Source organism: Neptunicoccus cionae (assembly GCF_002860325.1).
Lineage (GTDB): Bacteria > Pseudomonadota > Alphaproteobacteria > Rhodobacterales > Rhodobacteraceae > Amylibacter > Amylibacter lutimaris.
Genome location: NZ_PKOJ01000006.1, coordinates 173,015 through 230,685 on the forward strand (window position 1 = coordinate 173,015; position 57,671 = coordinate 230,685).

Consider the following 57,671-nt stretch of genomic DNA (forward strand, 5'->3'; position numbering starts at 1 on the left):
GCCAAATCCGGCGCGAATAAACACACAGCCACGGCTGTCTACATATTGTTTTCCGGTGAATGTTTGGGGGGGATTTTCGGCGGGTGCCGTGATCTTGCGCAAGGACTGGGCCTCGGCCGGATCGGAAAGTGTGAAGACAACCGCAAATCCGGTTGCCATGCCTGCCGCCATTCTGATTATATCACGCATCTCAAGCCCTTTTGGATACATTTTTTTTACCTGCCTTTTTTGCAGTAACCGTGCCTTTTTTAAGACACAATGTAAAGTAATTTTGCCCGATTGTCGCTATATTTCGTGGTAATTTCGTGCGCGACCCCACGGTTTTGGGGTCTCACCTAGAGGCATGCACTTGAAGTCTGAGGCCCAACTCCCTTTGATCCATGCCTTTTACCTCCCTCGGAAGGGACGCATGAAGGATGGAAAGATCCAAGCCATCGAAGCTAGCTTTTCGACCAGCTTTCCAGCTTGCGGTAAAGAGTCGATGGAGACACACCAAGGTGTGCCGCCGCACGGGGAATGGAGCCCTGATAGTGACGGATGGTCACTTCGATAACGGATTTTTCAATCTCTGCCAGCGTAAGCCCATCCCGGATCAACGCGCGAAGCGCTGCTTCGTAAACGTCGGTCTGGTTTTGTGGTCCGGCCGCCGCTTCCTGCTGACTGCGGGCAAAAGCTTTCTGGTCTTGGCGGAATGCTTTCATGAAGCTGCGGGGCAGATGGGCCGGTGTTACCTCGCCAGACGGGGCAGAGTCTGCAAGGCTGCGCAGAAGCTTCAGCAGTTCGGCTTGGTGTCCCGGCCAGCTGTATTGCTCGAACATATCGCAAACGTCGGGCCCGAGCACGCAATTGCCACGTCCGATAACACGGCAGTAGGCGCTGAACAGCTCTTGTGCCATAACCCGCACCGAAAAACGTCCATCCGTTAATCCCGGAAGCGCCAGAGAAGCCACGGACAGACGGTAGTAAAGATCCTCGCGCAAACGGCCTGCGGACATGGCTGCTTCGGGCTGCAAGGAAGTTCCGCAAATCACCCGAATATCCGGCCTGTGGGCCATCTCATCTGCATCTTTGACCAGTCCGGTCTGCAAGAACCACAAAAGCTGTGTCTGTATTCTGAGAGGAAGATCACAAATGTCATTCAGAAAGACGGTTCCCCCAGACTGCAACAGATCCTTGGGAAGGTAATCAATAAATTCTCCGGCCCTGCCCTTCTGGCACTCCAGCACAGTGAAAACACCGTCGCGTAAAGAAGATTTGGTGTGAATCAGGCGCGCGCAAGCCTCTTTCATAACGCCCTTTGGACCGGTAATCAGAACCGCTGCCAGCGATGGCGCGATCTTCGTGATAAACTTGTGAACAGCGCTGTCCATGTCCAGATAACCGCGCGCAAGTCGGGAGGGTTCTGCAGCAGGGTTGCCGGCCTCTGGCACTTTGGCCGCATTATTTACAAAATGCACCAGTCGCTGGCTGTCAAATGGTTTGACGATAAAGTCAAACGCACCAAGCTTCATCGCATCCGCAGCCTGCTTCATGGAACCGCTTGCGGTGGTAACGATAATCCGTGTCTCCGGACGCGCACCCAACATGCCGCCAATCACAGGCTTCACCCCGTGCTCTGAAATCAGCAAATCGACAATGACAATCGCATGGCCGCTGGTGGCAAACAGTTCTGCCGCTTTGGGCAAACTATGGGCCAGATCGACGGCATAACCGTGCTGCTCCAATTGTCGGGCGCAAGAACTGAGAAGTTGCTCCCTGCCCTCAACAATGAGAATCCGGCCCGTCACAGGTTACTCCGGCCCTGTCTGGGGCGGATTGGGAAGATAGTTTTTGCGGGTCTTCAACACGTGGTTCTTCTTGTTTATCAATACACCCGCATCCCGAACTGGATGCGGGTTTACTCTAAATCATCTTAACCCGTTAAGACCAGTCCACAAGCTACCCAGGGTAGCCAAGCGATTTAAATGACGCTGCGATCTCGTCAATGATAGCGGGATCGTCAATTGTGGCGGGCGTTTTAAACTCTTCACCATTTGCGATCTTCACCATGGTTGCCCGCAGGATTTTACCGGAGCGCGTTTTGGGCAGACGATCCACGACACAAGCCAGTTTGAATGCAGCCACAGGGCCGATCCTGTCACGCACAAGCTGGATACATTCCTTCACAATCTCGTCGTGCGGGCGATCAACACCGGAGGTCAGGCACAAAGTACCAAGCGGCAACTGCCCTTTCAAAGGATCAGCGACACCAATCACGGCGCATTCGGCTACATCGGGATGACTGGCGAGGATTTCCTCCATCGCGCCGGTCGACAGCCGGTGTCCCGCCACGTTGATCACATCATCGGTGCGCGCCATGATATAAAGATATCCGTCTTCATCCTTCATGCCGGCATCGCCGGTCTCGTAATATCCCTCAAACGTTTTGAGATAGGCAGACCGATAGCGGTCCTCGGCATTCCACAATGTCGGCAGTGTGCCCGGTGGCAGGGGCAGTTTCACCGCAATCGCGCCCAGTTCACCAACTGGCATTTCCTCGCCCTCATCGCTCAGGATACGCACATCGAAGCCCGGCATCGGAACAGTCGGGGAACCAACCTTAACCGGCAGGGCTTCTATTCCCATAGGATTGCCGACCATAGGAAAGCCGCTTTCGGTCTGCCACCAATGGTCAATCACCGGAATCCCGAGCTGGTCCTGCGCCCACAAAATGGTGTCAGGATCTGCCCGTTCCCCTGCCAGAAACAGGGTTTCAAGGTTCGATAAGTCATATTTCTGGCGATATTCGCCCTTGGGGTCTTCCCGCTTGATTGCACGGAAAGCAGTTGGCGCGGTGAACATAGCGCGGACCTTATAGTCCTGCATCACCCGCCAGAACGTACCTGCATCCGGCGTGCCGACCGGCTTGCCCTCAAACACGACTGTTGTGTTTCCGTGGATCAATGGCCCGTAACAGATGTAGGAATGCCCCACGACCCAGCCCACATCCGATGCGGCCCAGAACACATCACCCGGATCAACGCCGTAGACGTTCTTCATCGTCCAGTTCAGCGCCACCAGATGGCCACCTGTATGGCGCACAACGCCCTTGGGCTGGCCCGTGGTACCAGAGGTATAGAGCACATAAACCGGATCATTGCCTTTCACCGGAACACAAGGTGCTGGTGTCACATTTGCTTGTACTTCATTCCAGTCGTGGTCGCGTCCCGGCTCCAGTGTTGCTTCGGCCTGTTCGCGCTGGAAGATAATGCAGGTTTCGGGCTTGTGAGCGGACATCTCAATGGCTTCGTCAAGAAGCGGCTTATAGGCAATAACGCGTCCGGGTTCGATCCCGCAGCTGCTGGCAATTACAGCCTTCGGGGTAGCATCGTCGATCCGTGTGGCCAGTTCGCTGGCCGCAAATCCACCAAAAACAACCGAGTGGATCGCACCGATCCGCGCACAGGCCAGCATCGCGATAATCGCTTCAGGGGTCATCGACATATAGATGATGACACGATCGCCTTTAATGACCCCCTGCTCCAGCAGCGCGCCCCCCAGACGGGCAACTCGGGTTTGAAGCTCGGCAAAAGTGATCCGGCTTTTCGCGCCTGTGATCGGGCTGTCGTATATAATGGCGTCCTGATCGCCGCGCCCGTTCTCCACATGCCGGTCCACAGCATTATAGCAGGTGTTTACCACTCCGTCGGAGAACCATTCATAAAGGGGCGCATTTTCGTCGTGCAGCGCCTTGGTCGGCTCTACAATCCAGTCGATGGCTTTGGCAGCCTCCATCCAGAATGCCTCCGGATCAGCCTGCCAGTCCGCATAGACCTCTTTATATCCCATGGTTACTCCTCCCGTTCGTCCCTATTAGTCGTAAGAATGCACCGACGTTCCGGCCAGTGCGGCAATGTTTAACAATCCCCGAGGTGTGATTGACGGGGTCACGATATGGGCCTTGTTGCCCATCCCCATCAGGATCGGGCCTACCTCCAGCCCTCCGGCACGGGTTTTCAACACGTTACGTACTGCACTCGCCGCGTCGGTGTTGGCAAAAACCAGCGTGTTGGCAGCGCCTTCCATCCGGCTGTCCGGCATGATCCGGGCGCGGACCTCCGGGTCCAGAGCACTGTCCGCGTGCATTTCGCCTTCGTACTGAAAATCCAGATCAAGCCCATCGAGAATTTCCAACGCACCGCGCATCCGGCGGCCGCTTTCTGTGTCCAGATTACCGAATTGGGAATGGGACAGCAGCGCCACTTTTGGCTCGACCCCAAAGCGTTTTACATGACGGGCCGCAGCAATCACCGTCTGGGCAATCTGGTCCGCAGTCGGTTCCGGATTGACCTGCGTATCGGCCACGAACAACGCGCCGTTCTGCTGGATCATCACCGAAAGCGCCCCGACAGGGTGCAAATCTCCCCGCCCCAGAATTTCGCTGACGTATTTCAGATGCCACAGATACTGGCCGAAAGTGCCGCAAATCAGGCTGTCGGCTTCACCGCGATGTACAGCCACAGCACCAATGGCCGTTGTATTCGTGCGCATGATGGCCTTCGCCAGATCCGGTGTCACGCCGCGCCGTTTCATCAGATCGTAATATGTTTTCCAGTAATCGCGGTAGCGGCTGTCACTTTCGGGGTTCACCACGTCAAAGTCCGCTTCGGGCTGGATGCGCAGACCTGCACGGGAAATCCGCTGTTTGATCACATCTGGCCGTCCGATCAGGATCGGACGGTCCACGCCCTCTTCCATCATCGCGCCCACCGCGCGCAGCACCCGCTCGCTCTCGCCTTCGGCAAAGATCAGGCGGCGCACGGTATTGCGGGCCAGTTCGAACACGGGGCGCATGATGAAGGCAGATTTAAAGACCGAACGGTCCAGATCGGCCTTGTAATCCTCGATACTTTCGACAGGACGTTTGGCAACACCGCTTTCCATAGCCGCCTTCGCGACAGCGCTGGCAACGATCCCCATCAGGCGCGGATCGAAAGGTTTCGGGATCAGGTAATCCGGCCCGAAAGTCATCTTTTCCCCCTGATAGGCGGCGGCAGCTTCGGCACTGCTGGTGGCACGGGCCAGTTCCGCGATACCTTTGACGCAGCCGATTTGCATGGCGTCGTTAATCTCGGTCGCGCCTACATCAAGCGCACCACGGAAAATGAACGGAAAGCAGAGAACGTTATTTACCTGATTGGGATAGTCCGAGCGGCCCGTGGCAATAATTGCATCCGGTGCAACCGCCTTGGCCGCATCCGGCATGATTTCCGGCGTCGGATTGGCCAGCGCAAAGATGATCGGCTGGGACGTCATCCGCTTGACCATATCAGGCTTCAGCACACCGGGACCGGACAGGCCAAGAAACATATCGGCACCCTCGATCACTTCATCCAGTGTGCGCAAGTCGCTGGCTTGGGCAAAGGCGGCTTTCTGCGGGTTCATATCCTCGGTGCGGCCCTCATAAACCAGCCCGTGAATATCGCAGAGCCATATATTTTCCCGCTTCACACCCAGTTTAACCAGCATGTTCAGACAGGCAATCCCCGCAGCACCACCCCCTGTGGAGACGATTTTAATGTCCTCAAACCGTTTGCCCGCAACTTCAATCGCGTTGGTGGCTGCGGCCCCTACAACAATGGCGGTGCCGTGCTGGTCATCATGGAAAACCGGAATATTCATCCGCTCGCGGCAGATTTTTTCCACGATAAAACAATCCGGTGCCTTGATGTCCTCAAGGTTGATCGCCCCGAAGGTCGGCTCCATCGCGCAGACGATTTCCGCCAGTTTTTCAGGATCGCTTTCGTCCAGTTCAATATCAAAACAGTCGATATTGGCGAATTTCTTGAACAGGACCGCCTTGCCTTCCATCACCGGCTTTGACGCCAGTGCCCCGATATTGCCCAGACCCAGCACAGCCGAACCGTTGCTAACGACACCCACAAGATTGCCCCGTGTAGTGTAGAGTTCAGCCGCGCTGCGGTCCTCTTTGATTTCAAGACACGCCTCTGCCACGCCTGGACTATAGGCCAGCGACAGATCCCGCTGGTTGCCCATAGGCTTGGTGGCCCTGATTTCCAGCTTTCCAGGCTTGGGGTGCTGGTGGTAGTTCAGGGCGCGGATTTTGGGCGTGTCGACCATGGTGACTCCTTATCTGGATTTAATCAGTTCAAGGATGTTACGCGCCGCAGAGGGAATATTCGTTCCCGGTCCAAAGATCGCCTTCACCCCTGATCTATAAAGGAAATCATAGTCCTGCTGCGGAATGACGCCGCCACAGATCACGATGATATCCTCTGCTTTCTGGTCTTTTAGCGCCTGAACCAGTTGGGGGGCCAGCGTTTTATGGCCTGCGGCTTGCGATGAAATGCCAATCACATGCACATCGTTGTCGATCGCATCCCGCGCTGCCTCGGCCGGAGTCTGGAACAGCGGCCCGACATCCACGTCAAAACCGATATCGGCAAAGGCTGTCGCGATAACTTTGGCGCCTCGGTCGTGGCCGTCCTGCCCCATTTTCACCACCAGCATGCGCGGGCGGCGGCCCTCTTCCTTGGCGAAGGCATCCACATCTGCCTGAATTTGTGCAAACCCTTCATCGCCCTCATAGGCGGCACCGTATACACCTGCCAATGTCTTTACCTCTGCTCTATGGCGCCCGAAGGCGGCTTCCATTGCGTCTGAAATTTCCCCCACGGTGGCCCGTGCCCGCGCGGCCTCGACAGCCAGTGCCAGCAGATTGCCTTCACCGGACCGTGCGCCCTGCTCCAGCATCATCAGAGCCTGCGCGCAGGCATCCGCATCCCGAGTGGCGCGGATTTTTTCGAGCCGTGCAATCTGGCTGTCGCGCACTGCGGAATTGTCGATATCGCGGATGTTGATTTCGGGCTGTTTATCAAGCGTGAACTTGTTCACACCGACTACAACCTCGTCGCCCCGATCCACAGCGGCCTGACGACGGGCCGCGGCCTCTTCGATACGCAGTTTGGGCATGCCAGAGGCCACAGCCTTGGTCATTCCGCCCATTTCATCCACTTCACGGATGATCTTGCGCGCCTCATTCGCCAGTTCGTTGGTGAGGTTTTCGATATAGTAAGAGCCTGCCAGCGGATCGACCACATTGGTCACGCCGGTTTCATTTTGCAGGATCAACTGGGTGTTACGGGCCAGCCGCGCGGATTCCTCGGTCGGCAGGGCGATCGCTTCGTCAAAAGAGTTGGTGTGCAGGCTTTGCGTGCCGCCCAATACCGCGCTCATCGCTTCATAAGCGGTGCGCACCACGTTGTTGTAAGGGTCCTGTTCCTGCAAGGAGACGCCCGACGTCTGGCAGTGGGTGCGCAACATAGAAGAACCCGGCTTCTTGGGATTGAACTCCGCCATGATTTCAGCCCAGAGCAGACGCGCCGCCCGCAGTTTGGCGATCTCCATGAAGAAGTTCATACCAATGGCAAAGAAGAACGACAGGCGCCCCGCAAAAGCGTCCACGTCCATGCCCTTGGCAATCGCCGTTTTGACGTATTCCTTACCGTCAGCCAGCGTAAAGGCCAGTTCCTGCACCAGATTGGCGCCTGCCTCCTGCATGTGATAGCCGGAAATCGAGATCGAGTTGAACTTCGGCATGTCAGTCGCTGTAAACTCGATAATATCCGCAACGATCCGCATGGAAGGCTCCGGCGGGTAGATGTAGGTGTTGCGCACCATGAACTCTTTCAGGATGTCGTTCTGGATCGTACCGGACAGAACCTTGCGGTCGTGGCCCTGCTCTTCGCCCGCAACGATAAAGGACGCCAGCACGGGGATCACAGCGCCGTTCATGGTCATTGACACGGAAATCTGGTCCAGCGGGATGCCGTCGAACAGGATCTTCATATCTTCAACGGAATCAATGGCCACACCAGCCTTGCCCACATCGCCCACAACCCGTTCGTGATCACTGTCATAACCGCGATGGGTGGCCAGATCGAAAGCAACAGAGACCCCCTGCTGCCCGCCTTTCAGCGCCTGACGATAAAACTCGTTGGATTCCTCGGCCGTAGAAAACCCCGCATACTGGCGGATGGTCCACGGACGGCCTGTGTACATGGTGGCCCGTGGACCGCGTGTATAGGGGTTCACACCGGGCACACCGCCCAGATGGTCCAGACCTTCAAGATCATCCTCGGTATAGACCGGCTTCACTGTGATGCCCTCGGGGGTTTCCCAGTTCAGACTGTCCAGCGGTTTGCCGCGCAGTTCTTTTTCTGCCAGCGTTTCCCAGTTCTTTTTATCCTCTGCGCTCATGTTCTGCGCTCCCTTTCGTTAACTAACGCGGCTTGGCCGCGGGGTGTTTGTTTCCTGTCCTGCGTTACAGGAATTCGAGTGTGGCGGAGGCTGGCAACGTCGGGGCAAAGGCCCGCAGCGCGTCTTCCAGCGGTTTCAGGCTTTCGGGGCGGGTGGCATAGATCGTCACGATATTGCCCCCCAGCGTACCCCGCGGCACTGTGAGTTTCAGACGGGCAACGGGCTGCCAGTGTGGCGGGATGTGATCGGCCAGCCAGTGCCGATAGACCATTGCCGCACCCACATCGTATTCCTGCGCGAGCTTGTCCGCCCAAAGCGGATCAATGCGGCTGGTGCGGGCCTCCAACGCGCGGGCAGAGGCCAGCCCCCAGAGATCCAGCACATAATGAGGGTTGCGATAGGCCACATGCCCCAGATCGTTCACCGCTACGGGCGCCTGCCAGTAAACATCCACAAACCGCCCCATTTGGCGCTGCTGTGCATGGATCGCAGCACTGCCTGCAGGCAGTTTTTCAAGTGTCGTCAACGGGTAATGCAGCCCGCCGATCACAAGAGCAACCACAGGAAAGATAGCACGCAACTGCTTGGCCGTGGGCGTCACAAGCTGCAATTGCGCCAGCAGATAGATTGTCACCGCCGCGCCAAAAGACCAGACGTAGATTTCATAGCGATAGAACGGAAGGACGGACCCCAACAGCAAATGTGCCAGCGCTGCCAGCATTGCTGTTACACCAAGCGCAATTTGAAGGCGTGAGAAGGCTTTACGCTGCGCAAGCACCAGAAAGAACAGGCACAGGATCAGCCCGACCAGCATTCGCCCCGAAGTGGAAATCAGCGAAAGCTTCAGACTGTTCTTAAACGCGATCAAGCGGTCGCTTCCTGCCCCCTCCACCACATCGGCACCGCCCCCGACCACAACCGCCTTGGCATTGACCGAGTTTGGCAGCATATCCAGCCCGAGCGCATTCATATTGGCAAAATGTGCCGCGAGAGGCAGGGCCGTCGCCACCAGCGCCAGAAGGGCAATCCGCCCCCTGCCCCCGATAGCCAGTACCGCACAGGCAAACAGCGCCAGTGCCATCCCTTCAAACCGCAGCAACGGGTTTAACAGGATTGCTGCCAAAAGGTACCAGCGGACCTGCCCGTCCTGCGCAAAGCGGATCAGCCCCAACGCCACCAACAAGGCGATACACACGTGGAGCATATGCTCCATTCCGATCAGCGACATGGCCGGGAAATGCAGGAACACCGGACCAAGCAGGGCCATCGCAAGTAGTACCTTGTCCCAGACCGGATCGGTCCAGATCTCTGACGCCGTTAACAGCCGCGCCCAAAGGACCGCCGCCCACACAAGCGCCAGCAGGCCAATCGCCAAGGGCACATAAGCGTGCCAGTCAAATCCGGCGAAAGGCGCAAGTAAATACGAATAGAGAATAGACGAGGACGCAGAGGCAGATTCACCCGCGTTGACCCCATAAGCGCCTTTTGCCACCTGTTCGGACATGGCAAGATGGATGTAGACGTCATCCAGTGCATATTCCCAAATGCCGCCCGTTTTGATCAGCGTCAAAACCACCAGCAAAACCACTGGCGCAACCGCTCCGAACAGCGCCAGCAACGTCAATCGGCGCAGATGTGTCATACGGTCCTCCTGACGTGGCGTGATTGGCGCTCGTAATTCGCAGAAAAACTCTTACATAATAGTCCGATAGGAGACTCCATGAACAAACCCCGCCTTGTGTTGGCCCTGTGCCTCAGTTTTGCCGCAGCCGCCTTGCCCGCTACGGCCAATCCGCTGGAAGAATACCTCTGGGTCAAACGCCCGCTGGTGATCTTTGCGGACACAGCGGATGATCCCCGTTTCGTGCGGCAAATGGAATTGCTGGCAGAAAACCCCGAAGACCTCGAAGAACGGGATGTTATTGTCCTGACCGATACGGACGCCGCCAACCCGTCAGACCTGCGCAAACTGCTGCGACCGCGCGGCTTCCAGCTAACGATCGTAGGCAAGGACGGACAAGTCAAACTGCGCAAGCCCAGACCGTGGACGGTGCGGGAACTGAACCGCTCTATCGACAAAATGCCTTTGCGCCAGCAGGAAATCCGCCAACGCTGGGAGCGGTAAACACCCGTTAACACGCTATCGCTAATATTTTTTTTACGATCGGTTCTTACATTAAAAACACGGCACAGTTTGTGAAAGAAAGGGATAGGCCATGACAGACAGACGCGACAAGCCGAAGCCGATTGCAGGCCAGACAGGACCGCGCCCCGGCTATCAACCCGATTTATAAGGCGCATGATCACAGGCGGCTCCCCAACCGTGTTTTAATGACAGCAACGGCGGCTTGACCAAGTTCCGGCGCCTTGTCCAGCCAAGCCTTGAACACCCACCCGGCAGAGGCGACCCCCGCCCCGATCAGGGCGGCGATCAATCTGGGGTCTATGCTCACAGGCTCGGCCAAAGCGCTTATTCGAACTCCATGATCACATCGTCCACCATCAGGCTTTCGCCCACGGCTGCATTGACCTTGCTGACGATGCCCTTCTTTTCGGCGCGCAGAACGTTTTCCATTTTCATGGCTTCCACAGTGCAGAGCGGCTGGCCTTCCTGCACTTCGTCGCCCTCTTTCACATCGAGCGCCACGATCAGGCCCGGCATCGGGCAAAGCAGCATCTTGGAGGTATCGGGCGGCAGTTTTTCCGGCATCAACTGCGCCAGTTCCGCATTGCGCGGGCTGCGTACGCGCACCTTCAGCTCTGCCCCGCGAGAGCGGATACGATAGCCCGCCGAGATCGGGTCCACTTTCAGGACAACGGTTTCGCCGTTGATTTCCATCTTGGCAAGGCTTTGTCCGGGCAGCCAATCCGAAGTCACACGCAGTTTCTCGCCATCTTCAAACTTGACGGTCGATCCCTTATCATCCGCTTTTACCTTCACCGCAAAGCTTTCGCCTTGCAGGGTAACAACCCACTTTTTACCTACTTTGCGTTTGTGGTTGCTGATCCGGCCCGACACCCGTGCGCGACGGATTTCGGCAACGCGGAACATGGCCGCACAGCCCGCCGCGATCTGGCGCAGGGCGGCCGGTTCCAGCGTCGCACCTTCAAACCCTTCGGGATATTCCTCTTCGATAAAGGCAGTGGTGATATTGCCGGAAACAAACCGTTCGTGATCCATCACCGCAGACAGGAACGGCAGGTTGTGACCGATGCCCTCCACCTCAAAACTGTCGAGCGCAACGCGCATCCGGTCGATGGCCTCTTCGCGGGTTGGCGCCCAGGTACACAGCTTTGCAATCATCGGATCGTAATACATGCTGATCTCACCGCCTTCATAAACGCCGGTATCGTTGCGCACTACGTAGTCGGATTTCGCCTTTTCGGCAGGCGGGCGATAGCGGGTCAGACGACCGATAGAAGGCAGGAAGTTGCGATACGGATCTTCCGCATAAAGCCGGTTTTCGATGGCCCAGCCGTTGATGCCGATGTCTTCCTGTTTCATGGCCAGCTTTTCACCCCATGCCACGCGGATCATCTGTTCCACCAGATCAATGCCGGTGATCAGTTCGGTAACAGGATGTTCCACCTGCAAACGTGTATTCATTTCAAGGAAGTAAAAGTTACGGTCTCCGTCCACAATGAACTCCACCGTACCTGCAGAGCAGTAATCTACAGCCTTGGCCAGCGCCACGGATTGTTCGCCCATCGCCTTGCGGGTTTCTTCATCCAGAAACGGGCTTGGCGCCTCTTCGACGACTTTTTGGTTGCGGCGCTGGATCGAGCATTCCCGCTCGTTCAGGTACAGGCAGTTGCCGTGTTTGTCGCCAAGCACCTGAATTTCGATGTGGCGGGGCTGGGTGACGAATTTCTCAATGAAAATCCGGTCATCGCCAAATGAACTGGCCGCCTCGTTCTTGGAGGACTGAAAGCCGTCGCGGGCTTCCTGATCGTTCCATGCAATCCGCATCCCTTTACCACCACCACCGGCAGAGGCTTTGAGCATCACCGGATAGCCGATTTCATTGGAAATCTTGACGGCTTCGTCCGCATCTTCGATCAATCCCATGTAGCCCGGCACGGTCGAAACACCTGCTTCCTGTGCCAGCTTCTTTGACGTGATCTTGTCGCCCATGGATTCAATCGCACCGGCTGGCGGCCCGATAAAGGCAACACCTTCTGCTTCCAGCGCTTCTGCAAAGAGTTTGTTTTCGCTGAGAAACCCGTAGCCCGGATGCACTGCTTCCGCGCCGGTCTTGCGAATCGCATCCATGACTTTTTCAATCACGATATAGGACTGGTTTGCGGGTGAAGGACCGATATGCACCGCTTCATCTGCCATTTGGACATGCAGCGCCTGTGCATCCGCATCAGAGTAAATCGCAACTGTCTGGATGCCCATCTTGCGGGCGGTCTTGATAACACGGCAGGCGATTTCGCCACGGTTGGCGATCAGGATTTTCTTAAACATGTGCTGTACCTTCGATTGGGCAATTACGGAATTTCGTGCGGGTTTCCATGCCGTTCAGACACGAAAAAAGGCCCCGTCCGAACAAACGGAGGGGGCCAAGTAGAGGGGAAATGAAAGAGTTTAACCGCTCGACAGAGCTGTTATTCCCAAACGTGCCGGTCTTTGCTGGTGATGCCACCAACAACGCCACCGACAATAGCGCCTTTGATCGGATTGCCGTCCAGCAAAGCCGTGCCAACCGCCCCGACAACAGCACCGGTGCCGATGCGTTTCTGGGTGCGCTGGTCCAGCGTGCTGTTGCAGGCCGACAGACCGAATACCGCGGCGAGCGCCGCAAAAACTGTGAGGTTACGCATGTTATTACCCTTTTTATCTGCGTCCCGAGCCTGCTCGAAAGGTCTCGTGCAGAACTTTGGTAACGCGACGACCGGGCAAAACAAACCAGTGTTTTCGCAGTGGTCAGTTTTTCGGCACAAAGGTGCCAAATTACGGATTTCATAGGCAAATTCATGCCGAATCCCCGTAATCGTCCTCGAATATGTCAGGGAAGTTGGCCATGGCCTTGCCCTTGTCGATCCGCAAAAGTGCTTCGTAGCTTTCAGGATCAAACGGATCTTCAGCGGCCACAACCTCGCGGCCGAACAGCCAGTTGATCCGGCCGGCATCCAGATTGCCCCGCTCGAAAGGTTCTTCGCCAAAGGCATACCAAAGCGCTTCAAGAAAGGCCTCATCCGCACGGCGATCCGCAAAGCGGCGGTCCGCATAGCGTTCGCGCGCCTTGATTGGCGTGGCCCCTTTCTTGTTGGGACGGCGAATGGTGAACTGGAATTCGGACCCTGGCAAACGGCTTGGGAAGCCACGATGCTTAATCATACTGTCCCCCACTGGTCCGAGTTCGGGGGAGTCAGTGCGCGGGCGGCGGCAGACCGCCGCCCGGCGAGTGGTTTAGTACTTAGAAGAAACCGGCTCTGGCTGTACGTCCAGTACAACAACAGGCTCTTCTTGTTGTGCGCAGGCAGCAACGCCCATAGCAACGACAACCAATGCGATTTTAAGTTTTGTGGACATTGTGTCCTCCTGTGACAGTCATAGTCTATTCGAAACCGGCCACGACAGGCGACCGCAGCCACGAAAACGTAGCCTGTCAGCACGCTAGCAAAGATTCGCAGCCGCGCATACCAAATATGTGAATTTATGCAGAAAAACTGCAATTTTCTGCCATTTTGTGACGCAATAGCCGCGCTGTTCCTTATCGGGGCTGTCAAAACCATTCGCATGTTCCACCACTTATATCGTAAGCGTTCAAAAATTGGGCGGCGGTTTCGTCTACCGCGCCATAGTCGATGGGCCGTTCCATAAGGCGCACCACGATTTCGTCTATCCGGGTCCCCTCCGAGATCAGCTTGCCTGCCAGAGGGATTCCGACTTTTTCACAGACCGTGTCCATGTCGATACTGGCACGATCAAATGTGACCCCGTATTCGCCTCCAAGTGCTTCGGCCAGAAAGCCGAGGTAGAGGATCTTGTTTTCCGGCGCCACAACCCGTTTTTCATAAAGAGAAAGCGGCTGCCCCGATGGCACAGAGATTTCCGTCTGTTCCTGTTGCGAAGCAGCTGCACTTAGCAGTGTTACCAGCAACAACCCCGTCGCCAGCGCGCCCGCGCTAAACCGGGTGATACGGGGATCGGCCACTGTTCCCGCCCCTTACAACGGAATGTTGTCGTGTTTCTTCCACGGGTTCTCCAGCTTTTTGCCCCGCAGGGAAGCAAATGCGCGGCAGACCCGTTTGCGGGTGTTGTGGGGTTTGATCACCTCGTCGATGAAGCCTTTTTCAGCCGCCACAAACGGATTGGCGAATCTGTCTTCGTAATCGGCAACCCGTGCTGCAATCTTTTCGGGATCATCCAGTTCGGAGCGATAGAGAATTTCCACAGCACCCTTGGCCCCCATAACGGCGATTTCCGCTGTCGGCCACGCATAGTTGTAATCGCCCCGCAGGTGCTTGGACGCCATCACGTCATAGGCCCCGCCATAGGCTTTGCGCGTAATCACAGTCACTTTCGGCACGGTTGCTTCACCATAGGCAAACAGCAGTTTCGCACCGTGTTTGATCACGCCGCCGTATTCCTGTCCCGTACCGGGCAAGAAGCCGGGCACGTCTACCAGCGTCAGAATCGGGATCTCGAAGGCATCGCAGAAGCGTACGAAACGGGCAGCTTTGCGGGAGCTGTCAATATCCAGACAACCTGCCAGAACCATCGGCTGGTTCGCCACAACGCCAACGGTCTGGCCTTCCATGCGGACAAAACCGGTCAGAATGTTTTTGGCGAAATCTTCCTGAATTTCGTAGAAATCCCCCTCGTCCGCGATCTTGGTGATCAGCTCTTTCATATCGTAAGGCTTGTTCGGATTGTCAGGGATCAGCGTATCAAGGGAAACCTCATCCCGCGCCACATCATCAAAGAAGGGACGCACGGGGGCTTTCTCGCGGTTGTTAAGCGGCAGGAAATCAAACAGGCGGCGCACTTCCATGAGCGCTTCCATGTCATCCTCAAAAGAACCGTCTGCCACAGAAGATTTGGAGGTGTGGGTTTTCGCCCCGCCCAGCTCTTCCGCAGTCACCACCTCGTTCGTAACGGTTTTCACCACATCAGGGCCGGTGACGAACATGTAGGAACTGTCACGTACCATAAAGATAAAGTCGGTCATCGCAGGCGAATAGACCGCCCCGCCCGCGCATGGCCCCATGATAACGCTGATCTGGGGCACCACACCGGAGGCCAGCACGTTGTTCTGGAACACATCAGCATAACCCGCGAGGGAGGCAACGCCTTCCTGAATCCGCGCACCGCCGGAATCATTCAGACCGATGATCGGCGCACCATTGCGCACTGCCATTTCCTGAATTTTACAAATTTTTTCAGCGTGGGTTTCCGACAGCGACCCGCCAAAGACGGTGAAATCCTGCGAGAAGACATAGACCATACGGCCATTGATAGTACCCCAACCGGTAACAACGCCGTCTCCGGGAATTGTGGTTTCCTGCATCCCGAACTCTGTGCAGCGGTGAGCCTTGAACATATCGAATTCCTCGAAAGAACCCTCATCCAGCAGCACTTCGATCCGTTCGCGTGCGGTCAGCTTGCCTTTGGCATGTTGTGCATCAATGCGGCGCTGGCCTCCGCCCAGTCGGGCTTCTTCGCGGCGGTCTTCTAGTTGTTGCAGGATCGTATTCACGGCGGTTCCTCCGAATGGTGCGCAATTTGTACCGGAATACGCTAAGTTCGATCGCGCTGGAAGGAAAACCTCGCATATTTGCAAAGATATTTGCGAGGTAGATTATCAAATTGCAAATTAGCAAACCACTAAAAGCAACAGGCAAAGCCCCGCCCAAACCTGCACTGTAGAATTTATTTAATCACCCTGTGAAAAACCCGCTATAATAGGGCAACCCCATAACAGACAGGACTCTCATGGTTACAAGAACCGAAATCATCGACGGATTGCAGTTCGCCTTCCTGAACGGCAAAGACCCGATCAACACGACGGATGCAGCGGCCTACACAATGACTTATCAGTTTGCAGGCACATCCGCGCCCGCAGATTTGCCAACATCTGCGACATATGAAGGCTGGACAGAATTCAGCGCCACAGCCGAAGCCAGCTTCCGCGAGGCACTTGATCACGTAGAAACACTAATCAACGTTGAATTTGTCGAGGTCACGGGATCGGATGACCCTGACATGAACGTCGGATCTGTAACCATTCCGGGCACGACCGCGGGTGTCGGGGGATATTCCGCGGCAAGCTCGGGGGACAGTATCACCCGCTACGACAGTTATGTTGTCTATGACAACACGATCGAAATCAGCACGACGATGGATCTGATCCTGCATGAGATCGGCCATGCAATGGGATTGAAACACTCTTTCTCTTCCCCGACGGTGCCAGAGGGTTTTGACAGCAACAAATACACTTTGATGTCTTACACCGCCAACCCCGACAACGGGTTGGACAGTGATGCGATGATGCTGTTTGACATCCTCGCCCTTCAGGATCTCTGGGGCGCAAATGACGAAACCGCCCTCGGGGATACAACCTATATCGGTTCGCGCACCGATACGATTGATGCGGTCTGGGATGCTGGCGGGACGGACACATTTGACGGCTCTGCCCTGTCAGGTGGCGTAACACTCGACCTGCGGGAAGGACGTTTTTCCAGCTTTGAAACCACGGATGATGTGGTCATTGCTTATGACACAGTTATCGAAAACGCCATTGGCGGCGCGGGTCTGGACAAGCTGATCGGCAACGGCGCTGAAAACATGCTCTCGGGCGGCGCCAGCAAGGACAAACTCAAAGGCGGCGGCGGCGGTGACAGCATCGACGGTGGTGCCGGACGGGACAAGATCAGCGGTGGCCGCGGACGGGACGAGCTGTCAGGCGGCACGGGCAACGACCGGATTTCCGGTGACAAGGGCAAGGACAAGCTGACGGGCAACGGCGGAGCCGATACCTTTGTCTTTGCAAACAATGGTGGCAAGGACCGAGTTCTTGATTTCAAGGATGATGTGGACAAACTGAAATTCGACCATACCGATGTATCCAGCGTTGATGACGTTCTCGCCCTTGGAACCGACAAGAATGGCAATGCGGTGTTCACCTTCTCTGACGGGTTGGTCGTTACCGTGAATGACATCACTGTCGCGGGTCTGAGCAACGATATACTGATCGCCTGATCGCGCGATCCCGCCCCTGCGCACGGGATAATGCGCGGGGGCCACTACCCTTTTCCCAGACAAACCGAACTGACGCGCCGTAGCGGAAGCGAGCGGGGCGTTTGGCATGGACAGTTCCATTTCAGGGGAATAGTCAGGAATCAACCGCCGGTTTCGGGCCTATTTTCATCCCCGCAATACGGTGCTTTCCCGTTTCCAAAGGATACCCCCTTTGCATGTCTGTATTGCCTAAGTCCCGTTTTTTTGACCCGAAAACCCCGCCGACAATGGTTACACTGGTTATCTTCGCCTCTCTTGGCGCGATTTCCATGAACATCTTTCTACCTTCCATGCCAGCCATCGCGCAGCATTTTGACGCCAGCTATCTGGCTGTGCAATTCATGCTGTCGGGCTTTCTTTTAATGAACGGCATTCTGCAACTGTTCATCGGCCCCATATCGGACCGCTTTGGCCGTCGCCCGGTGGCGCTCTGGACTTTGGGAGCTTTTGTGATTGCCTCTCTGGTGTGCGCAAATGCGCCGAACACTACAATCCTGCTGACCGCGCGCACCTTTCAGGCGCTGGTGGTAAGCAGTTTTGTGCTCTCCCGCGCTGCCGCACGTGACATTGCGGGTAGCAAGGACGCGGTTTCCCTGCTCGGCTATATCGCGATGGGAATGTCGGTTGCACCTATGTTAGGGCCAACAATCGGCGGCTTCCTACAAGAGGCCTTCGGCTGGCGTGCGCCCTTCTGGACCCTGACGTTTCTGGGTCTGGCCGTGCTGGGGCTTGTCTGGCGGGATATGGGGGAAACCAACCTTTCGCCTTCGACCAGTATGGCCGCGCAGGTCCGCACCTATCCCGAATTGCTGACCTCGCGCCGGTTCTGGGGTTATTCCCTGTCCACCACATTTGCTTCCGGCTGCTTTTTCTCGTTGCTAGGGGGCGCCCCGTTCGTTGGCACCGTCGTTTACGGTCTCAGCCCGGGCGAACTGGGCCTCTACTTCATCTTTGCGCCTGCGGGTTACTTCACCGGCAGCCTGATCTCGGGCCGGTTTGCAAGCATTGTCGGCCTCTACCGCATGATCACTATTGGTGCCGGTGTCACCGTATTGGGCATGCTGCTGGCGCTGGTTTTGGTGAATGTCGGCTTTGACCATCCGGTGGCGTTCTTTGGCTGCACCATCTTCATCGGCCTTGGCAACGGAATGGTGCTGCCCAGTGCGTCTGCGGGGATGATGTCGGTCAACCCGCGTCTGGCAGGCACAGCGGCAGGACTTGGCGGCGCGATGATGACGCTGGGGGGCGGAGCGCTTTCTGCGATCGTTGTCCCATTCCTGAGCAAGGAAGCGGGCGCAACGCCGTTGATCCTGTTTACGCTCGGCTCTGCCACATTGGCGCTCATAGCGGCGCTCTATTCGATCCGCGTGGAATATCAGGTGCGCAACGCCGGTTGATCCGGCTTGCGCGAAAACTTTGCAAAGCATATCGTGAGCCTCAGCTAATTCGCAAAGTTAGGGGCCGAGATGCGCGCGCAAAAACTCTATGCAGGTGTGACCCTGCGCGAGACCCGTCAGAAACAGGGGCTGACCCAAAAGGATTTTGCCGCCAAGCTCGGGGTGTCCCTGCCCTATCTCAACCAGATGGAGAACAACCACCGCCCTGTCAGCACCACCGTTGTACTGGCACTGGCGCAGGAGTTCGGCTTTGACGTAACACAACTGTCTGTCGGGGAATCCGAACGGATCGTGGCCGACATGCGCGAGGCGCTGGCCGATCCGGTGTTCAGCACCACGCAACCGCCCTTGGCCGATATGCAATTGACAGCCTCCAATGCGCCAGCCCTTGCGCGGGCCTTTCTGGACCTGCATCGCGCCTACCGGCAGGGACAGGAGCGGCTTGCCTCATTGGATGAGGCTTTGGGCCGCGAAGACAGCGCGATCTCCCCTTCCCCGTGGGAACAGGTTCGCGACTTCTTCCATTATTGCGACAACTATATCGACAGCATCGACCGTGTAGCAGAGAATTACGCGACGCAGGCGAAACTCTCGGGCCCGAACGCCCTTGGCGCGGCCCACGACTGGCTGGCGGAAAAGCACAATATCCATCTGCGCACCCATAACACCGATGTGTTGCGCCACTACGATCCCGCAAGCCGCACCTTAACCCTGTCCGCGCAAGCGGCAACCTCGTCCAAACTGTTCCAGATTGCCCATCAGATCGCACTTCTGGAACACGACGACCTGTTGGAAGCCACGCTCGACTTTGCAAATTTCAACACGCCCGAGGCCCGCTCCATCTGCAAGATCGGTCTTGCGAATTACTTTGCTGGTGCGGCCACCCTGCCCTATGGACGTTTTCTGCAGGTCGCACAGGAAACGCGGCACGATCTGGAGCTGCTGGCCAACCATTTTGATGCAAGTATCGAACAGGTGGCCCATCGTTTGTCCACCATGCAACGCCCCGGACTGAAGGGTATCCCCTTTTACTTTGTGCGCGTCGATCAAGCCGGAACCATTACAAAGCGCCACTCCGCCACACGGTTGCAATTCGCCCGTTTCGGTGGGGCCTGTCCTTTGTGGAATGTGCACCGTGCTTTTGAAACACCCGGCCAGTTCCTGCGCCAGCTTGCGGAAACACCGGACGGGTTGCAATACCTCAGCCTGGCGCGGGATGTGTCAAAAACCGGCGGCAGCTATCGCGCACCGATCCGGCGTTATGCCATCAGTCTCGGGTGTGAAATCCGGCACGCCGGTGCGATGGTTTACGCAGATGATCTGGACATCACCAACCGGCAGGCCTTTGAACCCATCGGCATTTCCTGCCGGATTTGCGAGAGGCACAACTGCCACCAACGTTCAGTTCCACCGCTGGAGCGCCACTTGAAGGTGGACCCCAACAGCCGCGCCACACTGCCCTACAGCATCGGAGAAGCCTAGACCTTACCCGGCGCATCCCCGCCGTCGTCGCTAACGGTGTCATCCTCATTGTCTTTCGCAGCCGCGGAATGCTCCCGCTGCCCGTCAATGCCTGCATCCTCGGATGTGGTTGATGCGCCCTCTTCCTTTTCCGAACTGTCCTTGTCTGAGCTGTCCGAAAACTTCTTCAGATCATCGAGGTTCTTAATAAAGACATCCCGCTGTGCGAACGGAATTTCGATGCCTTCTTCGCTGAAGCGTTTGAAGATCTCGAAGTTCATGTCAGATTTTGCCGAAAGCATCCAGTTCACATCCCGCAGGATCGCGCGGATTTCAAAATCCAGACTGTCCGCCCCGAACCCCATGAACATGATCGCCGGACCCGGATCAAGCAGCACCATCGGATGGGCTTTTGCCACTTCCAGCAGAACTTTCTCTACATGTCGCGGATCGCTGCCATAGGACACACCAACGGGCACGCGCACGCGACCGGCCATACTGGAATGGGTCCAGTTCGTTACAGTACCGGAAATCAGATCGGCGTTCGGAATGACCACAGAGGCGCGATCGAATGTTTCCACCTCGGTCGAGCGGACCGAGATTTTACGCACGTAACCCGAATAGGTGCCGACTTCGATCCAGTCCCCTGCCTTGATTGGACGTTCGATCAGCAGGATGATACCGGAGACAAAGTTCGATACGATGGTTTGCAGGCCAAAACCGATACCAACCGACAGGGCACCAGCCACAATCGCAAGATTGGACAGGTCCAGCCCTGTTGCCGTAATCGCCGCCAGTGCTGCAAAGAAGATACCCACATAACCGGTGCCGGTGACAATGGCATTCTGCCCGCCGCTATCAAGCCGCGTGTTAGGCAGTACCGTGGTGCGCAGTGCCGATTGCAGGATACGGGTGATGGTGTAACCGATGGAAAACACCAGCACAAAGGTCAGGAAATCCGTCAGTGAAATCCGGTTTTCCCCGAACGATATCCCGTCCCGCGCCATCAGCCAGACCTCTTGCAGGTCCACCAGACGGGCCCCCCAGATCAACGCGAGGATCGGAAGGGCAATACAGATCATGATAAAACCGACGGCCACACGGAAGAGCGCACCGTAACGCTGGGATTCATCTTCATCCCCTGCGGAGGTTGCAGTGTTGCCGGTATAGCCGGTCAGCGAGCCAATAAGCCGGAAGAAGATATAAAATCCGGTGATCAGCAACAGGGAGGCGGCTGTAGAAAACACCAGACGGTTGCCGGCACTGTCGAAGCCGAGCGCCGCAAGAACCGGCCCCGCGATTCCGGCAGCCACACAAATATTGCCCATAATGGTTGCGACGCGTCCAAGGAACGGATTGCCGTTTTCCTGCTTCCCTGCAACCTGAGCCTCATTCGCGAGCACCCGTCCGATCCGGAAAAGTGCGATCCCCCCCACAACAATTAGCGGGAACGTCAGCGTTGGAATTGCGGCAAGGAATGCGGGGCTCTGCCCCGAGCCAACCGCAGCAGCATCCAGCATAGCCCGCAGCGCGAACATAAGACCAAGCGCAAGGAAAGATCTTTTCATCGGTCCGGTCAGAGACTCGTCGATCTCTATCAACGGCCCCTGATTGGAGGTGGCAACGAAAAGGGATCGGGCCAGCCAACTGGCAAAATAGAGCGAGAAACCGGCAATCCCGAGGCTGCGCAAAATAAAGTAACCGCGCAGATCGAACAGGTCGAGCAAGAGCAACGCCTGCACCAATACAAACAGTCCGAACGCTGGCAGAACCAGTTGTGAAAGCGATCCGATGAACCCGTAGAGCGCAGCGGTCCGCGCCGAAGCGTTGCGGCTGAAAAACGCCTGCACACGGCGCGACCACACCCGCGAACGCAGCAACAGGAGCAATGCAATTGCCAGCAAAACAGTAACCAGCATCAAGTTACCGATGCGCATGGAGGCACGGTTCTCGTTCGACAGGTTTGTTGTGACTTCGGCCCAGAGTTCCGCGTTGAACGTCACCAGCGCCGACAGCGCGGCGGTGATCTGGCGCGGATCAAGGGGGGACTCATTCTGAGCAACGAGACGGGCCGTACTGCGATGGCGCATCAGCTCGTCGATCTGGGTAATCAACCCGTCCGCCTGTTTGTAAAGATCTTCTGCGGCTTTTACCGGCGCTTTGGCCTTATCCAGTTGCTTGTTCAACTGGTCCCGCAATGCGGCGACATCTTCGGCCTCGCTTTCACCTTCGGCGGGTGGGGCGCCAAGGGCATCAAGCCGGTCCTGTACCGGTTCGGTTTTGGTCAGCGCCTGTTCTTTCAGCTCTGCTGCACTGCTGCGGAAACTGACGAGCTGCTTGCGCAACTGCTCCAGCGCCTCGTCCGAAGCTGTAGCGGATTCCAGCACTTCGTTAGCGCGTTCCACCGTGCTTTCGAAGGCAGGTTTGTCAAACGTCGTTTCAACAGTTTGTGCGAAAGCTGCCAGTGGCAAAACCACCAGCAGCACCAGAGTCAGAAATAGTCGCTTCATTGTGGTCCTATTCGAATACCGTCGGTATATCGGTACGTTTCTTTTCCAGCCAATGGGGGATTGGCAGACCTTTTTCGCGCAGGAAGGAAGGATTGAACAGTTTGGCCTGATACCGTGTGCCGTAATCACACAGGATCGTCACGATCGTGTGGCCCGGCCCCATATCCTTGGCCATACGGATGGCACCTGCGATATTGATGCCCGTGGAAAGGCCCATGCAAAGCCCTTCTTCCTGCAGCAGATCAAAGACGATATCAATGCCTTCCGCATCCGGAATGTTGTAGGCGTGATCCACCTTCAACCCCTCAAGGTTTTTGGTAATACGCACCTGCCCGATGCCTTCGGCAATGGAACCGCCTTCGGCCTTGAGTTCGCCGTGCACAAAATAGTTGTAAAGCGAAGCACCGTCCGGATCGGCAATGCCGATCTTTACGTCCTTGTTTCTGGCCCGCAGGCCATCGGCCATTCCGGCCAGCGTCCCACCCGAACCGCAGGCACAAATAAATCCGTCAACCTTACCATTGGTCTGCTCCCAGATTTCAGGTGCGGTCGTGTCGATATGGGCCTGTTTATTGGCCACATTGTCAAACTGGTTTGCCCAGATCGCACCGTTTGGTTCGGTCTTTGCAAGCTCGGCCGCCAGTCGGGCAGAGTATTTCACAAAGTTGTTGGGGTCACGGTAGGGTTTTGCCGGAACCTGCACCAGTTCGGCCCCTGCCAGACGGATCATGTCCTTCTTTTCCTGACTTTGGGTTTCAGGGATCACGATCACCGTCTTGAACCCGAGCGCCGAACCCACCAGCGCAAGCCCGATGCCTGTATTGCCGGCAGTGCCTTCGACAATGGTTCCGCCCGGACGCAACTCACCCCGCGCCATGGCGTCCTTGATGATACTGAGCGCGGCGCGATCCTTCACCGACTGGCCCGGATTCATAAACTCCGCTTTGCCCAGAATCTCACAGCCCGTTAGTTCCGACGCTTTGTTCAGGCGGATCAAAGGGGTGTTGCCAACGGCATGGGGAAGGTCTTGGTAAATTGTCATCAGAGGTATCCTTAAGACTGCTTCGTTCCTTGATACGCGCCGCCCCAAGCGGTTTCAAGCGGCGCTTGCCTCTCTGCGCAATCGTTCGCGATTGGCCCCGAGCCAATACAGGGAAAGCAACAAGGGTCCATTATCCGCCTCTCCACTGGCCACCAGAGCCATCGCTTCGTCAAAGCTCAGGATGTGGGTCTGTATATCCTCATCCTCGCTCGCCACACCATGTACGCCGCTTTGCGCATCTGACAAATCCACAAGCCCTAAAAAAGTAAAAAGATATTCTGTCAGGCAGCCGGGCGACGGATAGTAATTGGCAATTTTTTCCAGCCCCAGAAGGGTTAAACCCGCCTCCTCGATCATCTCGCGGCGGGCGACTTCCTCAACAGGTTCATCCCCGTCACAGCGCCCAGCGACCGGTTCCAGCACCCAAGGGTGGCAATCCCCGCGTACATAGGCAGCGGGGCGGAATTGTTCGACAACCACCACCTGATCGCGGATCGGATCGTATGGCAGCACCGTCACCGCATCAGCAGCACGCAGCACTGTGCGTTCAATTACCGGCGACATACCGCCGTCAAAACGGGGATGGCGCAAGTGGACATCCTCGACATCAAAGTAACGGGCATAGGGCAAGGCCCTGCTTTCCTGTTGCACTGCCCCGCGACGGAAGCCGCGCCTTACGGATACTGGAACTCTTTCATCTGATTTTTCGGCCCGCACGAACGAGCGCGCCCGCATCAGCAGACCCGCACGGTTTACGGGCGTGTTAAAAGCTGTCGGTCGGGAAAGAATCCGAGCCGTATCACGGGCGACGCAGGCCTCTACTGCACGGGCGTGAACGGTAAATTCTGCCGGTTCCGAACTATCAGACACAGGTGCGAAAACCGGACCAAAGGCGCCCGGAAATGATTTCACCTCTCCTGACAGACCATTGAAATAGCTGGAAAAAGGTTCGTCGACCGGATCATCGCACGGGATGGAGACACCTTCGCACTGCCCGCCCGCCACAGCAACCAATGCGCCATTGGCGTCAGGGCTGAAACCGGTAACGCGATCGGGTTGCCAGTCCGCATCAAGGCATAACGCCAGGGCGACATCACGGTCGGAAAGAAATACACGCATTCTGATTATTTTCGCTTTAAATTAGCGCCAGTGCTGGCTGGCCTGATAGGTGGCAATGCCGGATAACAGCCCGCCGATCAACAGTGTCAATCCGACACTGGGCGTGAGGGCGAGCACGACATACTCGAAAGTCGTCTCGATCCACAAAAGGGGAATTTCTACCGGATCCCGGGACCGGAACTGCCCGAGATTCGAGAACACAAACCGCCCCCCGAAAACGATCCCCGCCCCTATCAGCAACATCACCAAAGAGCGCAACCCGCTCATCGCGCCTGTCATATTGCTGTGCCCGGGACTGCGCCCAAGTGCGTACCAGCCAGCAAAAAAGCCGACGAGCGCGTTACCCAGAACAAACCGCAGGCCGATCGGCATTTCAGGATGTTCCTGTATGAAAACATAGGCGGCCACCACTGCGGTGAGCGCCAAAGCCAATCCCGCAATCAATTTTGCTGCTGTCGGCATTGCTGTCCCTTTTTTATTACTTCGGCCGTTGAATGGTCACTTGAGTCACGTCCGTTGTGCCATAGTGAAAGCCGGATGCACAGCTTGTCAGGTAGAAATCCCACATATTCTTGAACCGCTGATCAAAGCCCATCTGCATGATCTCCGGCCACGCGGCGTTAAAGGTCTCATACCAGCGGCGCAGGGTGATGGAATAACTTTCACCGAACTCGATTGATTTCAGATAGGACAACCCTGCCCGCTCCACCTCTGTGCGCAGCGCATTCGGGCTGGGCAGCATACCGCCCGGAAACACATGCTTCTGAATGAAATCAACGGTTTTCCGGTATTTCGGGAACAGTTCGTTGGCGATGGTAATGATTTGCAGGCTGGCATTTGCGCCCGGCTTCAGCCGATCATGTACCGCGTTAAAATACGTCGGCCAGTATTTTTCGCCGACCGCCTCGAACATCTCGATAGAAGCGATCCCGTCATAGCTGCCGGTTTCGTCACGGTAATCGCGCATGACCACATCGACCCGATCCGCCAGACCGGCCTCAAACATGCGTTTTTTGGCGAAATCATGTTGCTCCTGAGAGATCGTCAGACAGGTCATCCGCGCCCCGCGGGTTCCGGCGGCATATTCGGCAAATCCGCCCCAGCCGCAGCCGATTTCCAGAAGGTGATCACCTTCCTTCATGCCCATTTCATCACAAAGCGAGGCATATTTTTGAATTTGCGCCTTTGCCATATCTTCCTGGCCCGTCAGAAACAGGGCCGAGGAATAGGTCATGGTTTCATCCAGCCATTTGGAGTAGAAATCATTCCCGAGATCATAGTGGTAAGAGATATTCTTACGGGCCTGAGTTTTGGAATTGCCGCGCAGCCAATGGCGCAAACGTTCGTAATACTGGACCAGAAAACCACCCGGAAAGCCGTGGCCTACTTCTTCATTATTGGCAAAGACCAGATCCAGAAACGCCTGCAAATCCGGAGAGGACCACCAGCCTTCAAGATAAGCGTCGCTGAAGCCCATATCCCCTTCCCGTGCCAGACGGGTAAACACTTCATCGTTGTGGATTTCCACACGCGCAACGGGGCCCGGATCGGGAGCATTGACCTGAAACAGACGCCCGTCCGGCAACACAATCTCCAAAGTGCCGTTACGGATCTTCTTTAATTGGGAAAACGCCGCACCAAAATAGCGCGGCAAATCCTTTTGACCGTCTGTGGATGTAAATCCCTGCATCCAACTCTCCCTGTTATGAGACAGAGCCTAAACCAAGGTTTTTTGTCTGCCAAGCCTCTTGTTAACCAAGGGTTTACCCCTGTTCTCTGGCGCCTTTGTAGGCAGACAACGCGCGGTCCCGTCCTTCTTTCAAGGAGATCATTCGCTCCGGTCTGGGGGTGTCAGCCGTGATGTTCCAAGACCGTGGGATTGCGTTGTAAAAGTCCTTCGCTGGGCTGCGGCCCAGTTCATCCTCCCCCCCGTTTAGGTAGAGATCACGATAGTTCTGATTGCCGTCAAATTTCTCGCCTTGGGTTTCGGGATTGAACACCCGAAAGAACGGAGAGGCATCCGGCCCGCTGCCTGCCACCCACTGCCAGCCCATCGCATTCGATGCGGGATCCCAGTCGATCAGGGTTTCTTCGAACCACGCCTGCCCCACACGCCAGTCTGTCAGCAGGTGTTTGGTCAGATAGGACCCCGCGATCATGCGCAGGCGGTTGTGCATTGTGCCGGTGGCGTAAAGCTCGCGCATGGCGGCATCCACCATCGGTTCGCCTGTCATGCCACGGCGCCATTTTTCGGCATCATCATTGTCACCGCGCCAGTTGAAATCGTCCCATTCCTCGCGCCAGTTGCGGGTCAGCATGCGCGGCGTGTGATAGGCCAGATGATAGGCAAACTCGCGCCAGACCACTTCCTTCAGGAAATGCTCGGCTCCGGCTGCCCCCCGCTCCAGCGCCTGCTGTCCGCCGTGCCACAACCGGCGCGGCGCAATTTCCCCGTAAGTGAGGTTTTCCGACAGGCCGGACGTCACTTTGCGGTCGGGATAATCCCGCCCCTCCTTGTAGTCCTCTACCGGACCATCCAGAAAATCAGCCAGACGTTGCATGGCTGCATCCTCTCCGACACAGGCGTAGGCCCGCACCACATCCGCGCCGCGGTTCATGGCGGCCCCCATCCGCCAGTCTGCAAGATCTTCACTGCGGGGCCAGCTATCCGGCGCTGCGATTTCTTCGGGGGCTGGCAGGCAGGCGGCCACAGGCTCGTCTCGCACGGCACGCCAGAACGGACTGTAAACCTTGTAATAGCCGCCTGCTTTGGTTTCGACCTGCCAAGGCTCGAACAGCAGATGACCGGCGCAACTCTCCGCCGTGATCCCCTGATCTTTCAGGGCGGATTTCACTGCGGTGTCCCGCGCAATCGCATCCGGATCATAGGCGCGGGACCAGACCACCGCCGTGGCGCCGGTTTCTTCGATCAGCTCTTGCAGCACCTCCAGCGCATCGCCGCGACGCAGGATCAGGCGGCTGCCTGCTCCTTCCAGCGTTTTGCCGAATGACTCCAGACCGAGGCCCAGCCGCCATTTCGGCGCTGCGCCAAGGCTGGATACGCTGTCATCATGGATAAACACAGGGATGACCGGCCCGCCCGATGCAATCGCATGGGCCAGCGCGGGGTTGTCGGCCAGGCGCAGATCGCGCCGGACCCACCAAAGAACAGGAGCAGGTTTCGTCATAGTCTGAACTATACGCCAATCCCTGCCCTGCGGATCACAAAACCTGTTCTAAAGCCTCGATTAATTTGTCCACTTCGCCCTTGGAAGTGTAATGGACAAAACTGACGCGCAAGACGCCGTGATCGGGATCAATTCCCAGACCTTTCAGACAACGCACGCCGTAAAAATCCCCGCCGCCTGCGTTTACCCCCAATGGGGCGAGCTCGGTTGCCAGTTGCAGCCCCGGCTTTTGTGAAAGCACGGCCACGGTGGGAGCCTTGGCCGACGCCTTGCGCGGACCGATCAGACGTACCGAATTCTTGTCGCCCAGATAGTCCAACAGCGGTTGCAGCAGTTCGGTTTCATAAGAGCGCATCAAATCATGCACCGCTTCGCCCCGCGTCGCGGCACGGGCATCCACCCCGCCGTGATGGGTGTACACCGCGTCGATATAGTCCGCGATACCGGCACAGGCCGCGACCTGTGCGTGGTCAGGCCCTGCGGGCGTAAAGCGTTTGTAAAGTGTATCTGCGTTAAAGTAATGGGCCTGATTGGGCAGCTCCATGCCCAACCCTTCGCGCATCACCATAATCCCCTGATGCGGACCGTAGGTTTTATAACTGGAGAACAGGTAAACATCCGGCCCGAGCGCACCTACATTGGGCAACCCGTGGGGCGCATAGCTGACCCCGTCCACGCATGTATAAACCCCCGCATCCCGCGCAATGGCGCAGATTTCGCGCACGGGATTGATCTCACCGACCACGTTTGAACAATGGGGGAAGCACAGCAGCTTGACCTTGTCATCCAGAAGCGCGCCGAGATCGTCCAGCGACAAAGAACCGGTTTCACTGTCTAGGTACCATTCCCGCACCTCAATGCCGCGATCCGCCAGACGCCGCCACGGACCGGTATTGGCCTCGTGGTCCTGATTGGTCACAATGATCGCATCGCCTTCATTCAGCCACTGCCCGAACGCCTGCGCCAGCACATAGGTGTTTTGCGTTGTGGAAGGCCCAAAGGAAAGTTCGTGCGTGGCCACCCCAAGGATACCTGCTAGGCGTTTCCGGGCCTCGTCCATCTCGGCACCGCCAAGTTCGGATGCCTCGAACGGACCATAGGGCTGGACCTTGCGCTCTGTGTAAAAACGGGTCAGCCGGTCGATGACCTGTTTACAGGTGTAAGACCCGCCTGCGTTTTCAAAGAATGCCTGTCCTTGCAGGGCTTGCGCCGAAAACGCCGGAAACTGGCTGCGGATAAATTCATTGTCCAAGGTCATCGTCTTGCTCCCAAATTTCTTTGGCATAGCAGTGCAGTAGTCCTCCTGAAGGGTCAAGCCGCATCCGCCCCAAAGCTGGTGCCGCTTTTTGTCAGCAGCCCCTGATTACGTTGAAACCTGCAATCAAACACAGGAGAAGTTGCCATGGCTTCCACGGCAGAAAACGCGCTCGTCTGGGCGGAAATTCCCACCACCGATATGGATCGCGCGATGAAATTTTACAGCGCAGTGACGGGGGCCGAACTGAAACTGGATGTGTCCGGCCCGAACCCCATTGCTGCTATTCCGGTCGATGGCGCCGGGCGCGCTGCAAGCGGGCATATTTATCCGGGCACGCCTGCTCCGCGCGGTGCAGGTCCGACCATCCATCTCGCCGTGAAGGGCGGATTGGAACAAACGCTGGGCCGCGTGGCTGCGGCTGGCGGTCAGGTCCTGTCAGAGCCGATTACCATCCCCGCAGGCCGCTTCGCCTACACACTCGATCCTGACGGCAATTCCATCGGGTTCTTCGAGCGTCTCTGAAACGTAAAAGGCCCCGCCATTGCTTGCGGGGCCTTTGTGAACTTTAGTGTCATGACTCCTTAGGGATTCAGGCGTTTACGTCCACCAGAACGCGGCCCTTTACCTGACCCTTCAGGATGTCCGCACCCAATTGGGGCAGATCGGACAGGGTTGCTGGCTGGATCATCGCTTCAAGCTTGTCCATCGGCAGGTCTTTGGCCACCCGTTCCCATGCACGCAGGCGGTTGTCATAGGGCTGCATTACACTGTCGATGCCCAGCAGATTGACGCCGCGCAGCAAGAAAGGGATCACAGTGGCAGGCAGTTTCGCACCGCCAGCCAGACCAACAGCCGCAACAGAGGCGCCGTATTTCATCTGACCCAGCACACGGGCCAGCATCTCGCCGCCAACCGCGTCAACACAACCGGACCATGTTTCCCCTTCAAGCGGACGTTTGGTGGTCTCGTTCAACTCGCCCCGCGGAACGATTTGCGTAGCACCAAGGGATTTCAGGTAGTCTTCGGTTTCAGGCCGCCCCGTCACGGCAGCAACCTCATAGCCGAGATTGGCGAGGATCGCCGTTGCAACAGAGCCCACACCACCGGCAGCGCCCGTTACCAGCACCGGACCGTTGCCCGGCTTCAGACCGTGATCTTCCAGCGCCATAACAGACAGCATCGCCGTGAAGCCTGCGGTGCCGACCGCCATCGCCTGTTTTGCGTCCAGACCCTGTGGCAATGGCACCAGCCAGTCCGCCTTGACGCGGGCTTTTTGAGAATAGCCGCCCCAATGGGCCTCACCCACGCGCCAGCCGGTCAGAACAACCTTGTCGCCGGCCTTGTAGCGCGGATCATCCGAGGATTCCACGGTACCGGCGAAGTCAATGCCCGGCACATGGGGGTAATTGCGCACAAGCCCACCGCCCGGCCCGATGCACAATCCGTCCTTGTAGTTCACAGTGGAATATTCCACCGCAACGGTAACTTCACCTTCGGGCAGACGGTCTTCGCCAATCTGCTGTACAGAGGCAGAGGTTTTACCCTCGTCGTCTTTTTCCACGATCAGTGCGTTAAACATATTATTCTCTCCTCTAATTCCAGAAACTTTCCAGAACGGTTGCATCACGCATCCCGTCCGGTGTCTGAACGCGCAGCGCAGTGCCCGCGTCCCAATGGGTCATGCGCACCATTGCGATGGCCACGTTCGTATCAAAATCGGGCGACCATGCCGCAGAGGACACCCGCCCGACCCTTTTCTCTCCGGCCAGCAGCGGCCACCAGCGGTCACACCCCGGCACCGCAGCGCCCTCAATCGCTACGGGGCGGATCTGTTGCACAGGCCCCTCTTTGGCCACGCGCAGCAGCGCATCACGACCAATACAGCCGATGGCATCATGGGTATCGCAGAAACGCCCCAACCCGCATTCATGGGGGGTGTTGTCATCCGTCATGTCATTGCCATAGGACAGCAGACCGCTCTCGATCCGCTCTATCAGATTGGGGCATCCGGCGTGCACGTCCAGATCGCGCCCCGCCTCCATCAGCGCATTCCAGAGAGGCATACCGATGTCACTACCTTCGACGTAAATTTCATAGCCGCCCTGTTTGGAATATCCCGACCGCGCCACGACCAGCTTGCGACCCTGAAATTCGAACAAGCCATAACGGAAGAAGCGCACATCCTTGACGCTGTCCCCGAACACCCGCGCCATCAACTCGTCGGATTTCGGCCCCTGAATCGCCAGTGGCGATACATCCGGCTCGTCCACGAGCACGTCAAGCCGCCAGCCGTTGGCAATGCCTTTAACCCAATACAAAAGATCGCTGTCGGCGATGGAGATCCACCAGCGGTCCTCGGCCAGTTTCACCGCCACCGGATCATTCAGCATGCCGCCGGTTTCATCCACGATCGGCACATAAAAACACTGGCCTTCTTTCATGGTGCGCAGGTCGCGGGGCGTCAGCATCTGCATCAGGCGCGCCGCATCCGGCCCGCGCAGTTCCACCTGCCGTTCACAAGCAACATCCCAGACTTGAACCGCGGATTTCAAGTGGTGGTAATCCTCTGTGACCGAGCGGAACACCGTAGGCAACAACATGTGGTTGTAGATCGTATAGGCTTTGACGCCGGCAGCTTCGACACCTTCGGAAAACGGTGTACGGCGCAGGCGACGGGATTGGGACAACAGGGCCATCAGACAGACTCCATAAAGACCAGATCCGTATCGGCAGTTTTCACACCGGCTTGGGTCAGCATGGCATGAACCTGACCCCGATGGTGGGTCTGGTGGTTGAACACATGGGTATAGATTAGGGATTTGGGTTGCGAGATATCCGATTGTTTCAAACCGGAGAACCACGTGATGTCGCCGGACAAATCGCTGTCAGACAGGCCCTCAGCCCAATCCACAATACGCTGGTCCGTCAGATTGCGCTGCTCGCAAAAGCTGTCCCACTCCTTGTGGAACTCGGTGCTTTGCGCACCCGGCACAGTGGGGGCCGCCCCGCCGTCAAAGCGGGACATCCAGAGCATGTCTGCCCAGAGAATATGACACAGCGTGGCGCTGATAGATCCGAAGAACGCACCGCGTTCCTGCTGCCGTACGGCATCCGTCAAACCGGCAGCGGCCGGGATCATCCAACCGTTCTGCCATTTGTTATAGCGCGCCATCATGCGCAGCCAGTCCGCTGACCCTGTCATATCGCTCTCCCGTGCAGGCTTGTCGTTAATAAAGCCCGGTTACAGCTTACGGGCCGGACCATTCGATCGGGCAGATTTCAGCGGATTTGCCGCCAAAGTCCCACGCCCGACCGTGATCTCGCACGCGCGAGCGCAGGCCCACTGCAGCGATGATGTCCGGTCCCATCCAGTATTTGGAGTTCTTGATCACAACGCCCTCATCAGGGTTGGCCCCGCCGAGCTGTTCGATCTCGCCGTTGATCTTCTTGCCAATGTTGATCCGGCGACGACGGCCATCGGTTTCAATTTCAACCTTGGTGCGTTCGGCATGGATTATGGTGCTGACAAGCATGGTGAACAGGCCGGTTGTGCCCCCCGCAGTGCCAGAGAAAATCTTCAGCAAACCTTCATAGGCTTTGTCTGTGGCGCGGTCGTCCACATAGGCAGCGACCTTCCAGTCGCCTTCCGCCATACGGCCCGGAATATCTGCCAGCAGACCCACGTTCAGCCCGCCGATGTCTTCGCCCTCAAAGTGGCCTTCATCGATGCGAATGGCCATCCACGCATGGCAGTAGCCTTCGGTCGGCTTGTATTTGCCAAGCGAGACAACACAGGGGCAGAATACATCGCAAGAGCAGTTCAGAAACAGCTCTCCTTTGATTTTCCAGTCTGTCGGAACCCGCGTGCGCCGTGTGGGCGGAGCAGGTTGTTCCGCGGCAGTCGTTGTTTCAGTCGCCATTGTCTGGCCTCCCTTTAGTAAAATCCGGCAGCACGACCGGCCAGCGCCAGCCCTGCTACAATCAACAATGCACCGGCAGGGCGCATCACGTAATGCGCAACCTGCGGTAATTTCTCCAGAACCATCAGAAGGGTCGCAAGCCCCATCCACAACAGGTTCATCGCGCCCCCCGCAAAACCAAGAGCCATATACCCCCAGCAGCACACCACGCAGTACGCCCCGAGCCCCAGCCCCATGCGCAAGCCGCCTACCCCGCCCGGACGCCAGTTGCCCAGAAAATACTGCATCGGTGCGTGGCAGACGCCGTGGCAAACTTCTTTCAGCCATGTGAACTGGAACCAGCCAACTACGACAAGCAATGCAGAAGTCGCCCAGAGCATGGTGGACTGGCCGAACATATCAAGCCATCCCAACCGCATCAGCCCCGCCTGCAACAAGGCAATACCAAGCGCAAAAGCCACCCAAACAACGAAGTAACCGGTGATAACACCAAGCCATCCGGCCCAGCTGCCGTTGGCGGATTTTATAAGAGCTTCGTATGTGGTTAACGTGTGAACAAAGGTCGGCCCCATCATGGCCACCATCATCACCGCCCACATCGGGACCAGCGCACGCAAGCTGTTCATCGGCGGCATTCCCGCCATATCCATCATCCCCACACGTGCGCCGTACCAGTTCAGCCCCATTTGCATCGCCATGGAATACATCATCCACCAGGCCAGCAGAATCGCCGCAAAGAATGACAGCCAGAGCGCGGAGCGGATCAGATGATGGGGAAGATTAAGCACATCACACCTGTTGTCGGGATTTGGCCGTCCCACGCTTGTGCAACCGCCGTATTCGGGTACATTGGGTCTACGGGAAAACCAAATGTCTGACAATTAATTTTTACAAATGTCTGACAATTAATTTTTCCGGAAGGATCACAGCGGATAGCAGGTAGAATATGAAGTACGAACTGGATCAGGCACAGGAACTTTCTGCGCAGATTGCACAGGCCATTCGGGATGGCATAATGGAAGGCAGGCTGATCGTAGACCAGCGCCTGCCCTCGGAAAGTGACCTGTGCGAACAGTTTCAGGTCTCGCGCCCGACAGTGCGTGAAGCCCTGAAACGGCTGGCCGCACAGAACCTGATCCGAACACAGCGCGGCGCATCCGGCGGGGCCTTTGTGAACCGGCTCAGCTTTGAGGATGCCTACGGGCAGCAGATAACGACCTCTACCCTGCTGTTATCCATGAACGCAGTCAGCTTCGAAACGGCTTGCGAAGCCCGTTTTGCGCTGGAACGGGCCTGTGTTGCGCTCGCCGCCCAGCGCCGGACACCGGACCAGCTGGCCGCCATGCGGGCCGAGATTCACCGCCAGTCCCAGCCCGGCCTCAGTGACGAGAGTTTTTGCGCCTCTGATGTAGCGTTCCACCGCGCGCTTGTGGATGCGGCGGGCAATCCGGTGATGTCCTATCAACTTGCAGGCGCGGTCGAAGCAATTGAACCACTGATGAACATGATCACTTTCACAGCCCGAAAGCGCGAGAAAATTGTCGAACTCCACACTCTGATCGCCGATGCGCTGGAGGCGCGTGACGCTGCCACAACCGAAGCCGTTCTCGGGCAGTTGGCAGAACATACGCTTGAACTGGCCCGTGAAGTGGCGCGGATGCGCAGTAAGAGCGCGTAACACGATCAGAACCGCAGGAAATCTCCGGAACGGTTCATCACGTTTTCTGCTACTTGAACGGGCACTCCTTCAACTGGGATGCGAGTGCCCTTCGCTCTCAAAGGATAAAGTCTCCGCTGTTCAATCCGGAGAAACCGGCGAGAACGAACTTCATATCCGCCACCCCATCCGCGTCCGCATCGATCTGGACAATAGTATCTCCGCCGACCTTCAGAAAATTCACCTCTTTCGCGGTTCCGGTAAAACCGGATTTTCCCAAGAAGGCAAAACTGCCATCCAGACCGGAGAGGTCAATCAAATCGCGGCCGGTTCCGAAATCGGTAATCTTGTCCAGCTTGGAATTTGTCGTGTCGGTTGTACTGTTAAAGGCAAACACATCGGCGCCTTTCCCACCCACCATCACATCGCGGCCTTGCCCGCCTGTCAGGATGTCATTGCCGGTACCTCCGTGCAGCTTGTCATCCCCTTTCCCGCCGGCCAGCATGTCGGCACCGCCCTTCCCTGCAAGCACGTCGCGACCTTTGTCTCCCCGCAGCAGGTCCGAACCTTTGGCGCCGACCATGTCATCCCGGCCACCCCCGCCCCGCAGCAGATCGTTACCGTTGCCGCCGTTCAAACTGTCATCTCCTCCATTCCCGAGGAGCGCATCCTTACCACCACGTCCCAGCAGAACATCCGGGCCACCTTTGCCAAAGATTTCATTCCCCCTGAAATCGCCGGTATAGCGATCGGCAAAGCGACTGCCGATGATATCGTCTATTCCGGTCAGCATATCCCCTTCCAGATACGTGCTGTCCGTGTCACCGTTACGCATGTCATAGAACACCCCGGTCTCGAAAGCCGTGAAATCAAGCGTATCCTTGCGTCCTGCACTGCCATCATAGGACTGAACCCCTTCTGCGAGCCACAGGTCCAGAACGGCATTGCCGGTGCCTCCGATTACTTTCTCTATATCTTCAAACACGCCGCGCACCTCTGCGCCGAGCGTGTTTTGCAGCCTGATCTGGAAGGCGCCGGATTCCGGATCGTCCAGATCCGGCAGAACCCGTGTCAGATCGGCAGCTTCATTTGCAAAGGAGTGGCCGGTTTCCAGAATATCCTGCGGCGTCAGGGAGACCCCTTCATAAATCCGCGCCTCGCTGGTGCCGGTATCCTGCCACACCGGAACATCGGCACGTAGGACCGCTTGATAGGATTGTGTTGCAAAGGTCAGCCAGACCGTGCCGGAATTTGCCCCCAGTTCGAGACTGTCTTCACCGGCCCCACCATAAAGAATGTTGTTCCCCCCATCGAGACTGAAGATGTCGTCGCCGTTTCCGCCATAGGCGGTATCATTGCCAAGACCGACATTCAGGATGTCATCGCCGCCTGCTCCATAAAGCAGATCATCCCCTGCGCCGCCGTTTAGTCCGTTGCTTTCCGCCGAACCTGTAATCGTGTCGCCGAGATTGGTGCCAGTCACGTTTTCAATCTCAAAAAGCCGGTCTGTGCCATGGGCGCCGGTGACAGTCCCATCTGCCAGATTGGCGACGATTGCACCGAAGTTGGCAGCCATGACAGCACCGGATTCAGTGTCAGGTACGGCCGTATCATAAGAGGCCGTATCCCGCCCTGTCCCGCCATAGAGCGTATCATTTCCACCGCCGCCGTGCAGCAGGTCCTCTCCCGCGCCCCCGTAAAGAAGGTCCTGACCCGCGCCACCGAACAATTCGTCGTTCCCACCACGCCCGTCGAGAAGGTCCGCCCCGTTCAGCCCGACAAAGCGTTCTGAACCTTCGGTCCCAAAGAACCTGTCGCTACGGCTGGCGTAGTCGTTGCCGATCAGTTCCTCGAATCCGGATACAGTGGCTGTGATTTCATTGCTGCCGCCTTCTGCCGAAACTGTTCCGGCCTCCAGATCGACATTCACGGTCCGCGGTGCTGTGGAATGACTGCTGAGATCGAATTGCAGACGGTCATATCCTGTGCCTCCCGCAAGTTCGCCGCGAAAGCGCTGAACCTGAAGCAGATCATCATCCGCGCCACCGTCGACCGTCATATCATTGCCGCTCCCGCCGGACCCGACAATCATGGTGTCCTTACCTGCGCCCCCGAACAGAAAGCCGAAATCCCGCAAGCGCATGTAGTCGTCACCAGTACCTCCATAGAGTTCACCGAAGGTTGACCCGTCAGTCGAAGGATCACGGATCAGGATATCATTCCCGCCACCGCCATAGATCGTCATCCGGTCGTCACCAAGTAATTGTACTTCATCAGCAAGATCCCCGAGATAAAGTCGTTCGATCCCGTCTAATGTGCCGCTAAACAGTTGGGACGCGTAGGTTTCTGCCAAATCGTCCTCGACCCCCAACTCGCTGCTTTCCGAAGCATCAAAACCGCGGAAACTGGACCCGATGGCACCAACTTTACGCAGATAAAACCGGACCTCATCCAACGTTCGGGTATCCAGCGTGTCATAACCACCGCCGCCGTCAAAATTGGTGCTGTTGTAAATGGCATCCGGCAAGGTCAGTTGAATCAGGTCATCCCCGTCGCCACCAGCGACCAGTGGCGCGCCGTTGGAGAACAAAACGTCGTCCCCCGCGCCGCCGTCGATCTGGACGCTCATATTATCCGGGTTGGAGGCTCCGTAAAGCGTGTCGGACTCTGACCCGCCGGTCACTTTTGATATATTCACAAATATATCGGTTGCCAGAACACTGCCATCTTCGTCCAGACGTTCTACACGTCCTTCGCCCCCGTAAATCCGAAGGCTCCCGGTATCCGGCTGCGGATCGACCCGCTCGAACGAGCCGAACCGCAAGTCTTCCGGCGAATAGGTCAGCCAGTCGCTGCCCTCTCCTCCGTCGAAGAAATCGCCAAGCCCGTCTTCAGGCGTGCCACCCCCAACCAGTTGGTCAAAATGGGCCCCTCCGAACAGGCTGTCCTGCCCCAGGCCGCCAACCAGAACGTCCTTGCCATCGCCGCCGAATATCTGGTCGTTGCCGTTTCGACCGTCAATGTAATCGCCGCCATCGTTGCCAACCAACCGGTTGGCGCGTTCATCGCCGCGCAACCGGACCGCACGGGAATCCCGCATGATAATATTCTCAATCCCATCCAGCGCGTCATGGTCGCGACCGTCCCAAGCCGTCCCTTCGACCAGATCCACGACAACCGTGGAACTGCCATCGGGATCAACCGGAAACAGCCAGGTGTCGTTGCCAGCGCCGCCAAAGACCTCATCCGCCCCGCCGCTTGCAATAATGACGTCATCCCCGTCTCCGCCGTAGATTGTGTCTACAAAGTCAGACCCTGTGATGCGGTCGTCGCCCCCGAATCCGGAGATCGTTGTCGAGAATGTGCCCCCGTACAGGAAATCGTTCTTTTCAGTCCCCTCCAGCACAGCGCTTTCAGCAACTTTTACGTTTTCAATCAATTCCTTGTAAGTGAAATGGTCGAACCCGAAGTAAAAATCCTCTACCCCGTAAACGGTTTCATATCCCTGAGTGAAATAAGCGTTCACAGGATTTTGGTGGAAAAAGACGATGCCATCGCCGTCTTCCGTGCTGAAAAAGGAATACTCCGACAGACCACCGGAAAAGCGCAGGCTGTCCTTGTCTCCTGCGCCCCCATAAATTGTGTCGTTCCCCTGTGTTGCAAAAACGAGATCATTGCCCGCCCCCGCAGTTACGGTGTCATTGCCTGCGCGCGCGTTGATAACATCGGAAAATTCGGTGCCTTGTAATTCATCCGCATTCTCGGTCCCGAGGATCAGGCGATCCGAGGGCTCATCCCCGAACTCGTCGAAAATCTTGCTAACAAAGTCATCAAGAAACCCGTCCAAATCGTAATCCCAGCCTTCCACAGCAAAAAGATCACCCAATTCGCCGAATTTTGCGAAGATCTCATCCAATTTTGCTTCCAGCCCGTTCAGGGCATCCACGTCTGGAAGGGCGGAAGAAATTTTGTCCGTCAGCTTGTCCAAAAGCTTGTTGATACCTGTTTTCTCCATGATCCAATCGAGCACCGGCTCCACCGTCACCCTGAAAACAAACCCAATCGCATCCAGCAGCGGCTCAATCGGTTTCAGCTTGGAATAGACAATCTCCAGCGGTTTCTTGAGAAAAGACAGGCTTTCGGCAACCGCCTGAAACTTGCCCGCAACAGTCACCAGAGCGTTCAGACCACCCACTTTGAAGGCATCGGTAAAGGCGTCCAGTTCATCTTTCAGAGTGTCATAAGTTCCGTTCAGCGTTTCAAGCACATCGTTCAGCGGATCTGTGAAGACTTCAGCGGTATCTGAAAGCGGTTTTAACGTATCATGTTCCGGTCCGTCGATTTCATCCACTGTATCGAATGTATCGACCATTTCTTCGGTGTAACTCTCCACCTCATAGACTTTAATTGCGACGTTGAGCATTTTCGCCTCAAGCGCAGAAAGCTTCTTTTCTGCATTCTTGAGTTTCTCGATGTACTTGCCTTCTTCTATCTTGATCCGAAGATCATGGGCTTTTTCTTCAAGCTTATCGGCAACCGACTTTACCTTTTCCAGAACAACCTTAGCGACCTTGGCGACAGACTTTAGCGGACCGGCATTGCTCATAATCTTGACAGTCAGCAACATGGCATCCACCTGCTTGCCAAAATCGTCAGCCTGTTTCTCAATTTTAGTTGCGTATTCAAGCGCTTGTCGTGCGAACTTCACATCCTGTCGGATCTCGCGAACCTCTGAGCGCGCTTCGATCACATTTCTTCGGGTCTCCCCCAGATTTTCGTCAAAAGCTTTTAACTCTGCGCCGGCTCCCATCGGTTATCTCCCAATATCTTTCGGACAAATGCCCTGTGTAAATGAATAAAATCCGGCACAGAAATGACGTACCTTCCCCTAGGTTAACCAGAAACACCCGTATCGGGTATCAGGTGATCACCCCATTTTTGAGAGAGAGTTAGCGATTTGATGGGTCGAGCAGGACGGAAACGCAGCTACCGCCGCTGTGCAGCAAGCGTGAATTCAGCCGTAAACCGTGCGTTTCAACAAGCGATTGCACGATGGACAACCCCAATCCGTGGCCATCGGTATCGCCTGTCATTTCTCCGCGAACGGCCCGCCTTTGCAACTGCTCCAGCAACTCCGGCGATAGGCCTTCTCCTGTGTCATACACTTCAAGCCACAAGGCTCCCTCACGGTGGCGCACGCCGAAAAGAACCTTGCCCTCATTTGTATATTTGATGCCGTTAGACACGAGATTGGTTACGATACGCATCACATCAAGGGGCGGCAGCTCCACCACGGCACTGCTGGACACATAGCGCAAGGAAATCCCTTTCGCGGCCGCTTCCGGCGCAAACATTTCCTTCACCGTGCGCAGCACCTCTTCCATGACGACCGTGTCAGCTACCCCTTCAGGCGCGTCGCCGCCAAACTCTTCCACTTCAAGGTCCAGTTTCCGAGACACCAGCTCTTCCAGATAGGTGAAAGTCTCTTCTATCTGGCCGGCCCTGTCCCCATGCCCGCCAGCAACCTGACCATCGACCATCTGTTGGATATTCAATCGAAGCGCGTAAAGCGGTTGCCTCAGATCATGCACCGTATCTGCGATGCGCTGATTAGAGTTTTCGGCGAACTTCAGGGCCAGTGCATATTTTGCTTCAAGATCCCGTAAACGGCGGGACATCTTCAGATTTCGTTCCGCTTCATTCAGGCTAACCTCCAGAGCGTGTGCGCGCGCCTGGCGCATCTGGTTGAACCGGTCAAGGATCGCTGCCCCCATCAAAGCTGCATCCATAACGAAGACAATACGCATGCTGTCGAATTGCACCTCTTCCGAAATCTCGATCCCGAACCAGTGGCGGGAAGTCATGATTGCGCTTGAAATAACGGCGCCGAACCACGCAATTGCAAAAAACCGCACTTCCTTGAACCGTTTCCGCGCCGCGATCACCCCTGACGTTGTGAACAAGACTGCTGCGCAGAGTGCGAGCAACACCAGAATTTTTTTGACCGCCTGAGTATCCACGGCAACAGTTGAAACCACCAGAGCGAACACACCGAAAATCAGCGCGAGCAATACCTTGTCCAGCCAGGGATGGTATTCCCGCGTAGAGAGAAACAGCCGTGTAAAATTTGCGCCCGAAGCAATCAGACCCGTCCCGAGCAAAACAGAAGAATACCCGTTAAACAGGGGCAGACCCGGCCAGAGATATTGGAAAGCATTGCCATCTCCGTGCATGATAAAAAGCAGCCCGAAGCCAGCAAATGCACTATAGGCTGCAAAAATCACCTGTCGGGTCGCAACGAACGCGGCAAACGCGATCAGGACCAGCAACAGCAACATCCCGTAATAGATAAAATTCTTGGCAGTTTTACGCGCTGCGAGGGCGTTGAACTCCTGCGCGGAGCGAAGCGCAAACGACAACTGGCTTGATCCGCCGGAGCGATACTTCAGCAGAAACTGGTGGGTCTCTTCCTTCGGGAGAGTAAATGCGACCACCAGTTCGGGATAGCGAACGGAGCGGTCCGAGAACGGCGAATCCGGTTGATGCTGTTCCAAAAGAACAGGCGTCCCATCCGGCGGAACCTGATACAGTTCCAGTGCCTGTAGGAAATTCTCTCGGAAATGCAGCCGCCAGTCCGTGGGCGCATCCGGTCGGGATTTCACCGCAAACCGCAACCAGATAGAGGCTTTGGTATACCCGAATTCCGCAGTTTTGGTTTCCAGAGGCTTGAAATTGCTACGGATCGGATCGCTTGTAATTTCGGCGATACCGAGCGATCCGTCATGATCCAGATAGTATTCGACATGCCCCCGCATCTCTGCCTGTGAAGGGGCTTTAGAAAGCAGATAAGGCTTGATAGACTGGGCTGTAACAACAGAACCTGCACTTAGACAGATTAAAAACAAATATAAACTAATTAAAATTCGGCATGTTTTTCTGGCCATAATGGCCCCAGATTAGGGAAACGTTGAAATTATAGCTAGTAGAGTTCTTATCGTAGACGATCATGCGATCACCGTGGGTGGTCTGGAACAGGTTTTGCGCGATCATGCCCGCTTTGAAGTTGTTGGTACCAGCACCAGCGGGCTGGAGGCTATCGGGCTGGCACGAAAGCTATCCCCGGATCTTATGGTCCTTGATTACGCCATGCCCGATGTAAACGGACTCGACGTTTTTCTTGAAGTGTCACGGTGGTCGCCAGATACGAAGACAGCGCTCGTCACCGGTACATCGAACACGAAACTCTTGCACCGGTTGCGTGATGCCGGCGTGCACGGATTATTCCAGAAGAGCAGCGACCCCACGCTGCTTTGTGCCGGTTTCCTGCGCATTCTTGCCGGAGAGTCCGTCACCTGTCCGGCAACGGCAGCGCAGATGCGCGAGCCCCATGCCTCTGCGAACCTGTCCCACCGGGAAATAGAGGTCCTGAATTGTATTGCCGACGGGCTAACCAACGCGAAATCAGCCGATAAACTGAATATCAGTCCCAAAACAGTAGACAGCCACCGCACCGCTCTGATGCGCAAACTGGGTGTCAATTCCACAGCAAGCCTGTTGATCCGTGCCGTTCGTGAAGGTCTGATCGACATCGGAAAGTAGCGTTACAACGGAAAACGCCTGCTGCAATGCCAACAAGAAAAAAACCGGCAAACCTCTAAAAACCCAATTGAACCTGCGCTCAGAACCCCCTATACCCCCGTCTCAGGCACCCGTAGCTCAGCTGGATAGAGCGCTGCCCTCCGAAGGCAGAGGCCACACGTTCGAATCGTGTCGGGTGCACCAATCATTTCAATGACTTAGCATGCTACGGGTGAGCGGCGGCCTTGGCCGGTTAACCACCAGTGCGGCGTCAGGCATTCAGACCTTAGCGTCTACGCTCGAATTAATCACTTTCTTCAGATTGGCGATGTAGCAAAAATTGCTTTGTCTGCCACACCACACATAAATCGCAGCCCAATATCGGTCCCAGCCATTTGCGAACCAACGCCGGATTGTCTGAAACAAACTTCTGCGATCAAAGCCGGTAACTCGGCAGCAGCTGGAACGCGTCGCGCAAGGCATCCCCCCAACCTGACGAAATTGCCTGATACACTTCGTCGTCTGCATTGATCCGCTTGGTACGACCATTGGAAAACGAGTCATTCTCATAGATTTGCAGATCAAAAGGCAAACCAACGGAAAGGTTTGATTTTACGGTTGAATCAAAGGAAACGAGCAGCAGTTTTATCGCATCGGCAAAATCCATCTTTCGCTCGTATGCCCGCACAAGGATCGGCTTTCCGTACTTCGTTTCACCGATCTGGAAAAAAGGTGTGTCGTCAGTAATCTCTATGAAGTTACCTTCAGGGTAGATCATAAATATTGTCGGCTTGCCGCCTTTGATCTGGCCTCCCAAAATGATCGAAGCGCCAAACTGATCTTCGGAAGTTTGCCCTGTAAGGGAGGATTCGGCGATCACCTCGCGCAATGTGGCCCCAACCAGCCTTGCGACCTGAAACATGGTCGGCAGGTGCAAGATGCTTGGATCACGGTCCCCCTCCGAAACAGATCGTTCGGACAGCAAACTGATGAGCGATTGTGTCGTCGCAAGATTGCCCGCTGTCATAATGGTGATTGCGCGCTCGTCCGGCACTTGCCAATGGAACATTTTCTTACTGACAGCAAAATTATCAACACCCGCGCTGGTGCGTGTATCGGACATAAAGACCAACCCGTGATCCAGCCGCATTCCGATGCAATACGTCATTTCATTCTATCCCAGACCAAACTTCAGCATCTCTTTACTGCTGTACTTGCAAAGATACCAATAAAGTTTCATCTGCACTGCCCATACGCAGACCTTCAACAGGGGCCGCATCGCGTGCATCCCGACCGATGGCGATACGGACGTATTTTTCATCCGGTGAAACGCCGTTTGATACGTCAAAGCCCACCCATCCAAGCCCCTGAATAAAGACTTCGGCCCACGCATGGGTTGCTTCCTGCTGCACCTGTTCATTGATCCTGAGATACCCGCTGACATAGCGGGCGGGAAGGCCCGACAGGCGGACGGCTGAGATAAATATCTGCGCATGGTCCTGACAGACACCGGCATCCCCTTGCAGCGCTTCCTCCGCGGGTGTGTCGACAGCGGTTCCGCCCGTTTTATAGGGGAGTGTCTGGAGAATGGTATTTGAAAGAGTGTGCAAATCTGAAAGTTGCGCACTGGCGTCCGATGTAATTTTTGGCAGAGCCCTGATCGCTTCGCCGGGCATCGTCAATGCGGTGGGCTGGAGAAAATGCCACAGTGGCGCGCGGCCAAATACCTGTCCGAGAACACCGGTTTCACTAAGCGTTCTCACAAGGCCTGCGGCCTGAATGCTTAAAGCAGTGGCGCCCGGCGCAATGCTTACCAGATCCACATGATTGCCGTAGTGATCGGTATAGCTTGCCTCGATCTTGCCCCCTGCAATCTCAACGGACCAGTTTTCAACCTGTTGCATGACAGAGGTTAACGGGCGCAGACGCACCTTTTGCAACGCGTAATCCACGGGCGCGTTATACAGGTATTCGGTGGTGTGGCTAATGTTGAGTTCCATTACCCTGTGAACCTGTAATCTATTTCGATCTGCTGTGCGAGACTGGCGGTGCTGTCAATCACTTCGTTAACAAACTGGTGCAGCCCCTCGTCGAAGATGGAATGGATATCCGGCTTTAACAACAGCGTCCTAAGCGCGTCGGCCATCTCATGCGAGGCGTATCTGGTGCCATACTCCTCTGCCATATGTGAAAGGCTTTTTACGATCTGGCCCGCGCTAAATGCCAACGAACGCGGCATACGCCGGTCGAGGATCAGAAACTCCGCGATGGCAGGTGCGGTAAAGTCTTCCTCAACAGCCCATCGAAAGGAGCGATGCGCCGATACCGAGCGCAAAATCGTTTCCCATTGGACATTGTCCAGATGGCTGCCCACAAAAGACGGCGCTGGCAGCAGCGAATAGTATTTCACATCAACAATCCGCGCCGTGTTGTCCATCCGCTCGACAAACGTACCAAGGCGGCAAAAATCGTAGATGTCGTTGCGCAGCATGGTCCCGTGCAATGCGCCGCGCACAAGACCGGACTGCTGGCGGATGGTGGCAAGTACAGCAGGCAGTTCTGTTTGCGGCACCTCATCCTTCAACAGGTCCGTAAACAGCATCCAGGTTTCGTTGACAGCGCACCAGACTTCGGTCGTCAATGCGGTTCGAACAAGACGCGCGTTATCACGGGCGGATTTGATGATCGACAGAACCGAACTCGGGTTCGTGCGTTCTCGCAAAAGGAAGTTGACCACCTGCGAACTGTCATAGCTGTCGTAGATCGCTTCGTAGGCCTGTTGTGCAGCAAGCGTGGAAATCACGGATTGCCATTCTGCCTCTGCTGTGGTGGATCGCGTCAGGGCAATGCGGAAGCCCGCTTCGATCAGACGCGCGGTATTCTCGGCCCTCTCAAGGGACCGGAACATCCAGTAGAGCCCACCAGCGGTTTTTCCCAACATATCAGTCTTCCAATACCCAAGTGTCTTTTGTGCCGCCGCCCTGGCTTGAATTCACCACAAGCGAGCCCTCTTTCAACGCAACACGGGTGAGCCCGCCCGGTGTGATATTCACCCCGTTCGGGGATACCAGCGCAAAGGGGCGCAGATCGACATGGCGGGGCGCAAGGCCGCTATCGGTAAAAATAGGAACGGTAGAGAGCGACAATGTCGGCTGAGCGATGTAGTTGTTCGGGCGCGCACGCAGTTTTTCGGCGAATTCCGACAGCTCCTTTTTGGATGCCGCGGGGCCGACGAGCATTCCGTAACCGCCCGAACCGTGAACCTCTTTAACCACCAGATCAGCCAGATTATCCAAAACATATTTCAGTTGTTGCGGGTCAGAGCACCGCCGCGTTTCAACATTTTTGAGGATCGCCGGTTCACCGGTATAAAATTTGATAATCTCGGGGATATAGCTGTAAACCGCCTTATCATCTGCCACACCGGTTCCGGGGGCATTGGCTATCGTAATATTTCCCGCGCGATAGACATCCATGACCCCCGGCACCCCCAGCATGGATTCCGGATTAAATGTCAGTGGGTCGAGGTATTCATCATCTACACGACGATACAGCACATCAATGGTTCTGTACCCTTTCGTGGTGCGCATGGCGATATGTCCGTCAACGACCCGCAGATCGTGCCCTTCCACCAGCTCGACGCCCATCTGGTCTGCTAAAAAGCTGTGTTCGTAATAGGCGGAGTTGTGAATCCCCGGCGTGAGAATGGCAACACAAGGACGCCCCTTACACCCGCGCGGGGCAGAAGCCTCCAACGACCGGCGGAGGTTCTTGGGATAGTCGCTTACCGGCTGCACAGGTATTGCGCTGAACAGTTCCGGAAACATCTGCAACATCGTCTCGCGGTTCTCGAGCATGTAGCTGACACCTGACGGTGTTCGCGCATTATCTTCGAGCACGAAAAAATCATCTTCGCCCGTGCGCACGATGTCTGTGCCAACGATATGGGTGTAGATATTTCCAGGCGGGCTGAAATCCATCATCTGCGGCAGAAACGCATCGTTCTGTGCGATCAGATCGATTGGAATTACACCGGCTCTCAGGATTTCCTGCCGATTGTAAATATCATGCAAAAACGCATTCAGGGCACGGATACGCTGCTCGATACCTTTGGACAGCTTAGTCCATTCCCGTGAAGAAATGATGCGGGGAACCAGATCGAAGGGGATCAACCGCTCCTCAGCGTCCTGCTGTCCGTAAACGTTAAAAGTAATACCAGTGCGCCGAAAGAATGCTTCGGCTTCCTGAGATTTCTTGGCAAAGCGCTCGTTGTTCTGCTTATCGAACCAATCGTCATAATGCACGTAGGGGCCCCGTGGTTTCCCGTTGGAATCATGCATTTCACTAAAATGGGCAATATCTTTGATCATGATTCCACGTTAGATTTCGCCCGCGCCGGAGCAACAAAATGTAAGGGAAAACGGGCCTCAAACAGCCAAGTGGTTAAATTATAATCACATCCACAGATTTGCAGCGCTCTCTTTGAGCAATTGAAATAATATCGACCGAAATTTAAGTCGGAACACAGAGAATTTCGCGCAGGACAAGCTCCTCTTTGGCCTACGGAGATGATGGTTAACTATCCTTTGCCTGCGCAAGGCTGAGGCCCCTCTTTCCTCAACACAAACAAGCACATGCCCTATCTGCCATCAGCCTTATGAGGCCCGGCGTCGCATGGTGAAACTCACCCTGTTTGGGACATCTTTCAAAACGAGTAACAATGCGAACGCTTTTTACATACGGTAGAGGCTGGTCAGTCCCAGCCTCCCGAACTTCAAAGCCCTCGAACACGTGTCAGATAAACGAGAAGTCGTCTTCGGTTATGTCCGCTTTACCCAACCCCAGCAATTTGATCGTGCCGCCGTCATGCTCGATCACTTTATGGCGGCCCACTTTCGTGATGGTCAGGGAGTCAAAACCACCTTCATGATCATGAACCAACATCAGGTCGTCCCCCTGTTTGAAAGCGCGCAGCTTGTCGTTGCCGCTATCTTGCGAAAACAGGAAAATGTCGTCTCCACCGCCGCCTTTCATCAGGTCGTTGCCGGACCCGCCCACAACGAAATCATCTCCGCTGCCGCCAAAGAACTTGTCATTTCCCCCGCCAAGCCGGATGGTTCCGGCTTCGCCGTTCAAGGTGACCTTGTCGCGCCCCTCACCTGTGTGGATCACACCGAAATAGCCGCTGCCGGTGACAACCACGTCATTGCCGTCGCGGGTATTCAGGAAATCTACATTACCATTGCCCCCGTTTACTTTGTCACCGCCTTTACCGGTCCGCAATGTGCCCGCTCCCCCGTCGCCAAGGGCCAGTTTCACGGTATCCTCTCCAAAGACGGTCAGGCTGTCGATAGACCCCTCTGCCGAGATCACATGAGACATCCCAGAGCCGGAGCCGATCTGTATCGCCCCGATCCCGCCAGTACCGATATTGATCTGCGAGACAGAGTCGTAGGCCACCAGACTTTGAACATACCGTTCGTCTGTGGTCATGTTTAATGTACCCTCAAAGGCTTCGATAGTTCGGATGCGGCCGGACCCTTCCATGGTGATTTCCACATCACCACCATTGGACGTAAGAACCCGCATATCGCCGCCGTCTTTGATATCGAACTTGGACAGGCCGGTCTCGGTATACGTGCGTGCCGCAGCAATATCCGTGTCTGCTTCGACAACCACGGTATTGTTATTACCACCAAGGTCAAGAAACTTGACCTGCCCTGACTTCAAGCGAATGGAATGATCGCCGTCACTGATGCGCAGGGCCTCCACCCTACCATCGATAACAACAGTGGCATCCGCATTGATGCCGATGGTTTCAACGCCACCCGACCCGACCTTGAGCTTAACGTTGTCCCCGCCAAGACGGACGGTTTCAGTGTGATGGGAACCAAGGGTAATGTCATGCACCCCGCCCCAGCCTTCGATGTAGTTAACCTGCGTCCCGTCCAGCACAATGTCGGAATTTTCGCCCAGCGCCAGAACGCCGATATTGGTGTTAGTCCCGCTGTCGAAAATCGTCGCCTTGCTGCCCCCTTTGGCATGAAACGCCATATAGGCAACGGTCCAGTTCGAGCCAGTAAAACTGGCGTTAACGTTATAGAACCGGCTGTCAGTATCATCGTAGACAGAATAAAACGGCAGATAGCCGGACCAAGTCAGATCCGCGTTGTCGTCTTCGCCAACCGGCTCGTTTTCAATATCGCTGCTGCCGTCGAAAAGAGAGTGAATATTAACCATAGACTTTCCCATCTAAAAAAATGTGCTGAAAAAATATTAGGAATTGCCTTGGGGTAAATCTTACTCCGTTCTGCCGTTATTTCAAGGAGGTTGCCGTGCGGGGATATCTCTGCCCCGCACAGCTGTCAGGCCAAATCAGCCGCCGATGCTTTTGGCGGAGGCCATGCCGGGGGCTTTGGATTTGCCGCCCAGCTTGTCGCGAACACCCTTTTCGATCTTGTCGCCGGTGTCCCCGTCGATGTTGCGCCAGTATTCAAATGCGCGCACGAGTACTTTTTCACTGACACCGTCTGTCAAATGACCAACAACGTTTTGTACCAGACGCTCTCTTGCGTCTGCATCCATTACGTCGCGCACAAGGGTGCCCGCCTGTGACCAGTCGTCATCATCCTTGCGAAGGGTATAAGCAGAACGCACCATTTCGCCGTCAGCGTGCCAGATACCCGCTTCCTCACCTGCTTCGGGCTGCGCGGAAGGTCCACCGTAGGAATTGGGCGCATAAACCGGATCCTGCACTTTTACCGTGCGCCCTGCCCCGTCCTTGGAGTAGCTATGGACCGGTGCCTTGGGTGCGTTTACCGGAATATGCTTATAATTCACGCCGAGCCGTGCACGATGCGCATCGGCATAGGAAAAGCCACGGGCCAGCAGCATTTTGTCCGGAGACAGCCCAATACCGGGCACCATGTTGTTCGGCTCGAATGCAGCCTGTTCGATTTCTGTGTGGAAGTCGGTCGGGTTCCGGTTCAGGGTCAGCTTGCCCACCTCCATCAGCGGATAATCTGCATGTGGCCAGACTTTGGTCAGGTCAAAGGGGTTGATCCGGTAGGTTTTAGCATCCTCGAAGGGCATCACCTGCCACTTCAGGGTCCAGCTCGGGAATTCTCCGTCGGCTATATGGTTAAACAGGTCGCGGCGGTGGTAATCCCCGTCCATACCAGCCATCTTATCCGCTTCCTCCTGACTAAGATAAGCGTTTCCGTCCCCCTGATCCGTATGGAAGTGGAATTTAACCCAGAATTTTTCGCCATCAGCGTTGACCAGCGAATAGGTATGGCTGGAGTAGCCGTTCATCTCGCGCCATGTACGCGGGATACCACGGTCCCCCATAAGATAGGTCACCTGATGGGCGCTTTCGGGCGACAGGGTCCAGAAATCCCACTGCATGTCGTGATCGCGCAGGTTATTGTCTGCACGACGTTTCTGGCTGCGGATGAAATGCTGGAATTTCAGCGGATCGCGAATAAAGAAGATCGGCGTGTTGTTTCCGACCATATCAAAGTTGCCATCCTCCGTATACATTTTCACCGAAAAGCCACGCGGATCGCGCCATGTGTCAGGGCTGCCTCTTTCGCCTGCAACCGTAGAAAACCGCATCACCACATCGCAACTGGCACCGGGCTGGAAGATTTTTGCCTTGGTGAACTTGGACACATCCTGTGTGGTTTCAAACGTCCCGAATGCGCCGGAACCTTTGGCGTGGGGCTGGCGTTCGGGGATGCGCTCACGGTTGAAATTCGCCATCTGCTCAAGGAGATAGTGATCGTTCAGAACGATCGGGCCATCCGGTCCGACGGTCAGGGAATGCTCGTCGCTGCGAACGCGAATGCCGGCATCTGTTGTCGTAGGGGGGGACTTTTTATCGGTCATAATGGACCCTTCCATGTTGGTTACTGCGCAATTTCTTACGGTACCCAACGTTCCGGAGCGGCAAAGGTTCCAGTGACTCTAGGTTGATTGTGTCGGACCGGCTGCCAACAGGGTGGCTTGGGTCCGTGCTTTCATTAACAACAACAGCTTGCGTGCCCGCCCTTCAATAGCCAGAGAAGTAATCTCCGGCAAACAGCCCAGCGCCTTGAGCCGTTGTGGCACGTTATGGTTTGTGCGCGGCATTACGTAGTGGCGCAGGTTCTTCGGGCGCGGGAAACGGTCCCGCTGAGGGGCTTCCCGTCCGTGACGCCCGTGGATCACGCAATAAGCGGTTTCGCCATTCAGATGGTCGGCGGCGGACCTGATTGCAAAGGCGTCAATCCGCGCACGCCAGTTGGCCCAGCGGTGATCATCCGGCACCACTTCGGGATGAACCGAAAGTTGCGGCGCAAAGGCCAGAACCTGCTGCACTTTCGTAAAGGAGGGTGCGACCAGCGCACTGAACCCGCCCATCGAATGCCCCATCGCTACAGTACGGGTTACACCGCAGGTCTGGCGGAAGCTCTCGATCTCTTCCTGCATCAGCGCAATCAGTCCCGGCGCATTCAACCAGCTTCGCTGCGGATCGGCGAGGAAGAGAACGTTGTGAATACCACCGCATGTGGCGCTGCGGATAAATTCCGGCGGCGGGCAGTCCTGATCTACGTTGCCAATCCCGGAAAAACTCAAAACCAGCGTGTCCGACGTTCCCCGATGGGCCCATGTGCGTAGCAGCCCGCTGTCATGGCGCAGCCTGATATCCAGTTGATCTGATGCCACTCTGCCTCCGACCGTTTCCTGTTATCAGAGTGCAACCAAGCAAGAACCATGTCCAGCCGCGCCGCACGAACGAAACCGGTCGGGCGGGCGAATGTTATTCCTGCAACACGTTCTGCGACCTTTAGGCCGCTCAAAGTCAGTCCGCCCTGCCCGCTGGCCAATGCCGCTGTCAATCTGGAACCAGACCACGATTGCTCCCCGTCCGGTGGTGCCGGACGGGGCAATCTTCTCAGAAACTCACCACTCGCCGGTGTTTTCCATGCTGGCCCAAGGCTCTGCCGGCGCAAGGGAGTCGCCTTCTTGCAGCAATTCGATGGACACATTGTCAGGGGATTTCACAAAGGCCATGCGTCCGTCCCGTGGCGGGCGGTTGATCACAACGCCTTTGTCCATCAGCGCCTGACAGGTTTCGTAAATGTTATCCACCTTGTATGCCAGATGACCCCAGCTGCGGCCTGTTTCAAGCTTTTCGTCACTGTCCCAGTTGTAGGTCAGTTCCAGTTCAGGGGCGTTTTGTGCGCGGGAGCTGGCCTCGTCCTTGGGGGCGGCAAGAAAAATCAGGGTAAACTTGCCTTCGGGCACCTCGGTGCGGCGGGTCTCGATCAGACCCATCTTGTTGCACCAGAAGTCCAAGGATTCATCCAGATCGGCCACGCGGACCATTGTGTGAAGATAGCGCATTATCGTTCTCCGTATCGGTGTTAATTGCCAGCAACCTATAGTGAAACAGACTGAATTCCACCGCAAAATTGGGGCCGCGATACCTTGAACAGGTTAGAATTGCATACTATGGTGCACAGCAGATCGAGTCGGGAGAAGCCAGCCCAGCTGGTGCCGAAGGAGCAACCGCCCCGGAAACTCTCAGGCAAAAGGACCGCCGATCTTACACACTCTGGAGAGAGGCACATATGTGTCCGCCGAAGGGATAGCGATCTCAGGCAATAAGAACAGAGGGGGCATCGCGGTTGCGCATTTGCGCTGCCAGACCGATGCCGGAAATCCGACCGGCTGATACACACAGGAGGCCGGATTGTCCGATCTGAAACAGACACCGCTGTATGATCTTCACCTAGAACTTGACGCCAAAATGGTGCCTTTTGCCGGCTATGAAATGCCTGTGCAGTTTCCTCTTGGAGTGATGAAGGAACACAACCACACCCGCGATGCTGCCGGCCTGTTTGATGTCAGTCACATGGGTCAGGTGATCATCCGCCCCAAATCCGGCAATATCGAAGATGCGGCACTTGCACTCGAAAGTCTGATTCCGATGGATGTGCTTGCACTGAAAGAAGGCCGTCAACGTTACGGGATGCTGACCAACGATCAGGGCGGCATCCGCGACGACCTGATGTTCGCCAATCGGGGCGACCATTTGTATGTCGTGGTGAACGGTGCCTGTAAGGATGACGATTTCGCCCATATGCAGGCGCATATCTCTGACAGTTGCGAATTGCACATGCATGACGACCGCGCCCTTCTGGCCCTTCAGGGACCGCAGGCGGAAACGGCCCTTACGCGCCTGATCCCCGAAGTAGCAGACATGGCCTTTATGGACGTGAGAACCATGCCCTACAAAGGTGTCGACCTTTGGATTTCCCGTTCCGGCTACACAGGAGAGGACGGCTATGAAATCTCTGTGCCTGCGGATCAGGCTACAGGACTCGCACGGGACCTGCTGGCAATGGACGAGGTAGAGATGATCGGGCTTGGCGCGCGGGACAGCCTGCGGCTTGAGGGCGGCTTGTGTCTTTACGGCAATGACATCGACACGCAAACCACCCCGATCGAGGCAGCGCTGACCTGGGCAATCCAGAAAGCACGGCGCAGTGGCGGAGACCGTGAAGGCGGCTTTCCGGGCGCAGACATAATCCTGTCCCAGATGGCAGATGGTGTATCCCGCAAACGGGTCGGTATTGCCCCCGAAGGCCGCGCCCCGATGCGCGGCGGCACCCCGCTGTATGCCGATAGCGACAGTGACACACAAATCGGCACCATTACCTCGGGCGGTTTCGGCCCGACTGTCGGGCGGCCCGTAGCCATGGGATACGTCGCCACCGATCTGTCCGCCAAGGACACCACCCTATTTGCAGAGTTGCGCGGGAAACGTCTTCCTGTTCGTATAGCAGCACTGCCTTTCACACCCGCAAACTTCAAACGATAACCCAACCAGACGCAGGGAACAGACCTATGAAATTTACCGAAGAACACGAATGGCTGCTGGCCGAAGACGACATCGTGATCGTAGGCATCACGAAACACGCCGCAGACGCGCTTGGCGAACTGGTGTTTGTGGAACTGCCCGAAGTCGGCGCAGAAGTGACAAAAGACGAAGATATCGTTGTCATCGAGAGCGTTAAAGCGGCCTCCGACATTATGGCTCCGATCGACGGTGAAATCGTTGAAGTGAACGAGGAACTGCTGGAAAACCCGACTCTGGTTAACGAAGACCCGCTGGGCAAGGCCTGGTTCTTCAAGATGAAGCCCGACAACATGGCGGATCTGGATGATCTGATGGACGAAGCTGCTTACAATGCGCTGATCGCCTGATCTGATGGCGGTACTGCGGATCATGCCTGATATTGCCTGCGACGACCCGGCCAAAGCAGAGGCGTTTTATGGCGACATCATCGGCATGGAGGTCCTGATGGATATGAAGTGGATCAAAACGCTGGGAGGCGGCACAGCCGCCAAACCGCAGATCAGCTTTATGACCCAAGGGGGCAATGACACGCCTGTGCCGGATATTTCCATCGAGGTGGACAATCTGGACGAGGTGCTGGAACGCTGCACCGCCGCCGGACACCAGCCCGTTTACGGGCCTGCCAAAGAAGACTGGGGCGTGCGCCGCTTTTTCGTGCACGACCCGTTTGGAACGCTCCTCAACGTTCTGCAACACATTCCGCCGGACTAACGCCCCTTTCTCTTCCGGCCCTAAGTACCAATCCTGCGTCCGCTACCCAAAACCGGATGCGCCCGCCTGTCTGAACACTGCTGCAAGGAGTTCCCTATGCCGTTCAAAGCCACCGATTACCTGCCTTATGATTTCGCGAACCGTCGCCATATCGGCCCCTCCCCTGAAGAGATGAGCGATATGCTGAAGCTTTTGGGCAAAGAGTCGCTCGACGCGCTGATTGACGAAACTGTTCCCGCAGAAATCCGCCGCAAGGAGCCACTGGTCTGGGAGCGGGCCAAATCCGAACGGGAAGTGTTGTATCACATGCGCCGCACAGCCGAGAAGAACAAGGTTCTGCACTCGCTCATCGGTCAGGGCTATCACGGCACGGTGACGCCCCCTGCCATCCAGCGCAATATTCTGGAAAATCCCGCATGGTACACGGCCTATACGCCTTACCAACCGGAAATTTCCCAAGGGCGGCTTGAGGCGCTTTTGAACTTCCAGACGATGGTGTCCGACCTGACAGGGCTGGAAATCGCCAACGCCTCGCTGCTGGATGAATCGACAGCCTGCGCCGAAGCCATGACCATGGCGCAACGGGTGGCCAAATCCAAAGCCAAGGCGTTTTTCATCGACGAAAACTGCCACCCCCAGAACATCGCAGTGATGCGCACGCGGGCCGAACCGCTGGATATCGAACTGATCATCGGCAACCCCGAGACCGATCTGGACGCAACAGCCGTCTTTGGCGCCATTTTCCAGTATCCGGGCACCTATGGTCATCTGCGCGACTTCACCGACCAGATTGCAGCACTGCACGAAGCCAAGGCCATTGGCGTCATCGCTGCGGACCCGCTGTCGCTGACCCTGCTGAAAGAGCCGGGTGCAATGGGCGCGGACATTGCGGTTGGCTCCACCCAGCGCTTTGGCGTGCCCGAAGGCTACGGCGGACCACATGCAGCTTATATGGCTACGAAAGAGGCTTACAAACGGGCGATGCCGGGCCGCCTTGTTGGCGTGTCCATTGATGCACGGGGCAACCGCGCCTATCGCCTTGCCCTGCAAACCCGCGAACAGCATATCCGCCGCGAGAAGGCCACGTCGAACGTTTGTACCGCACAGGCCTTGCTGGCGGTCATGGCGTCCATGTATGCGGTGTTCCACGGACCCGACGGACTGCGAGCCATCGCCCAGCGCATCCACCGCAAGACCGTGCGGATGGCCGAAGGGCTGGAAAGCATGGGGCTGAAGGTAGAGCCGGAAGTATTCTTTGACACAATCACCGTAGAGGTGGGCCACCTGCAATCTGTCATCATGCAGTCGGGCGTGCAACACGGTCTGAACTTCCGCAAGGTGGGTGACACCAAAATCGGCATCACACTGGATGAACGGGTACGCCCCGAAACCATCGAAGCGGTCTGGCAGTCCTTCGGACTGACACGCAAGGACGATGATTTCACGCCGCGCTACCGCGTACCGCAGGAAATGGTGCGCACTTCGGATTTCCTGACCCATCCGGTGTTCCACATGAACCGCGCCGAACAAGAAATGACGCGCTACATGCGCCGCCTCGCCGATCGCGACCTTGCACTTGACCGTGCGATGATCCCGCTTGGCTCTTGTACGATGAAGCTGAACTCTGCGGCAGAAATGATGCCGGTCACATGGTCGAAATTCTCGCTGATCCACCCGTTTGCCCCTGCGGACCAGACCGAAGGCTATAAGGAACTGATTGACGATCTTTCCGACAAGCTCTGCCAGATCACAGGTTATGACGCGATTTCCATGCAGCCCAATTCGGGTGCGCAAGGAGAATACGCGGGGCTGCTAACTATTCGGTCCTATCACAAGGCCAATGGCGAAGAGCATCGCAATATCTGCTTGATCCCCACCTCTGCCCACGGCACCAACCCGGCCTCCGCCCAGATGGTGGGCTATAAGGTTGTTGTGGTAAACTCCGCAGAAAACGGCGATATCGACGTAGAGGATTTCCGCAAGAAAGCCGAAGCTGCCGGTGATAACCTCGCCGCTTGCATGATCACCTACCCCTCCACCCACGGCGTGTTTGAAGCCACCGTGACCGAGGTCTGCCAGATTACCCATGATTTCGGCGGTCAGGTCTATATGGACGGTGCGAATATGAACGCGATGGTCGGGGTCTCCCAACCGGGGAAAATCGGCGGGGATGTGTCCCACCTGAACCTGCACAAGACCTTCTGCATCCCGCACGGCGGCGGCGGGCCGGGCATGGGGCCAATCGGGGTGAAATCGCACCTGATCCCTCATCTGTCAGGTCATCTGGACAATGAAGGCGGTGCCGGCGCAGTGTCGGCTGCTCCCTTCGGGTCGCCGTCGCTTCTGCCGATCAGCTGGGCCTATTGCCTGATGATGGGTGGCGAGGGTCTGACACAGGCGACAAAAGTCGCGATCCTTTCGGCCAACTACATCGCAAAACGGCTCGAAGGGGCGTTTGACGTTCTATACAAAGGCCCGAATGGCCGTGTCGCCCATGAATGCATCATCGACACCCGCCCTTTGAAAGACAGCGCCGGTGTTACTGTGGACGATGTGGCCAAGCGATTGATCGACTGTGGTTTCCACGCGCCGACCATGTCCTTCCCCGTGCCAGGAACATTGATGATCGAGCCGACAGAGTCCGAAACCAAAGCCGAGCTGGACCGTTTCTGCGATGCTATGCTCGCCATCTATGCCGAGGCCAAGGACATCGAAGAAGGCCGCATCGACCGCGAAAATAACCCGCTGAAAAATGCGCCTCACACAGTGGAAGATCTGGTGGGCGACTGGGACCGCCCCTACACCCGCGAACAGGCCTGCTACCCGCCCGGTGCGTTCCGTGTGGACAAATACTGGTCCCCTGTGAACCGTGTTGATAACGCCTATGGCGACCGTAACCTGATTTGCGCCTGCCCGCCGATGGAAAGTTATCAGGAAGCGGCAGAGTAAACCCGATTACAAAAAAGGACAGGCGCGGCAATCCGCGCCTGTTTTACAGTCAGAAGATGAAGTTCGAGGCATCAAAAGTCTCCACTTCAAAGGTCACACCGGAATAATCCCGCACCAGAATTATGTCCGCGTTAACCACGATCATCACCCCATCGCACCAGTCCATTACCTCAATGTCTGAAAAACGGTTGATACCCGCATAATTGGACAGGTCGATCAGATCGTTATTGGGGCGCAAATCCCCCAGCTCGTCCGGCGTATTGTCCTCTACAAAGCGGAACACATCAGCGCCGCCACCACCCAACAGCGTATCCCGCCCTTTACCGTCGATAATCACATCTGCGCCGCTGTTCCCTTCAATCAGGTCATCGCCGTCCTTACCGTCGATGTAATCCGCTTCCCGCGTTCCCCTCATCCAGTCGGCGCCTGCACTGCCACGCATCACCGCCTCCAGCGCGCTCAT

General features: G+C 56.3%; 47 protein-coding genes, 1 tRNA gene and 1 riboswitch (2 of these 49 running past the window's edge). Of the genes, 12 read left to right on the forward strand and 36 right to left on the reverse strand.

The annotated features are described in order from the left end of the window. From C0U40_RS14690 to C0U40_RS14715, 6 genes are all read right to left on the reverse strand, one after another. Positions 1–189, reverse strand: the 5' end (the start) of a protein-coding gene (locus C0U40_RS14690) for an SPOR domain-containing protein (RefSeq protein ID WP_180957714.1). It extends 1,098 nt beyond the left edge of the window; only the first 189 of its 1,287 coding nucleotides appear in the window; it begins with the start codon at positions 187–189; the stop codon falls past the left edge of the window. Positions 190–440: 251 nt separating this feature from the next. Continuing rightward, the gene (locus C0U40_RS14695; RefSeq protein ID WP_101656561.1) at positions 441–1,787 is read right to left on the reverse strand and encodes a sigma-54-dependent transcriptional regulator; all 1,347 of its coding nucleotides are present in this window, start codon (positions 1,785–1,787) and stop codon (positions 441–443) included. 151 nt (positions 1,788–1,938) lie between these two features. Then, positions 1,939–3,828 carry a propionyl-CoA synthetase gene (locus tag C0U40_RS14700; protein ID WP_101656562.1) on the reverse strand — a complete coding sequence of 630 codons (1,890 nt, stop codon included), beginning with the start codon at positions 3,826–3,828 and terminating at the stop codon, positions 1,939–1,941. A 24-nt stretch (positions 3,829–3,852) separates the two neighbouring features. Then, complete coding sequence (locus C0U40_RS14705) at positions 3,853–6,120, reverse strand: NADP-dependent malic enzyme (RefSeq protein ID WP_101656563.1); 2,268 nt, start codon at positions 6,118–6,120, stop codon at positions 3,853–3,855. A 9-nt stretch (positions 6,121–6,129) separates the two neighbouring features. Next, positions 6,130–8,259 carry a methylmalonyl-CoA mutase gene (gene scpA / locus C0U40_RS14710; protein ID WP_101656564.1) on the reverse strand — a complete coding sequence of 710 codons (2,130 nt, stop codon included), beginning with the start codon at positions 8,257–8,259 and terminating at the stop codon, positions 6,130–6,132. A 64-nt stretch (positions 8,260–8,323) separates the two neighbouring features. After that, a complete protein-coding gene (locus C0U40_RS14715; protein WP_101656565.1) occupies positions 8,324–9,901 on the reverse strand; it encodes a DUF3488 domain-containing protein in 1,578 nt (525 codons plus the stop codon). Between the two features lie 78 nt (positions 9,902–9,979). Here C0U40_RS14715 and C0U40_RS14720 point away from each other — a divergent pair, with 78 nt between their 5' ends. Then, a complete protein-coding gene (locus C0U40_RS14720) occupies positions 9,980–10,384 on the forward strand; it encodes a DUF4174 domain-containing protein (RefSeq protein WP_101656566.1) in 405 nt (134 codons plus the stop codon). 178 nt (positions 10,385–10,562) lie between these two features. On the opposite strand, the gene C0U40_RS20225 is transcribed toward C0U40_RS14720, so the two are convergent. From C0U40_RS20225 to C0U40_RS14745, 7 genes are all read right to left on the reverse strand, one after another. Next, on the reverse strand, positions 10,563–10,712 hold the full coding sequence (locus C0U40_RS20225) for a hypothetical protein (RefSeq protein ID WP_180957715.1): 150 nt from the start codon (positions 10,710–10,712) through the stop codon (positions 10,563–10,565). Positions 10,713–10,729: 17 nt separating this feature from the next. Continuing rightward, positions 10,730–12,730 carry an acetyl-CoA carboxylase biotin carboxylase subunit gene (locus tag C0U40_RS14725; RefSeq protein ID WP_101656567.1) on the reverse strand — a complete coding sequence of 667 codons (2,001 nt, stop codon included), beginning with the start codon at positions 12,728–12,730 and terminating at the stop codon, positions 10,730–10,732. Between the two features lie 140 nt (positions 12,731–12,870). After that, positions 12,871–13,086 carry a hypothetical protein gene (locus C0U40_RS14730; protein ID WP_101656568.1) on the reverse strand — a complete coding sequence of 72 codons (216 nt, stop codon included), beginning with the start codon at positions 13,084–13,086 and terminating at the stop codon, positions 12,871–12,873. Between the two features lie 151 nt (positions 13,087–13,237). Continuing rightward, a complete protein-coding gene (locus C0U40_RS14735) occupies positions 13,238–13,603 on the reverse strand; it encodes a hypothetical protein (protein WP_101656569.1) in 366 nt (121 codons plus the stop codon). Between the two features lie 72 nt (positions 13,604–13,675). After that, positions 13,676–13,798 carry a hypothetical protein gene (locus tag C0U40_RS20320; protein WP_268237025.1) on the reverse strand — a complete coding sequence of 41 codons (123 nt, stop codon included), beginning with the start codon at positions 13,796–13,798 and terminating at the stop codon, positions 13,676–13,678. Between the two features lie 193 nt (positions 13,799–13,991). After that, positions 13,992–14,423, reverse strand: a complete 432-nt coding sequence (locus C0U40_RS14740; protein ID WP_101656570.1) for a DUF6497 family protein — start codon at positions 14,421–14,423, stop codon at positions 13,992–13,994. Positions 14,424–14,435: 12 nt separating this feature from the next. Then, entirely contained in the window at positions 14,436–15,968 is a 1,533-nt protein-coding gene (locus C0U40_RS14745; RefSeq protein ID WP_101656571.1) for an acyl-CoA carboxylase subunit beta, read from the reverse strand. Between the two features lie 236 nt (positions 15,969–16,204). On the opposite strand from C0U40_RS14745, the gene C0U40_RS14750 reads away from it, so the two are divergent. From C0U40_RS14750 to C0U40_RS14760, 3 genes are all read left to right on the forward strand, one after another. Beyond that, entirely contained in the window at positions 16,205–17,470 is a 1,266-nt protein-coding gene (locus C0U40_RS14750) for a M10 family metallopeptidase (protein WP_101656572.1), read from the forward strand. A gap of 215 nt (positions 17,471–17,685) precedes the next feature. After that, positions 17,686–18,906, forward strand: coding sequence for a multidrug effflux MFS transporter (locus C0U40_RS14755; protein ID WP_101656573.1), 1,221 nt, complete (start codon positions 17,686–17,688; stop codon positions 18,904–18,906). 69 nt (positions 18,907–18,975) lie between these two features. Next, on the forward strand, positions 18,976–20,388 hold the full coding sequence (locus tag C0U40_RS14760) for a helix-turn-helix domain-containing protein (RefSeq protein WP_101656574.1): 1,413 nt from the start codon (positions 18,976–18,978) through the stop codon (positions 20,386–20,388). Here the strand turns inward: C0U40_RS14760 and C0U40_RS14765 are convergent. The 7 genes from C0U40_RS14765 to C0U40_RS14795 form a co-directional block, all read right to left on the reverse strand. After that, a complete protein-coding gene (locus C0U40_RS14765) occupies positions 20,385–22,877 on the reverse strand; it encodes a DUF3772 domain-containing protein (protein WP_101656575.1) in 2,493 nt (830 codons plus the stop codon). The genes C0U40_RS14760 and C0U40_RS14765 overlap by 4 nt on opposite strands. A 7-nt stretch (positions 22,878–22,884) precedes the next feature. Continuing rightward, a complete protein-coding gene (locus C0U40_RS14770; protein WP_101656576.1) occupies positions 22,885–23,919 on the reverse strand; it encodes a cysteine synthase A in 1,035 nt (344 codons plus the stop codon). 54 nt (positions 23,920–23,973) lie between these two features. Continuing rightward, entirely contained in the window at positions 23,974–25,038 is a 1,065-nt protein-coding gene (locus C0U40_RS14775; RefSeq protein ID WP_101656577.1) for an NUDIX domain-containing protein, read from the reverse strand. Positions 25,039–25,059: 21 nt separating this feature from the next. Beyond that, a complete protein-coding gene (locus C0U40_RS14780; RefSeq protein WP_101656578.1) occupies positions 25,060–25,500 on the reverse strand; it encodes a TrgA family protein in 441 nt (146 codons plus the stop codon). 16 nt (positions 25,501–25,516) lie between these two features. Further along, a complete protein-coding gene (locus tag C0U40_RS14785) occupies positions 25,517–26,728 on the reverse strand; it encodes an SAM-dependent methyltransferase (protein WP_101656579.1) in 1,212 nt (403 codons plus the stop codon). 73 nt (positions 26,729–26,801) lie between these two features. Next, the gene (locus tag C0U40_RS14790; protein WP_101656580.1) at positions 26,802–28,226 is read right to left on the reverse strand and encodes a cryptochrome/photolyase family protein; all 1,425 of its coding nucleotides are present in this window, start codon (positions 28,224–28,226) and stop codon (positions 26,802–26,804) included. A 34-nt stretch (positions 28,227–28,260) separates the two neighbouring features. Next, a complete protein-coding gene (locus C0U40_RS14795; RefSeq protein ID WP_101656664.1) occupies positions 28,261–29,484 on the reverse strand; it encodes an aminotransferase class V-fold PLP-dependent enzyme in 1,224 nt (407 codons plus the stop codon). 144 nt (positions 29,485–29,628) lie between these two features. On the opposite strand from C0U40_RS14795, the gene C0U40_RS14800 reads away from it, so the two are divergent. Next, positions 29,629–30,006 carry a VOC family protein gene (locus C0U40_RS14800; RefSeq protein WP_101656581.1) on the forward strand — a complete coding sequence of 126 codons (378 nt, stop codon included), beginning with the start codon at positions 29,629–29,631 and terminating at the stop codon, positions 30,004–30,006. Positions 30,007–30,073: 67 nt separating this feature from the next. On the opposite strand, the gene acuI is transcribed toward C0U40_RS14800, so the two are convergent. The 5 genes from acuI to C0U40_RS14825 are packed head-to-tail and all read right to left on the reverse strand — an operon-like array spanning position 30,074 to position 34,192. After that, entirely contained in the window at positions 30,074–31,063 is a 990-nt protein-coding gene (gene acuI, locus C0U40_RS14805; protein WP_069299334.1) for an acrylyl-CoA reductase (NADPH), read from the reverse strand. Between the two features lie 13 nt (positions 31,064–31,076). Beyond that, positions 31,077–32,180 (reverse strand): dimethylsulfoniopropionate demethylase, encoded by a 1,104-nt coding sequence (locus C0U40_RS14810; protein WP_101656582.1) that lies wholly within the window; start codon positions 32,178–32,180, stop codon positions 31,077–31,079. Beyond that, positions 32,180–32,686 carry a DinB family protein gene (locus tag C0U40_RS14815; RefSeq protein ID WP_286135012.1) on the reverse strand — a complete coding sequence of 169 codons (507 nt, stop codon included), beginning with the start codon at positions 32,684–32,686 and terminating at the stop codon, positions 32,180–32,182. The genes C0U40_RS14810 and C0U40_RS14815 overlap by 1 nt, the downstream gene beginning before the upstream one ends. Before the next feature lie 46 nt (positions 32,687–32,732). Further along, positions 32,733–33,404, reverse strand: coding sequence for a DUF1326 domain-containing protein (locus tag C0U40_RS14820; RefSeq protein WP_101656583.1), 672 nt, complete (start codon positions 33,402–33,404; stop codon positions 32,733–32,735). A gap of 14 nt (positions 33,405–33,418) precedes the next feature. Beyond that, the gene (locus C0U40_RS14825; RefSeq protein ID WP_286135013.1) at positions 33,419–34,192 is read right to left on the reverse strand and encodes a DUF2182 domain-containing protein; all 774 of its coding nucleotides are present in this window, start codon (positions 34,190–34,192) and stop codon (positions 33,419–33,421) included. 158 nt (positions 34,193–34,350) lie between these two features. Here C0U40_RS14825 and C0U40_RS14830 point away from each other — a divergent pair, with 158 nt between their 5' ends. Next, positions 34,351–35,082, forward strand: a complete 732-nt coding sequence (locus C0U40_RS14830; RefSeq protein ID WP_101656584.1) for a FadR/GntR family transcriptional regulator — start codon at positions 34,351–34,353, stop codon at positions 35,080–35,082. Between the two features lie 97 nt (positions 35,083–35,179). On the opposite strand, the gene C0U40_RS14835 is transcribed toward C0U40_RS14830, so the two are convergent. Next, a complete protein-coding gene (locus tag C0U40_RS14835; RefSeq protein ID WP_101656585.1) occupies positions 35,180–39,871 on the reverse strand; it encodes a M10 family metallopeptidase C-terminal domain-containing protein in 4,692 nt (1,563 codons plus the stop codon). A gap of 139 nt (positions 39,872–40,010) precedes the next feature. Continuing rightward, a complete protein-coding gene (locus C0U40_RS14840; RefSeq protein ID WP_180957716.1) occupies positions 40,011–41,876 on the reverse strand; it encodes a sensor histidine kinase in 1,866 nt (621 codons plus the stop codon). A 178-nt stretch (positions 41,877–42,054) separates the two neighbouring features. On the opposite strand from C0U40_RS14840, the gene C0U40_RS14845 reads away from it, so the two are divergent. Then, entirely contained in the window at positions 42,055–42,660 is a 606-nt protein-coding gene (locus C0U40_RS14845) for a response regulator (RefSeq protein ID WP_286135022.1), read from the forward strand. Between the two features lie 106 nt (positions 42,661–42,766). Beyond that, positions 42,767–42,843: transfer RNA gene (locus C0U40_RS14850), tRNA-Arg, on the forward strand. Between the two features lie 232 nt (positions 42,844–43,075). On the opposite strand, the gene C0U40_RS14855 is transcribed toward C0U40_RS14850, so the two are convergent. The 8 genes from C0U40_RS14855 to C0U40_RS14890 all read right to left on the reverse strand — a co-directional run bounded on the left by C0U40_RS14855 (position 43,076) and on the right by C0U40_RS14890 (position 52,029). Then, positions 43,076–43,807, reverse strand: a complete 732-nt coding sequence (locus C0U40_RS14855; RefSeq protein WP_101656588.1) for a peptidase — start codon at positions 43,805–43,807, stop codon at positions 43,076–43,078. Positions 43,808–43,841: 34 nt separating this feature from the next. Beyond that, positions 43,842–44,639 (reverse strand): transglutaminase family protein, encoded by a 798-nt coding sequence (locus C0U40_RS14860; RefSeq protein WP_101656589.1) that lies wholly within the window; start codon positions 44,637–44,639, stop codon positions 43,842–43,844. Further along, positions 44,639–45,580 (reverse strand): alpha-E domain-containing protein, encoded by a 942-nt coding sequence (locus C0U40_RS14865; RefSeq protein WP_101656590.1) that lies wholly within the window; start codon positions 45,578–45,580, stop codon positions 44,639–44,641. Before C0U40_RS14865 ends, C0U40_RS14860 begins: the two co-directional genes overlap by 1 nt. A 1-nt stretch (position 45,581) precedes the next feature. Beyond that, positions 45,582–47,009 carry a circularly permuted type 2 ATP-grasp protein gene (locus C0U40_RS14870; RefSeq protein WP_101656591.1) on the reverse strand — a complete coding sequence of 476 codons (1,428 nt, stop codon included), beginning with the start codon at positions 47,007–47,009 and terminating at the stop codon, positions 45,582–45,584. Between the two features lie 424 nt (positions 47,010–47,433). Beyond that, a complete protein-coding gene (locus C0U40_RS14875) occupies positions 47,434–48,879 on the reverse strand; it encodes a calcium-binding protein (RefSeq protein ID WP_101656592.1) in 1,446 nt (481 codons plus the stop codon). A 135-nt stretch (positions 48,880–49,014) separates the two neighbouring features. Then, positions 49,015–50,529, reverse strand: coding sequence for a catalase (locus tag C0U40_RS14880; protein WP_101656667.1), 1,515 nt, complete (start codon positions 50,527–50,529; stop codon positions 49,015–49,017). A 78-nt stretch (positions 50,530–50,607) separates the two neighbouring features. Next, entirely contained in the window at positions 50,608–51,348 is a 741-nt protein-coding gene (locus tag C0U40_RS14885) for an alpha/beta hydrolase-fold protein (protein ID WP_101656593.1), read from the reverse strand. A gap of 237 nt (positions 51,349–51,585) precedes the next feature. Further along, positions 51,586–52,029 carry a VOC family protein gene (locus tag C0U40_RS14890; RefSeq protein WP_101656594.1) on the reverse strand — a complete coding sequence of 148 codons (444 nt, stop codon included), beginning with the start codon at positions 52,027–52,029 and terminating at the stop codon, positions 51,586–51,588. A gap of 119 nt (positions 52,030–52,148) precedes the next feature. Continuing rightward, a riboswitch (glycine riboswitch) is annotated at positions 52,149–52,235 on the forward strand. A gap of 143 nt (positions 52,236–52,378) precedes the next feature. On the opposite strand from C0U40_RS14890, the gene gcvT reads away from it, so the two are divergent. From gcvT to gcvP, 4 genes are all read left to right on the forward strand, one after another. Beyond that, entirely contained in the window at positions 52,379–53,509 is a 1,131-nt protein-coding gene (gene gcvT / locus C0U40_RS14895) for a glycine cleavage system aminomethyltransferase GcvT (RefSeq protein WP_101656595.1), read from the forward strand. 26 nt (positions 53,510–53,535) lie between these two features. Then, positions 53,536–53,895: a glycine cleavage system protein GcvH gene (gene gcvH, locus C0U40_RS14900; RefSeq protein WP_101656596.1), complete on the forward strand. Its 360-nt coding sequence runs from the start codon at positions 53,536–53,538 to the stop codon at positions 53,893–53,895. A 22-nt stretch (positions 53,896–53,917) separates the two neighbouring features. Continuing rightward, positions 53,918–54,259 (forward strand): VOC family protein, encoded by a 342-nt coding sequence (locus tag C0U40_RS14905; protein ID WP_286135014.1) that lies wholly within the window; start codon positions 53,918–53,920, stop codon positions 54,257–54,259. 96 nt (positions 54,260–54,355) lie between these two features. After that, positions 54,356–57,208 carry an aminomethyl-transferring glycine dehydrogenase gene (gene gcvP / locus C0U40_RS14910; RefSeq protein ID WP_101656598.1) on the forward strand — a complete coding sequence of 951 codons (2,853 nt, stop codon included), beginning with the start codon at positions 54,356–54,358 and terminating at the stop codon, positions 57,206–57,208. A gap of 49 nt (positions 57,209–57,257) precedes the next feature. On the opposite strand, the gene C0U40_RS14915 is transcribed toward gcvP, so the two are convergent. After that, a protein-coding gene (locus tag C0U40_RS14915) for a calcium-binding protein (protein ID WP_101656599.1) crosses the window boundary here: on the reverse strand, positions 57,258–57,671 show its end. Its footprint extends 1,062 nt past the window's final position; 414 of the gene's 1,476 nt are visible here — the last part of the coding sequence; its start codon lies beyond the right edge, outside the window — the gene reads right to left on this strand; the stop codon is at positions 57,258–57,260.

Bases quoted from the DNA above. Each gene is read 5' to 3' on its own strand.
- C0U40_RS14700 (WP_101656562.1), bottom strand. From the start codon at position 3,828: ATGGGATATAAAGAGGTCTATGCGGACTGGCAGGCTGATCCGGAGGCA.
- C0U40_RS14705 (WP_101656563.1), bottom strand. From the start codon at position 6,120: ATGGTCGACACGCCCAAAATCCGCGCCCTGAACTACCACCAGCACCCC.
- scpA (WP_101656564.1), bottom strand. From the start codon at position 8,259: ATGAGCGCAGAGGATAAAAAGAACTGGGAAACGCTGGCAGAAAAAGAA.
- C0U40_RS14715 (WP_101656565.1), bottom strand. From the start codon at position 9,901: ATGACACATCTGCGCCGATTGACGTTGCTGGCGCTGTTCGGAGCGGTT.
- C0U40_RS14720 (WP_101656566.1), top strand. From the start codon at position 9,980: ATGAACAAACCCCGCCTTGTGTTGGCCCTGTGCCTCAGTTTTGCCGCA.
- C0U40_RS14725 (WP_101656567.1), bottom strand. From the start codon at position 12,730: ATGTTTAAGAAAATCCTGATCGCCAACCGTGGCGAAATCGCCTGCCGT.
- C0U40_RS14730 (WP_101656568.1), bottom strand. From the start codon at position 13,086: ATGCGTAACCTCACAGTTTTTGCGGCGCTCGCCGCGGTATTCGGTCTG.
- C0U40_RS14735 (WP_101656569.1), bottom strand. From the start codon at position 13,603: ATGATTAAGCATCGTGGCTTCCCAAGCCGTTTGCCAGGGTCCGAATTC.
- C0U40_RS20320 (WP_268237025.1), bottom strand. From the start codon at position 13,798: ATGTCCACAAAACTTAAAATCGCATTGGTTGTCGTTGCTATGGGCGTT.
- C0U40_RS14750 (WP_101656572.1), top strand. From the start codon at position 16,205: ATGGTTACAAGAACCGAAATCATCGACGGATTGCAGTTCGCCTTCCTG.
- C0U40_RS14755 (WP_101656573.1), top strand. From the start codon at position 17,686: ATGTCTGTATTGCCTAAGTCCCGTTTTTTTGACCCGAAAACCCCGCCG.
- C0U40_RS14760 (WP_101656574.1), top strand. From the start codon at position 18,976: ATGCGCGCGCAAAAACTCTATGCAGGTGTGACCCTGCGCGAGACCCGT.
- C0U40_RS14765 (WP_101656575.1), bottom strand. From the start codon at position 22,877: ATGAAGCGACTATTTCTGACTCTGGTGCTGCTGGTGGTTTTGCCACTG.
- C0U40_RS14770 (WP_101656576.1), bottom strand. From the start codon at position 23,919: ATGACAATTTACCAAGACCTTCCCCATGCCGTTGGCAACACCCCTTTG.
- C0U40_RS14775 (WP_101656577.1), bottom strand. From the start codon at position 25,038: ATGCGTGTATTTCTTTCCGACCGTGATGTCGCCCTGGCGTTATGCCTT.
- C0U40_RS14780 (WP_101656578.1), bottom strand. From the start codon at position 25,500: ATGCCGACAGCAGCAAAATTGATTGCGGGATTGGCTTTGGCGCTCACC.
- C0U40_RS14785 (WP_101656579.1), bottom strand. From the start codon at position 26,728: ATGCAGGGATTTACATCCACAGACGGTCAAAAGGATTTGCCGCGCTAT.
- C0U40_RS14790 (WP_101656580.1), bottom strand. From the start codon at position 28,226: ATGACGAAACCTGCTCCTGTTCTTTGGTGGGTCCGGCGCGATCTGCGC.
- C0U40_RS14795 (WP_101656664.1), bottom strand. From the start codon at position 29,484: ATGACCTTGGACAATGAATTTATCCGCAGCCAGTTTCCGGCGTTTTCG.
- C0U40_RS14800 (WP_101656581.1), top strand. From the start codon at position 29,629: ATGGCTTCCACGGCAGAAAACGCGCTCGTCTGGGCGGAAATTCCCACC.
- acuI (WP_069299334.1), bottom strand. From the start codon at position 31,063: ATGTTTAACGCACTGATCGTGGAAAAAGACGACGAGGGTAAAACCTCT.
- C0U40_RS14810 (WP_101656582.1), bottom strand. From the start codon at position 32,180: ATGGCCCTGTTGTCCCAATCCCGTCGCCTGCGCCGTACACCGTTTTCC.
- C0U40_RS14815 (WP_286135012.1), bottom strand. From the start codon at position 32,686: ATGACAGGGTCAGCGGACTGGCTGCGCATGATGGCGCGCTATAACAAA.
- C0U40_RS14820 (WP_101656583.1), bottom strand. From the start codon at position 33,404: ATGGCGACTGAAACAACGACTGCCGCGGAACAACCTGCTCCGCCCACA.
- C0U40_RS14830 (WP_101656584.1), top strand. From the start codon at position 34,351: ATGAAGTACGAACTGGATCAGGCACAGGAACTTTCTGCGCAGATTGCA.
- C0U40_RS14835 (WP_101656585.1), bottom strand. From the start codon at position 39,871: ATGGGAGCCGGCGCAGAGTTAAAAGCTTTTGACGAAAATCTGGGGGAG.
- C0U40_RS14840 (WP_180957716.1), bottom strand. From the start codon at position 41,876: ATGCGGGGGCATGTCGAATACTATCTGGATCATGACGGATCGCTCGGT.
- C0U40_RS14855 (WP_101656588.1), bottom strand. From the start codon at position 43,807: ATGACGTATTGCATCGGAATGCGGCTGGATCACGGGTTGGTCTTTATG.
- C0U40_RS14860 (WP_101656589.1), bottom strand. From the start codon at position 44,639: ATGGAACTCAACATTAGCCACACCACCGAATACCTGTATAACGCGCCC.
- C0U40_RS14865 (WP_101656590.1), bottom strand. From the start codon at position 45,580: ATGTTGGGAAAAACCGCTGGTGGGCTCTACTGGATGTTCCGGTCCCTT.
- C0U40_RS14870 (WP_101656591.1), bottom strand. From the start codon at position 47,009: ATGATCAAAGATATTGCCCATTTTAGTGAAATGCATGATTCCAACGGG.
- C0U40_RS14875 (WP_101656592.1), bottom strand. From the start codon at position 48,879: ATGGTTAATATTCACTCTCTTTTCGACGGCAGCAGCGATATTGAAAAC.
- C0U40_RS14880 (WP_101656667.1), bottom strand. From the start codon at position 50,529: ATGACCGATAAAAAGTCCCCCCCTACGACAACAGATGCCGGCATTCGC.
- C0U40_RS14890 (WP_101656594.1), bottom strand. From the start codon at position 52,029: ATGCGCTATCTTCACACAATGGTCCGCGTGGCCGATCTGGATGAATCC.
- gcvH (WP_101656596.1), top strand. From the start codon at position 53,536: ATGAAATTTACCGAAGAACACGAATGGCTGCTGGCCGAAGACGACATC.
- C0U40_RS14905 (WP_286135014.1), top strand. From the start codon at position 53,918: ATGCCTGATATTGCCTGCGACGACCCGGCCAAAGCAGAGGCGTTTTAT.
- gcvP (WP_101656598.1), top strand. From the start codon at position 54,356: ATGCCGTTCAAAGCCACCGATTACCTGCCTTATGATTTCGCGAACCGT.